Annotated in this window: 61 protein-coding genes and 3 pseudogenes (2 of these 64 running past the window's edge); 20 read left to right on the top strand and 44 right to left on the bottom strand. The window is 44.6% G+C overall.

Annotated features, from left to right (window positions below):
* Nucleotides 1-1,711, bottom strand: the 5' portion of a protein-coding gene (locus JI735_RS34330) for a hypothetical protein (RefSeq protein ID WP_202677747.1). 347 nt of this gene lie to the left of the window's left edge; only the first 1,711 of its 2,058 coding nucleotides appear in the window; it begins with the start codon at nucleotides 1,709-1,711; its stop codon lies beyond the left edge, outside the window.
* A gap of 106 nt (nucleotides 1,712-1,817) precedes the next feature.
* Nucleotides 1,818-2,291, bottom strand: coding sequence for a hypothetical protein (locus tag JI735_RS34325; protein ID WP_157771239.1), 474 nt, complete (start codon nucleotides 2,289-2,291; stop codon nucleotides 1,818-1,820).
* Between the two features lie 509 nt (nucleotides 2,292-2,800).
* Between JI735_RS34325 and JI735_RS34320 the strand changes: the two genes are divergently transcribed.
* The 3 genes from JI735_RS34320 to JI735_RS34315 all read left to right on the top strand — a co-directional run bounded on the left by JI735_RS34320 (nucleotide 2,801) and on the right by JI735_RS34315 (nucleotide 5,581).
* Nucleotides 2,801-4,774: an ATP-dependent DNA helicase gene (locus JI735_RS34320; RefSeq protein WP_233476558.1), complete on the top strand. Its 1,974-nt coding sequence runs from the start codon at nucleotides 2,801-2,803 to the stop codon at nucleotides 4,772-4,774.
* The gene (locus tag JI735_RS36720) at nucleotides 4,771-4,932 is read left to right on the top strand and encodes a hypothetical protein (RefSeq protein WP_233476557.1); all 162 of its coding nucleotides are present in this window, start codon (nucleotides 4,771-4,773) and stop codon (nucleotides 4,930-4,932) included. Before JI735_RS34320 ends, JI735_RS36720 begins: the two co-directional genes overlap by 4 nt.
* Before the next feature lie 115 nt (nucleotides 4,933-5,047).
* Nucleotides 5,048-5,581 (top strand): IS630 family transposase, encoded by a 534-nt coding sequence (locus JI735_RS34315; RefSeq protein ID WP_039832805.1) that lies wholly within the window; start codon nucleotides 5,048-5,050, stop codon nucleotides 5,579-5,581.
* A 985-nt stretch (nucleotides 5,582-6,566) separates the two neighbouring features.
* Here JI735_RS34315 and JI735_RS34310 read toward each other — a convergent pair.
* On the bottom strand, nucleotides 6,567-6,800 hold the full coding sequence (locus JI735_RS34310) for a hypothetical protein (protein WP_157771238.1): 234 nt from the start codon (nucleotides 6,798-6,800) through the stop codon (nucleotides 6,567-6,569).
* Nucleotides 6,801-7,101: 301 nt separating this feature from the next.
* Nucleotides 7,102-7,869, bottom strand: a complete 768-nt coding sequence (locus JI735_RS34305) for a hypothetical protein (protein ID WP_039832803.1) — start codon at nucleotides 7,867-7,869, stop codon at nucleotides 7,102-7,104.
* A gap of 285 nt (nucleotides 7,870-8,154) precedes the next feature.
* Between JI735_RS34305 and JI735_RS34300 the strand changes: the two genes are divergently transcribed.
* Nucleotides 8,155-8,457: a hypothetical protein gene (locus tag JI735_RS34300; RefSeq protein ID WP_157771237.1), complete on the top strand. Its 303-nt coding sequence runs from the start codon at nucleotides 8,155-8,157 to the stop codon at nucleotides 8,455-8,457.
* A gap of 121 nt (nucleotides 8,458-8,578) precedes the next feature.
* Nucleotides 8,579-9,493, top strand: a complete 915-nt coding sequence (locus tag JI735_RS34295) for a copper amine oxidase N-terminal domain-containing protein (protein ID WP_202677746.1) — start codon at nucleotides 8,579-8,581, stop codon at nucleotides 9,491-9,493.
* An 86-nt stretch (nucleotides 9,494-9,579) separates the two neighbouring features.
* On the opposite strand, the gene ltrA is transcribed toward JI735_RS34295, so the two are convergent.
* The 5 genes and pseudogenes from ltrA to JI735_RS34275 all read right to left on the bottom strand — a co-directional run bounded on the left by ltrA (nucleotide 9,580) and on the right by JI735_RS34275 (nucleotide 12,662).
* Complete coding sequence (gene ltrA / locus JI735_RS34290; protein ID WP_039832799.1) at nucleotides 9,580-10,980, bottom strand: group II intron reverse transcriptase/maturase; 1,401 nt, start codon at nucleotides 10,978-10,980, stop codon at nucleotides 9,580-9,582.
* Nucleotides 10,981-11,435: 455 nt separating this feature from the next.
* Nucleotides 11,436-11,756, bottom strand: coding sequence for a hypothetical protein (locus JI735_RS34285; RefSeq protein WP_202677785.1), 321 nt, complete (start codon nucleotides 11,754-11,756; stop codon nucleotides 11,436-11,438).
* Nucleotides 11,757-11,830: 74 nt separating this feature from the next.
* Nucleotides 11,831-11,929 carry an S-layer homology domain-containing protein gene (locus tag JI735_RS38080; RefSeq protein WP_411830159.1) on the bottom strand — a complete coding sequence of 33 codons (99 nt, stop codon included), beginning with the start codon at nucleotides 11,927-11,929 and terminating at the stop codon, nucleotides 11,831-11,833.
* 173 nt (nucleotides 11,930-12,102) lie between these two features.
* Nucleotides 12,103-12,186, bottom strand: a pseudogene (locus JI735_RS38075) (S-layer homology domain-containing protein); the annotation flags it as partial.
* Between the two features lie 86 nt (nucleotides 12,187-12,272).
* Entirely contained in the window at nucleotides 12,273-12,662 is a 390-nt protein-coding gene (locus JI735_RS34275) for a hypothetical protein (RefSeq protein WP_039832796.1), read from the bottom strand.
* Between the two features lie 156 nt (nucleotides 12,663-12,818).
* On the opposite strand from JI735_RS34275, the gene JI735_RS34270 reads away from it, so the two are divergent.
* Nucleotides 12,819-13,094, top strand: coding sequence for a hypothetical protein (locus JI735_RS34270; protein WP_039832794.1), 276 nt, complete (start codon nucleotides 12,819-12,821; stop codon nucleotides 13,092-13,094).
* Nucleotides 13,095-13,478: 384 nt separating this feature from the next.
* Here the strand turns inward: JI735_RS34270 and JI735_RS34265 are convergent, their stop codons facing one another.
* The 8 genes from JI735_RS34265 to JI735_RS34230 all read right to left on the bottom strand — a co-directional run bounded on the left by JI735_RS34265 (nucleotide 13,479) and on the right by JI735_RS34230 (nucleotide 18,468).
* Entirely contained in the window at nucleotides 13,479-14,660 is a 1,182-nt protein-coding gene (locus tag JI735_RS34265; protein WP_039832793.1) for an outer membrane protein assembly factor BamB family protein, read from the bottom strand.
* 78 nt (nucleotides 14,661-14,738) lie between these two features.
* Nucleotides 14,739-14,948, bottom strand: coding sequence for a hypothetical protein (locus JI735_RS34260; protein WP_039832792.1), 210 nt, complete (start codon nucleotides 14,946-14,948; stop codon nucleotides 14,739-14,741).
* Nucleotides 14,949-15,044: 96 nt separating this feature from the next.
* Nucleotides 15,045-15,383 (bottom strand): hypothetical protein, encoded by a 339-nt coding sequence (locus JI735_RS34255; protein WP_039832791.1) that lies wholly within the window; start codon nucleotides 15,381-15,383, stop codon nucleotides 15,045-15,047.
* A 79-nt stretch (nucleotides 15,384-15,462) separates the two neighbouring features.
* A complete protein-coding gene (locus JI735_RS34250; protein ID WP_157771236.1) occupies nucleotides 15,463-15,663 on the bottom strand; it encodes a hypothetical protein in 201 nt (66 codons plus the stop codon).
* A 374-nt stretch (nucleotides 15,664-16,037) separates the two neighbouring features.
* Nucleotides 16,038-16,964: a serine hydrolase domain-containing protein gene (locus JI735_RS34245; protein WP_046503730.1), complete on the bottom strand. Its 927-nt coding sequence runs from the start codon at nucleotides 16,962-16,964 to the stop codon at nucleotides 16,038-16,040.
* A 100-nt stretch (nucleotides 16,965-17,064) separates the two neighbouring features.
* Nucleotides 17,065-17,508 (bottom strand): hypothetical protein, encoded by a 444-nt coding sequence (locus JI735_RS34240; protein ID WP_039833930.1) that lies wholly within the window; start codon nucleotides 17,506-17,508, stop codon nucleotides 17,065-17,067.
* Nucleotides 17,509-17,567: 59 nt separating this feature from the next.
* Complete coding sequence (locus tag JI735_RS34235; RefSeq protein WP_233476556.1) at nucleotides 17,568-17,900, bottom strand: tyrosine-type recombinase/integrase; 333 nt, start codon at nucleotides 17,898-17,900, stop codon at nucleotides 17,568-17,570.
* Nucleotides 17,901-18,075: 175 nt separating this feature from the next.
* Nucleotides 18,076-18,468: a site-specific integrase gene (locus JI735_RS34230; RefSeq protein WP_202677743.1), complete on the bottom strand. Its 393-nt coding sequence runs from the start codon at nucleotides 18,466-18,468 to the stop codon at nucleotides 18,076-18,078.
* 56 nt (nucleotides 18,469-18,524) lie between these two features.
* On the opposite strand from JI735_RS34230, the gene JI735_RS34225 reads away from it, so the two are divergent.
* The 3 genes from JI735_RS34225 (at nucleotide 18,525) to JI735_RS34215 (ending at nucleotide 20,109) form a co-directional block, all read left to right on the top strand.
* The gene (locus tag JI735_RS34225) at nucleotides 18,525-18,824 is read left to right on the top strand and encodes a hypothetical protein (protein ID WP_157771380.1); all 300 of its coding nucleotides are present in this window, start codon (nucleotides 18,525-18,527) and stop codon (nucleotides 18,822-18,824) included.
* A gap of 101 nt (nucleotides 18,825-18,925) precedes the next feature.
* On the top strand, nucleotides 18,926-19,105 hold the full coding sequence (locus tag JI735_RS34220; RefSeq protein WP_039835579.1) for a hypothetical protein: 180 nt from the start codon (nucleotides 18,926-18,928) through the stop codon (nucleotides 19,103-19,105).
* 284 nt (nucleotides 19,106-19,389) lie between these two features.
* On the top strand, nucleotides 19,390-20,109 hold the full coding sequence (locus JI735_RS34215) for a thermonuclease family protein (protein WP_051051794.1): 720 nt from the start codon (nucleotides 19,390-19,392) through the stop codon (nucleotides 20,107-20,109).
* 46 nt (nucleotides 20,110-20,155) lie between these two features.
* Here JI735_RS34215 and JI735_RS34210 read toward each other — a convergent pair whose 3' ends face one another.
* The 3 genes from JI735_RS34210 to JI735_RS34200 are packed head-to-tail and all read right to left on the bottom strand — an operon-like array spanning nucleotide 20,156 to nucleotide 21,128.
* Entirely contained in the window at nucleotides 20,156-20,626 is a 471-nt protein-coding gene (locus JI735_RS34210) for a YhjD family protein (protein WP_039835578.1), read from the bottom strand.
* Between the two features lie 12 nt (nucleotides 20,627-20,638).
* Nucleotides 20,639-20,938, bottom strand: coding sequence for a hypothetical protein (locus JI735_RS34205; RefSeq protein ID WP_051051792.1), 300 nt, complete (start codon nucleotides 20,936-20,938; stop codon nucleotides 20,639-20,641).
* Nucleotides 20,931-21,128: a hypothetical protein gene (locus tag JI735_RS34200; protein ID WP_233476555.1), complete on the bottom strand. Its 198-nt coding sequence runs from the start codon at nucleotides 21,126-21,128 to the stop codon at nucleotides 20,931-20,933. Before JI735_RS34200 ends, JI735_RS34205 begins: the two co-directional genes overlap by 8 nt.
* Before the next feature lie 164 nt (nucleotides 21,129-21,292).
* Between JI735_RS34200 and JI735_RS34195 the strand changes: the two genes are divergently transcribed.
* The 5 genes from JI735_RS34195 (at nucleotide 21,293) to JI735_RS34175 (ending at nucleotide 23,884) form a co-directional block, all read left to right on the top strand.
* Nucleotides 21,293-21,661, top strand: coding sequence for a hypothetical protein (locus JI735_RS34195; RefSeq protein WP_039835576.1), 369 nt, complete (start codon nucleotides 21,293-21,295; stop codon nucleotides 21,659-21,661).
* A gap of 60 nt (nucleotides 21,662-21,721) precedes the next feature.
* Nucleotides 21,722-22,213 carry a hypothetical protein gene (locus JI735_RS34190; RefSeq protein WP_039835575.1) on the top strand — a complete coding sequence of 164 codons (492 nt, stop codon included), beginning with the start codon at nucleotides 21,722-21,724 and terminating at the stop codon, nucleotides 22,211-22,213.
* A gap of 47 nt (nucleotides 22,214-22,260) precedes the next feature.
* Nucleotides 22,261-22,428 (top strand): hypothetical protein, encoded by a 168-nt coding sequence (locus tag JI735_RS34185; protein WP_157771379.1) that lies wholly within the window; start codon nucleotides 22,261-22,263, stop codon nucleotides 22,426-22,428.
* A complete protein-coding gene (locus JI735_RS34180) occupies nucleotides 22,428-22,889 on the top strand; it encodes a helix-turn-helix domain-containing protein (protein WP_039835574.1) in 462 nt (153 codons plus the stop codon). Before JI735_RS34185 ends, JI735_RS34180 begins: the two co-directional genes overlap by 1 nt.
* A gap of 68 nt (nucleotides 22,890-22,957) precedes the next feature.
* Complete coding sequence (locus JI735_RS34175) at nucleotides 22,958-23,884, top strand: tyrosine-type recombinase/integrase (protein ID WP_039835573.1); 927 nt, start codon at nucleotides 22,958-22,960, stop codon at nucleotides 23,882-23,884.
* A 301-nt stretch (nucleotides 23,885-24,185) separates the two neighbouring features.
* On the opposite strand, the gene JI735_RS34170 is transcribed toward JI735_RS34175, so the two are convergent.
* A complete protein-coding gene (locus JI735_RS34170; protein WP_051051798.1) occupies nucleotides 24,186-24,413 on the bottom strand; it encodes an aspartyl-phosphate phosphatase Spo0E family protein in 228 nt (75 codons plus the stop codon).
* A gap of 242 nt (nucleotides 24,414-24,655) precedes the next feature.
* Here JI735_RS34170 and JI735_RS34165 point away from each other — a divergent pair, with 242 nt between their 5' ends.
* On the top strand, nucleotides 24,656-24,991 hold the full coding sequence (locus JI735_RS34165) for a helix-turn-helix domain-containing protein (RefSeq protein ID WP_039835571.1): 336 nt from the start codon (nucleotides 24,656-24,658) through the stop codon (nucleotides 24,989-24,991).
* Nucleotides 24,992-25,137: 146 nt separating this feature from the next.
* Here JI735_RS34165 and JI735_RS34160 read toward each other — a convergent pair whose 3' ends face one another.
* Nucleotides 25,138-26,607 carry a helix-turn-helix domain-containing protein gene (locus JI735_RS34160; RefSeq protein ID WP_051051788.1) on the bottom strand — a complete coding sequence of 490 codons (1,470 nt, stop codon included), beginning with the start codon at nucleotides 26,605-26,607 and terminating at the stop codon, nucleotides 25,138-25,140.
* A gap of 265 nt (nucleotides 26,608-26,872) precedes the next feature.
* Here JI735_RS34160 and JI735_RS34155 point away from each other — a divergent pair, with 265 nt between their 5' ends.
* The gene (locus JI735_RS34155; RefSeq protein ID WP_039835586.1) at nucleotides 26,873-27,238 is read left to right on the top strand and encodes a helix-turn-helix domain-containing protein; all 366 of its coding nucleotides are present in this window, start codon (nucleotides 26,873-26,875) and stop codon (nucleotides 27,236-27,238) included.
* Nucleotides 27,239-27,247: 9 nt separating this feature from the next.
* On the opposite strand, the pseudogene JI735_RS36715 reads toward JI735_RS34155, so the two are convergent.
* The 6 genes and pseudogenes from JI735_RS36715 to JI735_RS34130 all read right to left on the bottom strand — a co-directional run.
* Nucleotides 27,248-27,545 (bottom strand): annotated as a pseudogene (locus tag JI735_RS36715) (transposase); the annotation flags it as partial.
* A gap of 178 nt (nucleotides 27,546-27,723) precedes the next feature.
* Entirely contained in the window at nucleotides 27,724-28,572 is an 849-nt protein-coding gene (locus JI735_RS34150) for a ubiquitin-activating E1 family protein (protein WP_051051787.1), read from the bottom strand.
* A 114-nt stretch (nucleotides 28,573-28,686) separates the two neighbouring features.
* On the bottom strand, nucleotides 28,687-30,084 hold the full coding sequence (locus JI735_RS34145) for a hypothetical protein (RefSeq protein ID WP_202677742.1): 1,398 nt from the start codon (nucleotides 30,082-30,084) through the stop codon (nucleotides 28,687-28,689).
* Between the two features lie 50 nt (nucleotides 30,085-30,134).
* Entirely contained in the window at nucleotides 30,135-30,833 is a 699-nt protein-coding gene (locus tag JI735_RS34140; RefSeq protein ID WP_039835569.1) for a hypothetical protein, read from the bottom strand.
* Nucleotide 30,834: 1 nt separating this feature from the next.
* Nucleotides 30,835-31,572 (bottom strand): hypothetical protein, encoded by a 738-nt coding sequence (locus JI735_RS34135; protein ID WP_039835568.1) that lies wholly within the window; start codon nucleotides 31,570-31,572, stop codon nucleotides 30,835-30,837.
* A 23-nt stretch (nucleotides 31,573-31,595) separates the two neighbouring features.
* Entirely contained in the window at nucleotides 31,596-31,931 is a 336-nt protein-coding gene (locus JI735_RS34130; protein ID WP_039835567.1) for a hypothetical protein, read from the bottom strand.
* Nucleotides 31,932-33,443: 1,512 nt separating this feature from the next.
* Here JI735_RS34130 and JI735_RS34125 point away from each other — a divergent pair.
* Nucleotides 33,444-34,079: a hypothetical protein gene (locus tag JI735_RS34125; protein ID WP_039835566.1), complete on the top strand. Its 636-nt coding sequence runs from the start codon at nucleotides 33,444-33,446 to the stop codon at nucleotides 34,077-34,079.
* 523 nt (nucleotides 34,080-34,602) lie between these two features.
* Entirely contained in the window at nucleotides 34,603-35,469 is an 867-nt protein-coding gene (locus JI735_RS34120; protein ID WP_039835565.1) for a hypothetical protein, read from the top strand.
* A 913-nt stretch (nucleotides 35,470-36,382) separates the two neighbouring features.
* Here JI735_RS34120 and JI735_RS34115 read toward each other — a convergent pair.
* The 7 genes from JI735_RS34115 to JI735_RS34085 all read right to left on the bottom strand — a co-directional run bounded on the left by JI735_RS34115 (nucleotide 36,383) and on the right by JI735_RS34085 (nucleotide 40,356).
* Nucleotides 36,383-36,820, bottom strand: a complete 438-nt coding sequence (locus tag JI735_RS34115; RefSeq protein ID WP_039835564.1) for a type II toxin-antitoxin system HicB family antitoxin — start codon at nucleotides 36,818-36,820, stop codon at nucleotides 36,383-36,385.
* Nucleotides 36,821-36,885: 65 nt separating this feature from the next.
* Nucleotides 36,886-37,269, bottom strand: a complete 384-nt coding sequence (locus JI735_RS34110) for a hypothetical protein (protein ID WP_039835563.1) — start codon at nucleotides 37,267-37,269, stop codon at nucleotides 36,886-36,888.
* A 248-nt stretch (nucleotides 37,270-37,517) separates the two neighbouring features.
* Nucleotides 37,518-37,958: a hypothetical protein gene (locus tag JI735_RS34105; RefSeq protein ID WP_157771378.1), complete on the bottom strand. Its 441-nt coding sequence runs from the start codon at nucleotides 37,956-37,958 to the stop codon at nucleotides 37,518-37,520.
* A gap of 4 nt (nucleotides 37,959-37,962) precedes the next feature.
* Nucleotides 37,963-39,051: a hypothetical protein gene (locus JI735_RS34100; protein WP_039835562.1), complete on the bottom strand. Its 1,089-nt coding sequence runs from the start codon at nucleotides 39,049-39,051 to the stop codon at nucleotides 37,963-37,965.
* Nucleotides 39,052-39,099: 48 nt separating this feature from the next.
* The gene (locus JI735_RS34095; protein ID WP_039835561.1) at nucleotides 39,100-39,366 is read right to left on the bottom strand and encodes an AbrB/MazE/SpoVT family DNA-binding domain-containing protein; all 267 of its coding nucleotides are present in this window, start codon (nucleotides 39,364-39,366) and stop codon (nucleotides 39,100-39,102) included.
* Nucleotides 39,344-39,610: a hypothetical protein gene (locus JI735_RS34090; protein WP_202677741.1), complete on the bottom strand. Its 267-nt coding sequence runs from the start codon at nucleotides 39,608-39,610 to the stop codon at nucleotides 39,344-39,346. Before JI735_RS34090 ends, JI735_RS34095 begins: the two co-directional genes overlap by 23 nt.
* Nucleotides 39,595-40,356 carry a helix-turn-helix domain-containing protein gene (locus JI735_RS34085; RefSeq protein WP_202677740.1) on the bottom strand — a complete coding sequence of 254 codons (762 nt, stop codon included), beginning with the start codon at nucleotides 40,354-40,356 and terminating at the stop codon, nucleotides 39,595-39,597. Before JI735_RS34085 ends, JI735_RS34090 begins: the two co-directional genes overlap by 16 nt.
* A gap of 267 nt (nucleotides 40,357-40,623) precedes the next feature.
* Here JI735_RS34085 and JI735_RS34080 point away from each other — a divergent pair, with 267 nt between their 5' ends.
* Nucleotides 40,624-41,742, top strand: a complete 1,119-nt coding sequence (locus JI735_RS34080) for a tyrosine-type recombinase/integrase (RefSeq protein WP_202677739.1) — start codon at nucleotides 40,624-40,626, stop codon at nucleotides 41,740-41,742.
* A gap of 89 nt (nucleotides 41,743-41,831) precedes the next feature.
* Here JI735_RS34080 and JI735_RS34075 read toward each other — a convergent pair whose 3' ends face one another.
* A complete protein-coding gene (locus JI735_RS34075) occupies nucleotides 41,832-42,599 on the bottom strand; it encodes a LytR/AlgR family response regulator transcription factor (RefSeq protein ID WP_039835558.1) in 768 nt (255 codons plus the stop codon).
* 181 nt (nucleotides 42,600-42,780) lie between these two features.
* Here JI735_RS34075 and JI735_RS34070 point away from each other — a divergent pair, with 181 nt between their 5' ends.
* Nucleotides 42,781-43,032, top strand: coding sequence for a hypothetical protein (locus JI735_RS34070; RefSeq protein ID WP_039835557.1), 252 nt, complete (start codon nucleotides 42,781-42,783; stop codon nucleotides 43,030-43,032).
* 110 nt (nucleotides 43,033-43,142) lie between these two features.
* On the opposite strand, the gene JI735_RS34065 is transcribed toward JI735_RS34070, so the two are convergent.
* The 8 genes and pseudogenes from JI735_RS34065 to JI735_RS34030 all read right to left on the bottom strand — a co-directional run.
* Nucleotides 43,143-44,102, bottom strand: a complete 960-nt coding sequence (locus JI735_RS34065; RefSeq protein WP_039835556.1) for an acyltransferase domain-containing protein — start codon at nucleotides 44,100-44,102, stop codon at nucleotides 43,143-43,145.
* Between the two features lie 17 nt (nucleotides 44,103-44,119).
* On the bottom strand, nucleotides 44,120-44,722 hold the full coding sequence (locus tag JI735_RS34060) for a 4'-phosphopantetheinyl transferase family protein (RefSeq protein WP_157771377.1): 603 nt from the start codon (nucleotides 44,720-44,722) through the stop codon (nucleotides 44,120-44,122).
* 188 nt (nucleotides 44,723-44,910) lie between these two features.
* The gene (locus JI735_RS34055; protein WP_039835555.1) at nucleotides 44,911-45,279 is read right to left on the bottom strand and encodes a hypothetical protein; all 369 of its coding nucleotides are present in this window, start codon (nucleotides 45,277-45,279) and stop codon (nucleotides 44,911-44,913) included.
* Nucleotides 45,280-45,307: 28 nt separating this feature from the next.
* The gene (locus JI735_RS34050; protein WP_039835554.1) at nucleotides 45,308-45,985 is read right to left on the bottom strand and encodes an MBL fold metallo-hydrolase; all 678 of its coding nucleotides are present in this window, start codon (nucleotides 45,983-45,985) and stop codon (nucleotides 45,308-45,310) included.
* Nucleotides 45,986-46,104: 119 nt separating this feature from the next.
* Nucleotides 46,105-48,965, bottom strand: a pseudogene (gene uvrA, locus JI735_RS34045) (excinuclease ABC subunit UvrA).
* 1,032 nt (nucleotides 48,966-49,997) lie between these two features.
* Nucleotides 49,998-51,377: an MATE family efflux transporter gene (locus JI735_RS34040; RefSeq protein WP_233476571.1), complete on the bottom strand. Its 1,380-nt coding sequence runs from the start codon at nucleotides 51,375-51,377 to the stop codon at nucleotides 49,998-50,000.
* Nucleotides 51,378-51,502: 125 nt separating this feature from the next.
* Complete coding sequence (gene ectB / locus JI735_RS34035) at nucleotides 51,503-52,801, bottom strand: diaminobutyrate--2-oxoglutarate transaminase (RefSeq protein ID WP_411830158.1); 1,299 nt, start codon at nucleotides 52,799-52,801, stop codon at nucleotides 51,503-51,505.
* Nucleotides 52,802-52,855: 54 nt separating this feature from the next.
* A protein-coding gene (locus tag JI735_RS34030) for a non-ribosomal peptide synthetase (protein WP_039835552.1) crosses the window boundary here: on the bottom strand, nucleotides 52,856-57,671 show its 3' end. 6,134 nt of this gene lie beyond the right edge of the window; 4,816 of the gene's 10,950 nt are visible here — the last part of the coding sequence; its start codon lies beyond the right edge, outside the window — the gene reads right to left on this strand; it ends in the stop codon at nucleotides 52,856-52,858.

Below are 57,671 nucleotides of genomic sequence, written 5' to 3'. Positions count from 1 at the left end.
CCTGCAGCCGCAGAGGGTTTTCCGTGCCAGCATCATCACCATGATCGTTATAGCCTTTAATCTGTAGCGCAGGCCAGCCGGAAACCAGCGCGGATCTTAACAGCATACCAAAAAGATGTTCTGTTCCAGGCGTCGCTACATTTCGAATCCTCTGATTCATGAATACATCAAACTTGGTTTGCACGCCGATACTTGTCGCTCCCTCGATAAAAAAACGGATCCATGATGGATCGATCCGGAACACTCTCATATGTTCGGTGGGTAGCATCTGATCCATAGGTACCATGTGTGAGAGCGGGATATCCACATGTTCGGCCGCTTCGCTGATCCAATCAGTAACCTTCTGTTGTTCCTCACTTGAACGTAAGGTGTTAAAGTATGAAAGATCCCTGCGGTCCATTATCCGTTCGATGACTTTAATTGGGTTCGGTCTGTGCCTGCGGCTTTCCCTTCTCCAAGCCACTCGCTTTTGAGTCAAGACAGTTTGTTCGGTATTATATTTGAGCGCTTTCTGCACATTATTAGCCCAATCTGAATTTGAAAATATGTCTTCAAACCGATCGTTGATTTGGGTATCATCATCGTCCGTTAAGTAATGTTTGGTAAATAAAGAGGTCAGATTTTTCCTCCATTTCATGAGGTTGACTGTAAACTGGGTATCGGCCAAAGCCATTAATCTCCCCAATTCGAAAGCTACGGCATAGGAAAGATCAAACGTCCCATACTCACCGTCATAAACCATCGCTTCTTGGGAAGTATTGCTGGATTTAATAACTGGCTCGGGCGGATTGCTTACGGGTACGAACGGTCCTCGGTACCAAGCAAGCGTCTCCTCTCCCGATCTCGTATGATAGACATGCGGCACATAACCATCGTTTCGTCTGTTCTCGATGTGCTCAATTCCGCTTGTCTGCATGAGCTGCGGATATCTCAGCCAGGTATCGCTTCCAGAGGTATGTTGAAGTAACTGTTCCATCAATTCATGAAAACTCTCACCATTGCTAGGAATTGAAGTGAACGACCAGTGATACAAACACAGCATTCGAACCTTTACTATCCCTGAAGGCCATTTGTCTTGGAGACAACACTCTAAGCCTTCGAGGGAGACCAGGTACACTCTGAACTGGTTACCGTCCTTCTTGTCCTGATCGACTTGCGGGAAGCGGTGCGCCGTGATCACAGACATTCCCTGAGATTCATCTGTTTGATTAGTACGTGCGCCGACAAAATAACGGAGGCCTCGAGAATGGATGTCCGTGTCCGGCATGAGTTCCTGGAACTGCTGGACCGTAATTTCGATATATTGACAGAGTGTATCCGCTTCTTCCGAAAGCACATCCTCTAGTTGAGGGATGTAGAGAGTTGTATCCGAACTATGCTGAAACTGATTGACTGTTCCCTTCATCGGCTTACCGTCTCCAGGCCATTCGCTTTCCCTGAGCATAAGCAGCGCAAGCCAAGGCAGGTTCTCCCCGGCGTTGTCAGGAAGATTAAGCTTCTTCTCCCACAGCATACCCGTTCTGGTGACGGTCAAATGCGGCAGAATATTTCCAAAATTCCCTTTGCTGTTGTTAGGCGGGTGGACTCGGATTTCATTTTGATCCAGGGAAAACGGAGAACCTTTGACATGAAAAACTTGAATGGCGCTAGCTGAGATATTCCCAGTTGAGTCATACCCGACATCCTGTTCAGCGGTTAACAAGGCATCCATAAAATAAGGTAAGGAGACTGAGCGTGGACGGTAATAGCCCTGCAGTTGATGGTACCAGGCCTACGGATCACTTACCAATCCGCATCCGGAAAGGCATTCTACAACTTTAATTTTCTTTGGCTGATACTTCTGATATATCAATCATCTTATACTCGGATATTTGTTTCTGAAGGTTAATCTTAATGTTTTTAACTTTATTTCTTCGGTGTAGGACTCCTTCAATAAAAATATGTTCCTTTACTCCACAGACTTTCACAGGATTGAAAATCCAATCTGTACCATATTTTTCGTATATAGCATTGTTGATCTCTTTATGCAAAAATCTCGTTGGAAATTCCTGTAATTCAGCAATAGCATCTTTATTTTCTGCTTTTGGATGACTAAAACCTGGGGTAAAGATCATAGTAAAGCAAAGCATGATTAAAACCAAAAAGCCCTTTCTCATTGGTATTACCTCTTCATTTAATAATATATATGATCCGCAATATTCTTTAAAAAATACCGCAACGATATTGAGACCTCGATTGACATCGCAACCAGCATAACTTGGTGCTGCCTGGCCATTTGGCTCAGGCAGCACGCAGATCCTTTGTCGACGCTCTCTTGGATGCCAACCACTTCCAGGAACAGGTTTACTCCGAGTGCACGGTTCCGAGGTTCACCTGTCCACCAAACAACCAGCAGGGTGTGTACGCTTCCTGTTCCCTGACAAAACGATACAGCGCCGCACAAAGATCCGCCTTTAGCTGAAAAGTTAATCGACTTTTTCCAGCGTGTGGTGAACTGCAAGCGCGATGATTTCTGCTTCCCAGTTCACCGCTGATCCTTGGCGGATTTGGGGTCGCCAGTCTTTTTTTCGTTCGATAACAACCTGTAATCTTGGTGTGTATGTAAATAGATCACTTCGCCTCCATGATCAATATATAGATACATTATCATATTTTTATTTCTATATATGGTGTTATTTTTATTGTTCATGAGAACATACGTACTTTTATATGCTATAATAGATTTATAGAAAACATTGGTAAAGGGGCGATCAATATTAGCTGGCTTGAGGACATTTATCAAATGCGGAAGCGGGAAAAAATGAAAGGGATGGAAAAGCCTCTTATTGATGCAATATTTAGAATTTTTAATAATTACAAAAGTTATGGACTCAAAGATCGTATAGGCCAGCAAGATATGTCCTTGGACATTGCTTACGCATACTTGAATGGTGAAAACGCCATGATCGAGGCTGGTGTCGGCATTGGCAAGTCCTATGGTTATCTCATTCCCAGCCTTTACATTAACTTCATGGTGAATCAACCTATCATTATCGCGACATCTTCTATACAACTTTCTGAACAAATACACAAAGATTTGAGGAGAATTGCTAACCGTTTGGGCTTCGTAAAGATCCGCTCCGTTGTAGGTAAAGGCATGGGACAATATGCATGCCGTCACAGAGCTACCGAGCTTTTTGATCCCAAAGATAAAACGGAGTCCACTCTCTCTACGATTATACAAGGAATCATGGACATGGAATTTCATGAAAGATCGGATATTCAGGGCGGAGTAAATGATTCTGAATGGTCAAAGGTTTGTGTAAATAACTGCACTTTTGAAAGGTGTTTTTATAAAAACATCTGCTCCTTCTATGATATGAGAACCAAAATAAATGCTAGGGTTGGAGATATCGATTTTATCATCGTGAACCAGGATCTTTTAATCCGAGACCTTATTAAGAAAAAAGAAAGTTCAAAAGGATTGATTACAGAACGCACTGCTCTAATTGTTATCGATGAAGCCCATAACCTAGAATCGAAGGTTAGAGATGCGAGAACGGTCGAATTCACTCTGCGCAGCGCTTGTCGCATCCTAGATAACACATTGCAGATTCTAATTAAGCATACAGGAGACCGTAGCCTTTTCTCTCGTTTTAAATTCCTGAAAGAGTGCTGTGATTATGTTTTTAAGCAGGTAGAAAAGGACCTTCGTTGCATGGCCAAGCAGGATAATGATCGAATCAAAGTTTCAGAGATGAAAAAAATTTCATATGACCGGATCTCCCAGTATCTAAGGGATACTAACATAGGCCTGTCCATTATTACTACCCGGGAAGATCGGGAAGTGGACAATGCAATTGAGGAAATAAATGAATTGATCGACCTATTCGATATACTGGCCGGAGTGGAGGAAAACTACATCATCTGGGCGAGTAATTCCAAACGTGTGGCTACTATAAGTATCTGTCCCAAAGAGATTAGTCAACTTCTTCGGTACTCCCTCTTTAATGGCACTACTCCTGTCGTCTTAACATCCGCGACGTTGTGCCAAGGCGGAGACAAGTTGGATGAACAGTACGCCTATATGACCGAAACTCTCGGTTATATAGGGGAATACATGGACCGCCAGGTCTCACCTTTTGATTATGACAATCACGCAATGCTATACATCGCTGACTGTATTCCTTACTACAATCATGAGAATAAGGAGGCATATCTCGAAGCTGCTTATAAAGAACTGATCAAGCTTTGCGATCTTACCCAGGGTCGAACGCTCGTCCTCTTCTCTGCGAAGGAAGATATGAAATGCATCTTTGAAAAACTAAGCAATGAACAACTCTCCTGGTCACTGCATGTTCAAAAAGAAGGGTCATCCCAGGATGAAGTGATTGAGGAATTTCGAGCAAACAAAGGGGTACTGCTCGGGACTGGCGTCTTTTGGGAAGGTGTTAATATAGAAGGGCCTGACTTATCTCAGGTTATCATTTTTCGGTTACCCTTCCCTGTCCCAGCTGATCCTGTGTACGAGTATAAAGCGTCAACATCCAAGGATCCACAAAAGGAAATTTTTCTGCCAGACATGCTCATTCGATTAAGGCAGGGTACAGGGCGTCTGATTCGGAGTGAAAGTGACTTAGGTGTACTAAGCATTCTCGACTCGCGTCTTTGCACTGCAGCTAACAGGGATTATCGTGACACAGTGTTAGATGCCTTGCCGTTTAAAAATGTAACCGAGGATTTTTCAGCCCTGCAGAGGTTCGTTGAAGAAAATGGGATACAGATGACTGCTTGAATGCAGCAATACCATCTGGTTCTTTAACTTCCTACGCCTGCGACGGAACAATTGCCAATCAGCTGAGCTTTCTGGTGCTCATGGAACGTCAAGCGACATCCGACAATCAGGACGTGCACAACTTACAAGCAGCGGTGACGGCCAATTTCCTCTCCTAAATGAGCAATTCAGTAGTGTCAATGTCACAATTTTCGTTCTGCGCTTCCTCGACCCGAGAGTCCCGCAGGCTTTGTAACGTGCTGGCGGCCTGCATGATCAACTGGTGATCAGCCTGTGCAACTGCTTGATCATGCCCGCCCGCCGGAGAAGATGAAACCGGGGAAGGTACGCCGGGAAGACTATGAATACGAGCGTAAAGGTAGTTGCACCCTGTTTTTATTCACAGAACCTTTGGCCGGTTGGCGCCAAGTTTGTGCGAGCCAAAGACGGACCAAATCGGATTGGGCAGAACAGATCCGCGAATTGCTCGACGTCCACTATCCAAAGGCGAAGCGTATTCGACTTGTCATGGATAACTTGAACACGCACACCCTCTCATCGCTGTATGAAACGTTTTCTGCTGACGTAGCGCTCTCGTTAGCAAAGCGTTTGGAGATTCACTACACACCGAAGCATGGAAGCTGGCTAAACATTGCTGAAATTGAATTGAGCGCAATGACGATACAATGTCTGCACCGTCGAATTAGCTCGATTGAACAATTACAGCAAGAAGTAACGGCTTGGAAAGTCAAGCGCAACCTGGATCAAAAATCGGTCCAGTGGCATTTCACATCCGAGGAAGCCAGGGGCAAATTAAAACATTTGTAACCCTGAAATCTAAAGCGGTCAAGGTACTAGGTTATTTCGCCTTGTCTACTTTTAAGGTTTAAGATCAATAGGTGGTGACTCTTTCATCGATCTCTGCCTTAACGTGGGTGATACTTAAGAGGCAGTTCAGTACGCGTTTGATCGCCACTGGTATGTTTGCGGAGCTCAAGCAGTTACGCACTCTACTAATTCTCGAATGTGAGATGAATTGTGTGGCCAATTAATATGCATCACTCTGCAATAGTACAATTCTCTTGTCCATTTTCGGCAAGGCAATGACTATTGCTTCAAAGTACAATCGACTTCCGTCCGCGCTACCCGACGTAATCCGCCACGACGGACATAACAAGAGAATGTTGCCCCCTTGGCACATCTAGCACTGCGGCGTTCCGGCCACCACCCGATCCTACGGCTCTTCCTGGTTGCTCCAGCGGCGCGCCGTTACATTGACTTCATCCTGCCCAGTACTGCAGATTGTCGAGCACAGGCATACCTTTCAGCATTTGGTGATTAGCAAACGGAAGGTGCGATTCACCACTACCCTGCGGGCCTGCCGTATCGACCAAACAGAAACTCTTTAATCGCTTCGTTATATGCCGCGGCTACAACCGTACTATCAAGGAGATTGATACCTTTTAAAAATTTTGATATGTTCATTTACTTTCGCTCCTTCTTTGTAAAGCATCTTTTGTGAGCTATTGGACAGTTTGCATTATGTGGCCAATAAGCTATTGTGAATAAAGACGATAATGCGAATCTGGCACTGTTCTGCATGCCATTAGTCCGGAGATAAATCAATGTTTCTAGCTGCTCAGGGCCGGACTGGTTCCGGAGCTTCTCAAATAGAGCCGCTGACTTGCGGAACCCCATGTCATCTTCGATCTTAAGCCAGTTGTAGCGATTCCAGGCTTATCCAGACGAAAGAACGGGGCTATCTGCCACTTTGGAACTTTGTGATATTACAAGCTAATTACGATCCGATTAGCTAACGGCTGCGCAGCGAACCTGCAACTAGTGCTCCTGGTTCTTTCCGCGTGATCGGCTGGCTGTGCGGCGGCAAACCTGCAGCTCGCGTACCTGGTTGTTCTTCTGGATGCACCGGGCTGTCCGGGATCGGCATGCTGACGGCAATAATGTGTTCGCCGATGGCCAACTGCAGGGACATTACTCGGTCTACTACTTTATTTTCTATGATAAGTATCTGTTTGTAGTAGGACACCTTCTCCTGTTTGTTCAGTCTAAAGCTTGTTTCTCAATACCTCACGATTTTGTAACCAAAAAACTGCGTCAGATCAGCAACTTCAGTCTTTTACTTTATTTTCTTCAAACAGCGGCTTCCGGCGCAGCCCGAAGGCTCCCTTTTCCGCTGCATTCGATCTTCTGTGCCGCGGGGTACCACCGGTTGCACAGCATAAGCGCATCAGAAAAGCCCAATATAACGACATGGCTGGTCGCTTGGGCTTTTAGGGGGTGACGGGGTTTCACGGCCATATTTTTAGAAACCGATATACCGACAAAAATTATGGAGTAGGAGGTAACGGATCGGTCTGATTATCGGCAGCTGCTAAGGCATCAATCCTGGTAATAATATCAGCGAGCAGCATATAGTCAAATGTCTTTTTTAAGAATGCCCGTTCCAGGTTGTGTTTGTACACACTCACGAAAACAGTTAAAACCATAGAGATAATCAAAAAAATGAATAATAATGCTATCATTCCGTTAAATGACTCCTCATGTTCAATGACGGCACCGATAAAGCCTGTCCAAACGGCAAACAGCATAACACCCAAAAGCGTGATGATATACCAGTTACTATTTTTAATCTTCTCTCCTTTTTTTAGATACACATTGATTAATGTTTTTCTCTGTGAAGCAGGCAGACTCAAGATGGTAGGCAGTAATTCTTTTGACAAATATGCTTCTCGCATAGGGGCGAGATTCGTTGAAAAGATTACCCGTGAAAAGATACTTTCTGTATCCAATAAGCATACGAAGTGAGAGTACTTTTTACGGGCAAAATAAACTTGAGCGAAATAAGCTATCCGCAAAAAAAGAAAGGTTAAAACAAATTGACCTATGACCAAATACTTAACCCATTTATTTTCCGGATTAGAAATGAAAACTACAGGAAGAATAGATATCACAGAAAGGAAAGCCATGATTATAAAAGAGATGTAAGAAGTATTGCGGATGGAGTCAGAAAACGTTTTGGACTTGGTTTGCAACTCTTTAAAAATATCATTCTCCTGTTTAAGCAAATTAAAAATATCCTGATTTGTCACCGTCATTAAAATCATCCTTTCAATTGAATCAGATATATTGGTGATACGATGGGAAAAAGAAGATGTTGCAGAGAAAAGCTATTTGTAGTTACCTCGTGCTCCAGATTCACCAGTAATGATTGCTCCAAAGATCCGCCTGCCGGTGAGGATTCTCCTGATCTCCGGGTTATAGGATCTGCGTTGCCGGCACGGCTTGGCTATCTCCTGCAGATATTTCGGATCTCCCAGCACCCGCTAGATCCGTGGGACCAGCCGCCGGCGCAGCGCATCCAGCCTCTGCAGATCAGTTGCATGCGGGATCTCACTACCCAAAAACTGCTGGGCACCTATAACAAAGTCAAAATGATTAATGGCGTGCAGGATCAGGGCGGCAGCTCGTACAGCCAGGCTAGCTTCTCGCAAACCCAACTGCGCATGGGCACCGCGGGAGCGGTTTACAATACGTGGACGGACAATCTGTCTTCCACCAGTCGCGTAGTAATCAGCACTAAGAAGGCTCCTGCTGATCCCACCAGCGCCGACAAATTCACCATTATAACTTCGCCCCACTCATTACCAAACTTGACCCAGCCTAACCGAAGCAGGCATATCTAAAACAAAGAAGAAACTTCCTTTATAAAAGTTTCTTCTTTGTTTTTAGTAACATTTTGGATTTCCGTGCGTCTAAATCGCAGGGAGTGAATGACCAAAAATGGAACAAGGAGGATATAATAAGATGGAAAAGCTTTTGAAAACGAGCGTCATTGGATGTTTCATCGCATCCCTGCTGATCGCAGGAAGCGCCTTGACTACGGGAACGGCTTCCGCAGCTTCCTCAGCCATCGAAATTAGGATAAATAATCGTTTCGCGGATACGGATGCAGCCCCGTATATTACCAATGGAACTACCATGGTGCCTTTACAGGTGGCTCAAAAAATACCCGGCAGCTCGATACAATGGAATAACGCATCCAAGACCGTCACCCTTACCCGGGACGGGGAAACCATCACCTTAGTGGCGGGTCAGAAAACAGCAAAGATCGGGAATAAAGAAGTGAAATTAGAAGCGGCCTCTACCCTAAAACAAGGCCGTGTTATGGTTCCCTTGCGTTTTATCGCAGAATCGACGGGGGCGTATGTCCTGTGGAATCCTAAACAGCGGGTCGTGTTCGTCGCCAAGACTAGTGAAGAGCTAACGAAACAACTGGCTTCTTCCAGTCTGGCTGAAGCCCGAAGCGCAGCTCTGAAATTCCCCCAAGTTAGCTCTTTGGAAGCCTTCAAAGTCACTAGCGAAGGCGGTGGTGTCCAATATTATTACTTCCCAGAAGGAAAAGCGGACCAGTTCTTCTTAGGTGGCGGCAACAGCATTTCATATTACGAAGTTGTGGGAAACCACAGCGAGGAAAAATGGACAGCTACCTTTGATTCGGTTAAAGCCTCCAGCGGCCTGTTCTTTTTGCCTCTAAAAATCACTAACCAGGACGGCGAACTTCCAAAAATCACGAGTCGTGTAGTTTATTTTGAATTTATGGGACATGTCGGAGAAGCAAACTACGGGTTCGTTGAGCCTAACGGAGAAGTCAAGACCCTGGGGACAAAGGGGATGAATTTAAATCAGTTTTTTGACATTCCGGAAGAGAACAAATCTTAAAACATTTCCAATCGGATAGGAGGCTACCCATTAGTTGAGTAGCCGACCTTCCACACCACCGTGCATACCGTTCGGTACACGGCGGTTCAATCGCTTGAGTGCACTTGACGCAAGCGCTCGTACTGAGCAGGGAAGTCATAATACCCTGCCTGTGCGAGCCTTTCGTTTGTTACAGAGCGATTCAATAATGCGCTTCCGGCTATTCGCCAGTAGCCCAGCCTTGTGTTCCCCCATTGGTAAGCCTGCCACTCCGGTATCCCCAGTTTTCGCAGGTTTTGCACCTTTGTTCGAGGCTTCTTCCACTGTTTCCAGATGTACATCCGCATTCGTCTTCTCAGCCATTCATTCCAGCTTTGCAGAATTCGTTTCATGTCCGCTATGTAGAAATAGCCGATCCATCCGAGAATATAGACCTTTGCGTTCTCCATGACCTCTCGGGCGTTTCTGCCTTGTTTTCGACTCGTGAGTTCTTTCAGCTTCTTCTTTGCCTTGGCTAGAGATTGACGGTGCGCGCGTATATAGACGCCGTTTCCGTTCTTTCCTAACGCAAATCCAAGGAATTTGAAATGTTTCTGTGCCACGACGCTGACCACCTTGCTCTTCTGCGTGTTCATGTGGAGCTTGAGCTTCTTCTCCAAATACGTCCGGCTGGATTCCAGCAGTCGCAGCGCTGCTCGTCTGCTTTTCGCGAGTACGACAATGTCATCCGCATAGCGGATGATCGTCACATCCCGGCTTTCCATCTCCTGATCAAATTCGTTCAGATAGATGTTCGCTAGAAGCGGTGACAGCGGTCCACCCTGAGGCGATCCTTCCTCCGTTGCCCGGCGTACGCCATTCTCCATGACTCCGCTTTTCAGGTACTTCTTGATCAGGTCGATGACGCGGTTGTCCTGGATTCGCTTGCGCAGCAAGTTTAAAAGAAGCTCGTGATTCAACGTGTCAAAGTATTTTGATAGGTCGATCTCGACCGCATGTCCATAGCCCTGTTCCGCATAGGCCTTTACTTTTCGTATGGCTTGCTGGGCGCTTCGTCCTGGGCGGTAGCCGTAGCTTCCTTCCGAGAAGGTCGGCTCGAACAACGGTTGCAGTTCTTGCGCGATCGCTTGCTGAATCACCCGATCTACTACGGTCGGGATGCCCAACTTTCTCACGCCGCTTCCATCCGGTTTGGGGATTTCCTTGCGCCGCACCGGGCTTGGCTTGTACTTTCCTTCCCGGATACTTTGCAGGAGTTCGTCTCTGTTCTCCCGCAGCCACGGAAGTGCCGCTTCGACGGTCATTCCGTCGATTCCGGGCGCTCCATGATTACGTTTGACCTGCTTATACGCCCTGTTCAGATTTTCTCTGCTCAGGATGCGTTCCATCTGGCCCTTTGCACCGTCCCTTTCTTTCCCTTCCCGAGCTTCGATGCTCCGCGCTCCTGCATACCCTTCGCGTTCCACGCTATCTCTTTGCCGGCAGCCCTTTCGGTATTCTGCTTTCATCGCACCGATCTCCTTTCAGTCTGTACTCAAGACTTACGATTGTTCAGCCCTTCCCCCAAAAAAAACCGGTACTATGGCATCTGCTGACTTCTCACAGCAAGCTTTACTCCGTGTTTCGGATTTTTTTTCCCTATTGCACGTCTGTGAGACCTCCCCGGGTAAGAGCGATAACTTTCCCCTCATCTATCTGCCACATCTACATCATGAGATTCGGGCAGTATTGGACTTTACTTTGCATGGCAAGCTCGTCCGTCTCATCATGCCTTATATGTGATTTCTGTTCGTCAGACCGAGGGTTTGCCTCCGGCTTCCTTCAGATTCGGCCTCGCGACCGACACCCTTGCCTTCGGCTAACAGTTCCTACTGCCAAGCCTGTAGCGGACTTTCACCGCCTAGTTATCGCCCATGCCGGGGCACCACACAAAGCGGGCAGCGTCAAGACGTTGCCCGCTTTTTCATGATGTGTCTTCTACATAAATGTAGGCAAAAAGCTCCGTCACAATATGGGAAACCGCATCCTCCCGCGGGATGCGTATACGTTGACTGATGGTTTCAATATCCCCCTGAAACCGCTCGATGATTCGTAGCATAACCTCGGGTTGTTTAGCTTGGCCGCAAGCAGCAGTCTCTACAAATTCGTGGTCTGTGATAACTGCTGTATCATTTTTCGTTTCCACTTGCAGCTCTGTGCCCTCTGGTTGAATCAGTCCGCTATTCCCCTGCAGCCAGCCGATCTGGAGCATGCGGTTCACTGCTTCAGCCGCATAATCCGCCACAGCGGTAAGGCCCCGGATTCCAGCCGCTGCTGCCGCGTCTCCAGTGCCGCTGCCATCGGTAGCCGCAGTTGAACTCAGGCAGCAGTCAATGCCCGGTCAGTCGTTACGATCATTTCCTGTCTGGTGATAATTCCAGCAGGGTTGAATCTTCCATCGGTATTACCGCTGGCAATGCCTTGGCAGTATTTACAGTTTCGTAGTAGTAGCTTCCGGGCAGCACATCCGTAAATCTGGTTGCTGCCGCTTCCGGGCTGCCGTTCAGGCCAAAGGCACGGACCAGCATCACCGCATAATCGGCACGGGTGATTTGCGCTGCCGGGGCGAAGGAACCGGCGGAAACGCCGTTCACTATCCCTTTGGCCGCCAGCACTTCCACCGGCTTCTTCGCCCAATGCGAAGCGTCCAGATCGTTGAACGATATACGGTTCATCACCACTGCATAAGTGCTGAAATGCCGGGCTATAAACGTAACCGCTGCGGATACGGGATCGTATTTGCCGCTGGCAACCGGATGGCTTACTCCGGCCTGATCTTATATTGGACTGTCAAATTGTCAGAATTCAACAGCTCAGCGACGGTGAGCTGGTAAGGAATATTGACCTGAACTTGTGCCGGGGATTTCTGCCAGCTTATTTCCTTACCGCCGATGCTGAGGCTGAGCTTAACCACCGGTCTTCCTCCGCTCGCTGCAGTCATTTCTGCGGGCAGAGACCCGGCGTCTGCTGCGGAAATCCGTAGTACTACCGCTGCATTCTGCGCTGCCCGCTCCGCAGTCACCATGCCTCCGGGAAGCACAACGGTTCCAACCGCGGTTTGGATCTCCAGGCTCTGCCCATTCGCAGCTGCGCTCAAGGCTGCTGAGAGAAGCGACACCTCATAGGCTGCGGCACCTGCGGCCTGATTCACTGCAATGACTACCCGCTTACTGTCCCACCTTCAGCGGCCGCCAGCGCAAGCGCCTCATTAAGCGCTTCCTGCGTAACGACAACCTGCGCGGCAATTCCTACTCCGGAGTCCCGTCATTCGGCGGTAGCGGGTCTTGGTTTGGCGGAGGAAACGTTCATGGTCATTATTCATTCTGTGCAAGTAGGACGTACCATAACACGCAAACAATCCTGCCCCAAATCTATTGCTGTAGAGCTCAAAGTTCTCGACCATTTTACGGTCTTCTTTGCGGGTATAGGTGCGTTTCAATTCGGCACAAAGCCATTTGTATTCGAAAACATTCTGAAGTCTGCGGTTTCGGCGTACTCAAAATATGTGCGGGATCTTGAAGAGCCTCAGCCAATGCTTCACTTACGGGGAGCGGAAGCTATCCAACCTTTCAAACAACTTTGATAGAATCGTTACCTCCCAGATATTTGTGATTCTCGTCCGCATTTGGCTCTGAATTCATCAGCGTGGCCACGGGGATTACCGCCGCCGAAAGACAATTATCGCTCCTGGTGTTTCTCTGGATAATGCCGGTACGTAAGCTTTTGCTTTGTATTCCCAGGGGCGGCTATGGCGATCGGAGAAGTCAGTGGCCCTCGATCTGCAGCTACGGCAGCCGGGAGACAGCTTTTTCCGATTTTGGATCCTTCATAATATCAGCAAAGGCTTTGAGCTTCAGATTGGATTTCTGTGAAGTTATAATTATGTAACCAAAGTACATATTAAAAAGCCGCTTACAGAATGATTCTCTGCAAGCGGCCTGAAATTTAATATCTTTCTATTATCACTTCAATTTAATAAATGCATAGAGATCTTATTTTCTTGCCAAGAAAAAACAATTACACTGTTCTGTCGGTAATCCAATATAGTCCCTTTTATTTGATTAAATTCGTGTATTGTGGACAGCGTTTTAGCATCAAAAATATATTGTTTGCTAAGCAAATTCACAAGTAACTTCCCATCCGCTGTTTTGTTCGCTGTAGGTAGACCGTCTCCCTCTGGCAAGGTTAAATTTGCTAATATTCTTTCCTTTACTAAACCCTCCTGATTAAATAAACTTATTTTTTTGGTATGAGTATTAAATACCAAATATTCAGACCCCGCTTTAAAAGCAAACCCAAATTGATCGATAATTCTTCCCCATATGGTTTTTCCTTGTGGTGATACAGCTATCAGTTTTTGTGTTTTAGGTTTAGGAATTACGGAAAAAATAAAGGTACCATCATCGAGTGCAAAGGCTGTGTAAAAGTTCACATATGTTCCTTTGGGGAAGTTGTATTGAAATGAGCGCTGTAAGGACGAATTATACACATCGACTTTTTGAGTATCGCCTTCCTTTGTTACTACTTCTATGGCGATCTGATTCTTCGTCACTGTATTTAACTTTCCGGATACCACCTTACTCACTTTCTGTTTACCATTTTTATCGAAAGATAGGAATTGAACCGTTTCTGCACCAATTTTCATTGATTTCTGAGCTGCTATGATTAAGGTCCCATCCCCCATACGATATAACTTGCCATCAGAGAGCGCTAGCTCTCGTCCTATGCGTTTGCTCCAGTTTTCCTTACCGTCAGGACTCACAGAATAAAGGAGTCCCTCAGACGAGAAATAGGCGTATACCGTGCCATCGGGTGCATAAGCAAAAGGGCCTTCTGTACTTGGCCATCCATATCCCGCCTTAGCAAAGGAGAATACCCATTTAACCTTGCCCGTTTTGGGATCTACGGCTCGAAGTGTATCGGGTGACCAAACCTTAGTCTCTGAAGCTCTTTCTTCTCCCACATGTAGATACAATGTTTCTTTACCAGGGACAAAGAAGCTCTCTTCCTGGATAGGTATGTAATCTGCATTTGTCGTCTGGGACCAAACTGCTTGTGGTAGCGAATCATAGTTCTTTGCAGCAACCACCCCGGTCACATTAGCAAAAGCGAAGGTTGCTACAATGAAACTAACTAACTTCTTTTTCACATGAATAACCTCAACCTTCATTTATTATTGATAATACGTTATTTCTAAGTCTAGCTGATGATTCCAATGCAGCAGCTGTTACTTACCCAATTCTTTGATGATCTGGTTGGCCACCTGGAGTAGCAGCTGCTCCCTCTCGGTCATTGGCTTACCAGCAATTTGATCCTTTAGAAATCTGTTCTCGTTTTTAAGATCTGAAATCTCTTGCATTTGATGTAAATACATTGTTTTCAGCCGTTCAATTTCTTTTAAAGCTTTTTCAGATTGCTCTCTATAGAATTCTTCCAACCTTCGCCCTCCCTATAAAAACATTGTATTTTCATTACTTCCAGCTGATCGACTCCACCGCAGCCTTTTGGGCCTCAACACTAGGTGTCATATAAATCATTTATTTTCCAGCGTTCCAATCTCAGTTCTGACAACAATTCCTTTGTTCAATAGTTCTTGAGCAAAGAAATAGTCAGCTTCGCTATCTGATGAAGCAATAATGCTGAAGACCTCTCCTTCAAAGGTATATCTATATTCAACCAGGAATGTATCATCTATAGGCGCTGAGGATAGCTTCCCTTCTATGATACTTACAACAACAGTCCCTTTGGGCGTTTGAATGTAATCACCTGGCTTAAGTACACTTTTCCGAGGATCAAAATTCGTTCGATCAATCCAGCGACACTTCCAGGTGGCACCTTTGTCAGAACTTACTTGATACCTTGCCTTTGCCATGCTTGCCCTCCTTCATTTTAAGTCCAGCTGATCGACTCCACGGCAATTACTAAACCTTCCACTTCAAGAGTCATATAAATCAATGTCTATTGAAATCGTTAATTTCACTGATACCTAGTGGGCTAACTTCAAATACTTTATAATCTGGATTGTTTGCGTATAGCTTCAAAAATTCAATCATTTGTGGCATTCCAAAAAAGGACTTTGATCCAACTTGCGGCGGAACAACGGCATGGCCTTCTTTCACTAAATGATCCAAACCGATATTCGTCCGTTTCACCCATCCCGTTAACCTGAACCAAATCACCAGCAATACAGTTATAACAGGCCATACGCATTCTCCTTTCTGCGCTATATGCGCCTATCATTCCGACTCTAACATGCTCAAATCGGCCACAACATCACGCCCAAACGTTAAACGCAGCATATGTACGATCTCTTATTCACGACATGATAGTTTAAGTTCTAATCTATCATCGCTTTCCAATTCAAATTCATACGTATACGGCAAACTCCTAACCAAACCCATTTCATAACTCCGCCCCCTTCCTGAACAATATGAGACTACGTTTCAGTATCTTCGAACTATTCAATAGAGCCAATGAGCCGTTTTGCTTGAATCTGTATCATGGCTAAACCTAGTTCTCAATAATATTATAGTTTCTCTATTAAAGTATCCCATGTAAGTTCAAGAACCCCTGTCATATTTTGTGGTTCATCTGAAATATATGTTATAACTGCATTCTTCTCTGGTAGCATTACAACATATTGACCATATAAACCATCCATACGATATGAATTAGAATATGAGTTCATCCATATTTGATAACCGTAACCTTGATGATGGTCTGCCGTAGCAAAATACGGAGTAAAATCATTGGTTTTTATTTGGACAGATGTTGCTTGTTCAATATAACTTGAAGGAATAAGTTGCTTACCCTTCCAAATTCCTTTATCAAGAATCAATTGTCCAAATCTTGATAATTGCTCCGCTGTTAAATATAGCCCTGAAAATCCTTGAGAAATTCCTTTTGGACATGTATCCCATTTAGGTTTCGGTATATCTAAATGTCTGAATATTTTTTCATCCAAATATTCATTTAGGTTACTCCCCGTAGTACTGCTTATGATTTTTGAAAGCATATATGTTGAAGCATTGTTATATGTAAAGTGAGTACCTGGTTTGAATATAATCGGTTCATAAAAGAACAATTGAGAAATATCCCATTCTTTACCATTACTCCAATCTGCCTTCATAACTGGGCATTCTGCATGTCCAGTTCCCATACAGAGCAAATCATGAATAGTCATCTCTTTTAGATATTCATTTATTGGTACATGTTGAATATCTGGGAAAAAATCTATAACGAGGTCACTAATTTTAAAGTAACCTTCACTAATAGCAATACCGACTGCCATTGATGTAAACGTCTTACTTACTGAATACAAGAGAGTAGGCTTTTCTTCTTTAAAATCATGTTTAGCAATTATATTACCATCTTGTCTAACAATTACATTCAGCACATGAAGATTCTGACTTTTTACGGACAACACTAAATCATTCAATAATTCATTATTCATATTGTAACCTCTCCATCATTTATATCTTTTTTGACAAACCTTAATTCATATAATCTTCGCGCTGTGCAATAAATCCAAAGATTTTCTCCTGGAGTTCGATCTAGTCGTTACTTCTCACAAAGTAGTGTCCGCTGATGGAGAGAGTGACCATCTTCTTTAGATATGAACTTATTCTTTCATTTAAACTCTCAGCTGTATGGTACTCATCGATATCATTAGGGGAAAACAAGTGCTCCAGATCATTTGACGAGCCCAAGCTTTTAACAAATGGATTGATTTCGGATTCAAGCAATTCAATTCCTTTACTGGCTGCCCGCGCTACCATAAGCGGATCAACTAAATTTAATATTTTTGATTTAGGCGGTTCATAAACATCATATACCGGTAGTTGGATTCCAAAATGTTCGATTATTGAAGCAAGTTGACTGGACGTCGAATAGGTAATATTAAGTGAGTCATTATCAATGTAGTGAATAATGTCGTCACCATAATCCTCATCGGGTTTAATTTCATAACGCTTAAAATATTCCCATGAAGTGCCCATAACTCTCCCCCTTAACTCTAAATGCTGTAATTTAATGATCAATATGCGTCTACAATTCATTAGGTCCAGCTGATCGACTCGACAGCTGCTTCCAAATCCTCAACACCAGGAGTCGTATAAATCATAGTCATTTCGATATTCGGTTTGCCATCTTCCTTGTAATGGCCCATGAGCATGGCCACTCGATCCAGGGGAACCGGCGGTTTCGCAGTTGCCAGGTCATGCCCAAAGGTGTGCCTTAAGGCATGACAGGTAAGGTGAGGGATTTGAGTCCGCTGCCGATATTTTTTGATCATATGCTGTATTCCGCGTTCCGAACATTTATCGGATCTCCTTGACACGAAAAGGTACGGGCTGGAGGAATCCCTCTCTTTTAGGTAGTTCTGCAGCACAGCTCGCAGTTCAGAGTTTATGGGCAGCTCCCGATCCTTATCCCCCTTCCCCGGATGTAGGCTGTTTTCTTCCTGTCGCTTAACGTGAGATCAGTAATCTGCAGATCACAAAGCTCATGCACGCGGAGCCCTAAGCGAAGAAAGGTTAGCACAATCGCATTCTCCCGTTTCCCCGCTAGGTTCCGAACTTCCCACAGCAGCGCATTCTGCTCATTGCGGGTAAGCCACTTTGGAGCACGGCGAGCTCTTGCTGGCTTTTTGATCGATCCGACCGGATTGTCAGGATGTACCCTTGTTCGGCAAAAAAACGAAAGATGGCGTTGAGGTGCACGAAGGTGAGCTGATTGGTTGCCGGCCAAGCCGGCTTGCCTCCTCTTCCCCCTGCAACCAACAGATGCCGTTTGAAATCAGCGATGTCCCTTTGGGTCGCATAGGCAACCTCGATCGGATGATCCGGTGAAGTAGACTGCATCCAGGTTTCAAATCGTTTCCAGCTCACACTATAGCTTTTTACCGTTTTATGGGAAAGCCCTTTTTTCTCTAGATGATGTAGAAATTCTTCAAGCATATGTATCTCCTTCTCCAATTATATAACACGTCGAAAAAATCCGCTCTTATCAAACGGTGGAATACGGCTTTCACTCTTCCATTGCAACAACGCATATTCGAATCGAAAAAATAATGAAGGATTTAACGGAACTTTTTAAGAAGCGCCAGGACAATTTCGAGGATCTTAAATTTTTTGCTATTGAAGGCAAAAAAGAAGATGTGAAATTTTGTTCCGGCAAAGGCGAAGGCTATCGCAGATGCATCTATGATTTGCTCATCTCTTTTGGGCTCACCGACACGGAGCTCTATAAGGAAAATGATGAACGCTTTGAGTTGTTGTATCTCAAGGAACGGGAAAGAGACTTGCAGAGTTAAATTTGGATAGCCGGTTCCCTTCCCTGTTCTTCAGGTATGCGTTGATCATTTTTCTCCAAAAGCAAAAAATTTAAAAATAAAAACAAGGGATGGGTCACAGAATGCTGAAGAAATTACCTGTAATTAAAGAACTCATTAAAAAAAGAGAAGAACGTAAGGATTCTCGGTCCCGTCAATTACATGATCTAATCATTGGAAGTACCGGGACAGGACGAAAGATTACTACATCTAATCCTGTGGAAAGGAACGTAAAAATGAATGAAGAAAATGACAGAGGATGATAGAGCAGAAGAAGTGGATCCGGGGACGATCATCAAATTGCTTCAAAATGGTTGTCTATCTAATGACAGGTGAAGAATTGATTTCACTGCTGGCCACCGGTGAGCTGGTGGGATTTGATGGGGAGTTAGCCCCGTTTTATATCTGAAATGCAGTATTTCTGACCTTGCAAGAAACCCCGCCAGTATAATCACTCAGAGTTACTCTGTCGGTTCAAAAACGTATAGTATCATTTTCTTAATGCTGCTAAAATGTTCTCATATTCTAGCAGAGGAGCAAACTAGAAATGTTTAAAACTAAGAGATTACTTTCATGGCTGGTAGTTGTTCTGTTCTTATCTTCAATACCATTCAGACACGTAACAGCCGAGGGAATGAAGATTGAAGCGGAGGTCACGGCGGTGACTGATGGCGATACCTTTACCGTTAAAATGCCCGATGGCAAAAAGGAAAAAATTCGACTTCTGCTCGTTGATACTCCCGAGACAAAACACCCTGACAAACCAGTGCAGCCGTTTGGTCCGGAAGCCAGCGCCTATACAACCAAGATTCTAAAAGGACAAACCGTCGAGCTTGAGTTTGATGTGGCTCAAAGGGATAAGTATGGACGTCTGTTGGCTTATGTATACATAGGCGACAAAATGCTAAATGAACTTTTGCTGGAAAAGGGTTATGCCCGCGTGGTGGTCTTCCAGCCAAATGTAAAGTATGTGGAACAATTTAGGAAAATCCAGAAAAAAGCACAAGCTGCGAAATTAGGGATTTGGAGCCTCGAAAATTACGCTACTGATAAACCAACAGCTACACCAAAACCTACAACTAAACCAAAAGCAACTACAAAGCCATCGGCCACTAATAAGCCCGCTGCAACAAAGAATCCGACTGAAAATGTGTATTATAAGAATTGTTCAGCAGTAAGAGCAGCCGGCGCAGCACCGCTCCATAAGGGTGAACCGGGCTACTCTAAAAAGTTGGACCGGGATGGTGATGGAATCGCGTGTGAATAAGACGAACCCCAGGGTAATCTCCTGGGGTTTTGTTATGCTGGATCATTTATTTAAAATAATCTTTCAATGAGTTTCCAAGTTCCGAGGTATACTTAGTCAACCGCAGGCTGATCTCGGTACGCATTACATCGCGCGTCATGCCAAATGGCCCCTCGTAGCCCCGGCAAAAGATTATGTAATTAGATATAAAATCGTCTTGCTCATCCTCCAGCACCTTGATATTGCGCTTCTTCAGCTCCTTTCGCAACTGATAGATGTCCTGCATTATCCGTCGCTGGATGGCTTGCCCGGCCAGCGAATAGGCCCGTTGCAGAATGTTGCCGGAGTGCTCGATCTCCTTGAGGCTCTTGCCAACCATGGTGTCTATGTAAGGGAGCAAGATGAGGTCGCGGACCATCGTCATTTCATCAATCGTTATCATATTATTCCTGGCATGCTGCTGCGCCTCAAATTGATCAGTATGCTCGGTCATGATCATTTTTGTTTTCCATCGCTCGTTCCCCTCCAATTTGGACACGGTGACCCCTCCTTAATGATAAAGCCAGTAATCTATGTTGGTGCCGCCCCTACCACTCTGCACGCCTCTCTGCGGATAACTGTCATAAGGTACACCCCTTTCCCATCCCTCAAGAATGACGGCTGTCTCGATAGGCTGAGACGCTTCCCATGATATGTAATTTTCAGCAGCCAGTATTTTAAACCCCTTTATAATATCCGCTGGCCGCCGCCCGCTTAACCGCCTTAACTCCGGGAGCGTCGGCATCCGCCTGAAGTGATAACGAAACTGTGCGATGATCCGCAGCAGCTTGCGTGGAGTATCATCAAGCATATCTCCGCTCCTGCACCGGTTGCCAGGCGAGGATGTTTACGGCCAGAAAAACCCGGGGCGCGCCGGTGGTCAGGCAGGTTGCCCGAATGCGGCCGTCACGGACTCCCTTAACCTCTATCTTCCTCTGTGTGATTTTCCCTGCTTTATCAACATATACGATTTCGATGGTTTGCCCTATTGCCATTTTCATCTTCATCGCCTCCAAAAAATAAGAACGTTTGTTTGTATTATAACCACGATAGGAATTTTTAAGCAATGGAAAAATAATCTATCTGTTTCTGTTGACATGCGTTATCGCACGTGATATATTATATTCAAGAAGTGCGATAACGCACTATTAAGGAGGAAACGAAAATGAAAGAGGTCATGGTAAGAGCTTGGGAAATTGCAAGAGGTGCTGTCGTACGATTTGGTGGCAAAGTAAAGGAATACTTCGCCCAAGCTCTTGCTATGGCTTGGAAGGAAGTTAAGGAAGGAGTGGCTGTATTGAAACCAAGTAAGTTTGTAGTATTCGATTTCGTAAAAAGAACGAAAGAAGCCGCGACTGCTTACCATGAGTTAAACAACGCTAGAAAAACAACGCAGTTCGGTCCTGCTATGCAAATCAAACTTGAAAAAGCAGCCGTCTTGGCATCGGATCTAAACAAAGAATTGAAAACGATGTTAGCTCTCTTCACTGAAGAAGAACGCAATGCGATGCGAGCAGAATTTAACTCTAAATAAACTAGCTGACAAAGATAAACGCTGCAGGCTCAACAAGGAGCCGGGCATGAGGAGCAGGAAATGAACAGAGAACAATTTGTAAAAACAATCAAAGAGACCGGATTCGAGTGGTGTGGTAAATACTATAGTTTATTGGAGGTTGACGGAGTATACTACAGTGCTGTAGTACTTCCTAATGGAAAATTGGTTTTGTCTCAATGTGATCGACCAGGGGTTTTGGCAGATTACGACACCATTAAAAATAATAAGATTAATTTTATCAAACGTTTTGTAATATCACCGGGGGATGGATGTTTTCCAAGGGACATTGAGGCCCAATGGACCTTGTCCATTGACCACGAGATAGACTGGTTGAGGGATTTCACCATCCTGATGGTCTCAGAAGAAGAGAGAATCGGGCGGGTCGTTGGTCGTGATTCTTATGGTGAATTTATTCATCTTCCGGGTAAAAGCTATAGCGGTATTTATACCGGAGTACCGCCACAAACTAGCGAAGATCAATTATATACATCTGTTAAGGTCCGCAAATGGTCCCCGCTAACAAATCAATAAATAATAGACGCAGACACGCAAAGGTGTCGGGCAAAAGGAGAATAGACATGGATATTCAAAATTTTAAAGTAGCAATATCCTCTTGGCCGAATGAGTTCGGGAAAGAATACTGGACAATTAGTGATGGAGTTAACGAAAAAGGAGAGTTTGAAAGTGAAGAAGAGGCAGAAAATAACATGTTACAGATCATCCAGAACTGGCGGTGCGACTCCTAATGAGTGATAATCGCAGCATAGCATTTGGCCGCCTGATAGCTATAGCAAATGTGTTGGGGGATCGGGTGCTTGATAAAGGCGTCCCCTCTATCTCTTCACAATACCTGGACAAAATTGCCCGTCAGCCAGAAAAAACAATTGAGGCAATCCATCGCAAATTATTGGATTACACCCACAAGTTCGGGCCGGAAGAAATGGTTTTGTTGGACATGTTCGGAGAGATTATGTCCAGTTTAAACCTTGAAGAGTTCACAAATGACCCATTGGGTAGTGGATACTTGCATTCGTTTTACACCCAACAAAACGCTCTAAATGATGTAATGGGTGTTGAAGAGGCGGCGGAACTATGGGGGTTATCTCCGGGAAGAATAAAAAACATTTGTGCCGAAGGTAAACTCCAAGCTCGCAAGATTGGTAAAACATGGGTCATTGCCAAGAATCAGCCTAATCCAAAGGTATAAGATTAATTAGAAAAAACACTGCTCGGTACATGCCTAGCAGTGTTTCCATTTGAGGGAGTGTAATTGTTTTGGAAGTAGAGTTCATAAACTGGGTACGTTCAGAAAGCGCGGCACCAAGTACAATACCATATTGGACTTCTCGATATAGGGAGTTCATGAAATTTTGTAATACAGAAGGAATAGATGTTAAAGATCTGAATGTTGAGTTGTCACGGAAGTACATGGTTTTCTTGCTTGAAAGGCCCAATTATCAAACAGGTGGAGAGCTTTCGAGCTCAACCAGAGCTAAGCACTATGATTTCCTAACCGTCTTCTCACGCTTCCTTAATGAGATAGGCGTTATTGAATGCCATTTAACATTAGGGATAAAACGTCCAAGACCACGATATAAGGTCATCAATAGTCTTAGCCAAGAACAACTCCATGCAGTGCTTCAAACCGTTAAGAAAATTCGAATAAGCAAAGCATCGCGGGAAAGAATTGCACTGTTAATATTTTTGATTTCAAGTACTGGATTACGTGTAGGTGAGGCACTTCCTGTAAAACCAATAGATTTTGACTTCAATCGTCGTATTGTTACTGTTAATGGCAAAGGGGACCGTGAAAGAGAAGTTCCATTTGGCTTTGAACTTTCTTACCTCATGCAAAAATACATAGAAGAAAATCAAGTAGAACAAAATTCATATTTGTGGGCAACGCATACTGGTAATCCAATGGCCCAATCGACTTTTAGAGATGCTTTAAGGGACATTAAGAAGTGCCTTGGAAATTCATTCGGGATCAATCTCATTAGGTTAAGCCCCCACACCCTACGCCACACATTTGCAAAGAGGTGGGTTGTTAAGGGAGGGAACTCGATAGCATTAGCCCGAATCCTTGGGCATTCGACTGTTGAAATGACGGACAGGTATGTGAGGCTATGGGGAATAGATATAAATTCAGCATATGACAACTGTAATCCGTGTGAAGGTTTGAACATGCCGAATTATGATTAATCCGTAAAAAAGCAATAAAAAAAGCCCGCCGACCAGTGAAGGTTGACGGGCTTTTTGATGCTTCATAGGCTCCAGGTTGTCCTCTCCTAGTGCTCATCAGTTGATTCCTCTAGACGGGAAACGCTGGCCAGTTCGTCTTTAGGTGGGTTCGAGGTTGATTTAGAGTTCCCCTGAGCATCGGTCCTACACAAGACCAGAAAAATGAATCCCAGATTTATTCCAAGAAAAATCATGAGCCATAGTGTTTCCGAAGTGGATAATTGTTGCAGTACCGGAATAAACATAGCCGCTCCTTCCATATTTATTGTTTGTTGCATACCCGAAGACGCCACGAAAACCCGACTTCACATCTATTGGATCCAACTTCTTTTTTTCTTTTATAATAGTCTTTCTTCACCTCATACTCATTTAACAATCGGTCCAATTCCTGGGACTTGATCAATACCTGTCGATCCGACACTCCATATTTTTCAGCTAAGCGGTTCAGCTCCGCCCGTTTCCGCTCTATGTTCTGATGGATTAATCCCATTCTAAACTTCTCCCACATTTTATATTTTTCTCCATTTTACTTGGGGTTAGCGAACTCCAAGAAAAAATTCATTTTCAAGTTGTGCCAAATATGTGAACAAAAGGGGCAAGAAATATAAATAATGAATCTCATGGAGACAATATTATCATAATATGAATTATATAGTATACTCCCTTCTCTGTCCTTCCTTCTTTACACTTTTTTAGTGAGGAACAATGTCGAATGGCAGGAGACAGAAACTGATGGTGCAACAACAAGCGAAAAAGCGGGTAGGCGAACTCATTCGCCTGCACCGCAAGATGGCGGGATGGACACAGGAGCAATTGGCCGAACGCGTGGGGACTTCCTTCTCTTATATTGGAGCATTGGAGCGGGGAGAACGAAATATGACAGTGGATACGCTTGAAAGTATTGCATCCGCCTTGCAGATCGATTTTTTTGATTTGCTGCAGCCGGCCAGCATGGGGAGCGAAACTACAGAATACTTACTAGCCATCCACCTTCTGTTGCAAGCTCATGAGGTGAACGATCAGCGCCGAGCGTTATTCGTCTTAAGAGAAATGTTTCGAAAGGATTAAACTGAAAAAGCCCTCGGCAACTGAATGCAGAGGGCTTATTACTTGCTATCCAATTTTAGGATCCGTCCCCATGCGTTAGCGGTGTTACCAGCGCCGTCAGGCTAGCTTCCGGAGGGACGGGCTGCAGATATCCGATAATAAGCACACTACCAAGAATTGTAGCCAGCAAGAGAGACATGAGACGTTTTCGCATCTTCGATCACCTCCTTCATCAGAGATTCATAGGCATACAAATGTTCAGGACCAGCCTTGTGCCGGTATGTATCCATGTAGGCCGTACAGGTTAACATCACATCGCGGTTATTTGTGGAGATGGAGTAAGTCATCCCTTGTAGCAACCAGTCCATCCCAAGGTGGTACCTGCCACGCTCGAGTTCATATGTGGCCAGTTGACAGCAGAGAAGAGTATATCGGCGCAATGAGCTGGAGGAATGGTAGTAGGAATGATTCTCCAATACTTGTGGCTGTCGAAGCGCCTCCAGCGGTTTAGTGTAATGCAAAATTACTTCGTCTACATCAAAACGAAACCGATTAGCTGCAGTGATTATACTCAAAAATCCCGGTAGCCACTCTTCCATATTCTTGTCCAAAAAATCAACGTAATCTGGCACCTTCTCGGCATGTCCCAGAAGCATGAGCAAATCGAATCGATTTCCCTCGGCAAACAGAGTAAAACGTTTGACTTCTTGCCAACCGGTTTCGTCTAACTCATCGAACCAGCTCAGGTCCTGGTACTGGGCAATAAAGGGAAAAGCTTCCTCATAGCGTTCCAACCATACCAAAGCATTGCCTTTAAGCATGTAACTTTGTCCGTAGTATACGACCAAATGACGCTCTGTGGGTAGTCGTGTTCTTTTGACCAGCCCCCGGCGTACGCGCTCTCTTTGCTGTTGGAGCAGAACAATAACCAATGCTCGCATTTCATCTGCGACTTGCAGTACTTCATCCCATTGTTGAAGGGTGAAATACACATTAGCCATCTGCAGAAGTGCATCGAGCTGGTGATGTTCGTCCAGTCGATTTCGGAAAGGTGCAAACTGTACAGTCGCTTCAAAGTTGGCCTTCAGATCCATCCCCAACCGCGCCCGAAACCATTTATACTGACTGATGGCCAAACGTTCTGTATGCTGCTTAATTTCAGTATCGCAGACAAACCGATAAAAAGGGATCGAAGCTTCCCACTTCCCCTCAGCAAACAGCGTCTCTGCCAAAAGAAATACATCCTGAGTGTGGACCGGCTTCTCCATCAGCAACGACAATATGGTTGCAATCAAATCCTCCCGTTTCAGATCCACGCAGCGAATCAGGAAGGTTTTCAATTGCTTCCAGTGAATCTTGCCGTCTGTAAAGCATTCCATAACATAAGCATCATATAACCAACCTTCAGCTTGTCCCAAGGCTTTGGCGATCTGATCCAGTTGACGAATGGACATGGACTTTGGCCGGTGACGTGAAAAAAACGCGCTTAATACCCCGCGGTTAATCCCGGACTGCTTTGCCAGCTCCTGTAAAGTGATCTCTTGTCGAAGAAGTTGATGTTCAATGAGTGTATGTAAGGAGTAGCCTCTATTCTCCATATGATCAAGATTGGAATTGAGGTTAATGCATTCGATCATGATACCCCTCCCTCTTCGCTTCAACGATCTCCCTTCTCTTTCTTCCAGTTATATTCAGAGTTAAACGATGAATAAAAATATTTAAATTAAAGTGACAAAATTATCACTGGAAGATTGAGAGGTTATTTGTAGATCAATGCGTTATGGGAAATTATAACATGCAAATTTTATTGCGACAACTCTACTTATAAATAGTCGCAATAGAGTCCTCCACTGACTCCTGTCATTCCTCTACACTTTATAAGAAGGAGAGGTTGTGGTAGCCTTGACAACATTTGCAGAACAGATAGGGGCAAAAATCCGGCTGCATCGAAGCCGTCAAAAATGGACACAGGAGCAACTTGCGGAAAAAAGCGGTACGACTGCCTCCTACATTGGGCAACTCGAACGCGGAGAAAAGGACGTCCGGATACAAACCTTGGAGAAAGTCGCGACTGCCCTTGGCATGAGCGTCTATGAAGTGTTCGACAATGAACAACAAGAGGGAGTGTTAATCAACAAGAAATGGGTGTGGGAAAGCGTGTTGCTCTTGCTGCGTCACAGTCATGAAAAACAGCATCACGCTTACCGGATACTCAAAGAGCTGCTGGAGCCGGAGCATCTGGAAAAAGCCCCTGAACCTAAGCAGTAAAGGCCCCATTTAGTCGATCAGCATCAAATCAAACCCGCCCGTCCAACGGGTGGGTTGCTCTTGGGGTAAAACCCCCTGTTGCAAACCGAATGGGTTATCGTACACTTTTACACTCTGTTTATCTATGTCAGGTGCTTCTTGTTCACGAATGTATTTTGCATGGTGGCTTAATTTAAACCCACGGTTCTCACATAGTATCCTTCCGCCTAATGTTTTCGATTCCCATATTTATACTTTAGTTGGGCATGCTTCTCAAAGATCATTAGAGCACTTTTTCCTTCAGATATCCCATAAATACGAAACAACTTATCTTACTATCATTAGTAATTAGGTTATTTCAGCATATGACACTCAAACCGATATTAAGAAAAAAACAAGACTGTAACTCAATATAGAGTACAGTCTCGTTTTTGCAGCAGCTTTTATACCAGGATGGCCTTATATTTCAGTATATTCATAGTTAATTGAAAATATTCAAATGCTGCTTAATTAATTGGGAGAGGGACATCCGGTGCTGCTTCCGCACGTGAATTTCCCAATTGAGCATTGAAATTAATAACGTGTGTGCGAATAGAATTGGAGGCAAACAACTCATTCATTAATATGCTGATCTGTAGAGCTGCCATTTCATTCGCAATCATTCGTTGAGGTTGAGAAGGTTCCAAACCACAGTTATGGGATGGAGGTATTAGATCATTCGAATCAATGGGGTAGATTCCGTGAATCGGCTGAAGAATAACCTCCCCCTTCTTTTTTAGGCCAACCACCACTTGACCTGAATAACCACTTTCTAAGTGATCTTCAAGTTCTGTATCCGTCCATTCATCTTCCTGCTTATCTCCATTCTCAGGCAAGTAAATACCTTCAATCCCTGCATCAATATAGACAAGATCATCACTATGATTAAAGTAATCATTCATGATCTTCCGGGAAAAGTCATTATCTACTGCCCCTATCAATACTTTCTGAATATACTGCCTCTGTGAGTGTAAATAACTCGTATGGGAGAATAAGCTCTCCAGCTCCTCTACTGACTCAATATACTTCTCTGCAGAGGAACCAATTTTCAATCCGTAAGTAGAGCCATACCTAGAGGATAACACCTCCGATTTTTTGAGCCCCAAATCACGAGTGATAAAGGGTTGTCGTAAAAGGTTACGCTCTTCAATAACATCCGGATCTGCAAGCATCAGGTATGAGCGAACATCACTGAATGCACTCATCTGTTTCGTTATGCGTTGTACAGCGTATCCGCCTGTTCCACCGCTTCCGATCAAAACTATGTAGTACATAATTTTAGTGTATTCTGGATGAAAATTGGATAATTGAATCATCATTCTCCTCCTAAACGATCCTTTGTGTTTTCACCTGAACCTGTTCATGCCAATCTGACGGGTAATCTTCCACCAAAATGGAATACGCAGATTGAGTTGGCTGAAATCCTTCAATCAACATATCGGGTATGAGGGGATAAAATGTCGAGCCGCTCCTGCACGAACAACCATCTCAAAGGTAACCTCCTTGGCCTTTTGTATCTTCCCGATGACACCATATAACATCGTTCCCGCCTCATCCTCATTATCGATGTCGCTAAAATAAGCTCTCATCGTGTTATGAGAGTGCACCTCGGCGACCTTAAAGATATGTGCCGGAAATTGTTTATATTGAGGAAACACTCTGGACTTCGAAACCCGTTGAGTAGGAATATCAAGAACATACTCAAGCTTTAAACTGTCCCAGTAAAAAACCCCCAAGACCTCAACCTCGAATTCAGTGGAGTAATCCGCAAAAAAGGTTATTAATTGAGAAAATAACTGATTCGGAATCTTTGGTAATGCCAATTTAAAGCCCTGGCAGCAGTTTTCCAGCTCCTCTACTTCTTCGACTTTAGTGACAAAAACACCAATTGGATTCTCGCGAACTTCATAATAGCCATCCTTTGCCGCTAGGACATTTATAGATTCCATATTTTCAAAAAGATCTTTCGATTTAAAGAAGAATCCTTTTATTCCCTCAGAAAAAAAAGAACCTTTTTTACCTTTGGTTACGATCGGGCATATTAAATTCTTCTTATCGTCCCAATCCATAGTTGTCCGCTGTTTGGAAAGTTCCGGATAGTATTTTTCTAACCGTTTCCGTATGGTATCCATCTCTAAGGTTGGCAACGCTTCATCACTAAATAATTTTGTAATTGATATCGTTTTTCCAGCGTAGGCTATAAATGTCCCCCGGTTAATCTCAGGTTTCTTCTCACCTTTGCTATTTGACGTGGTACTTTTTGGCGCCGTAACATTACTCTTGCCGGCAAGCTCTAACTTATTAAGATCTTCTTCACTTACCTCATCCTCTTCAGCGAAAACGTCAAGCTCTTCATCTGCTAGCTCCTCAGGATCAGAACTTTCCTTGCACTCACATTCCGGATCATCCCCGCTCCCTATCAAGCTGAAACCATTTCGCTCATTCTGTGAAGTAGAAGACTTTGCAGCATTTCTACCTCTAAAAAGTGAGAATAATTGAGGCTCATTTTCATTTCTGGTTGTCACTACATTTCCAGCACCTGGTTCCTCTCCATCTGTATGGTCAAATCGTGTAGAATCGGATCCTTGCTCCAGTTCAGAAGCTTCAATACTAATATCTGACTTCCCCTCTCCAACCGATGAAGTTGTTGCAGAAAGACCGTCAAGACTCTTAGAATCCTCTCCCTTGTTACCAATACATTTTTCCGTTCCTTGTTGGGTCTGATCTCCCAAGTTTTTCAGGTCCGTCGAATGATCATCTGATTCAGAACCCTTTGTAGATTTCGGCATAAAGAGCGAGAATAAGTCACCAGGATTTTGATTTGTCATGAACAATTCCTCCAATAGTTATATTTAATGCCCTACATACTGGTCATCATTTAATAGATCGAATGAGTAACTTCGTGTATCCATTCTTTTAAGTTTTGACCTATTGGCTTCAGATATTTCTCCGGAAACGATTTCCCTTTTATCTCTTCCATCAGTTCACGAAAAGTCAATCTTGTATTAATTGACTCGGAATAATAGCTGTCCGAGTTTGGAGTATTAAAAAAGAGATCCGGAATAGAAGATAATTGGGACATTTTTTCGATAGTAGGGAGCTTTTGTGTACCCCAGCACACCTTGTGCGAAGATGCTGAGACATTGGTAAATGGATAACAAAACATCTCTGTCTCTTCGCTGATGCTAAATTGCTCTTCAATTGCAGCAATAAACACTCCCTGAACAACCTTCTTTTCATCTCGTGTAATCAGAGACACTCCAAATATCAAGGACGGGTAAGAAACATCCTCAATGACTGCCTCATGGTAATATACTCTGCGCGAATGTGCTGGAATCTCAAAAAATAGATTTATTTTCGCTGGCCCCTCTGAATAATAAATCGTATTTCTCGGTAATACCGGGGTTCGAATAGCATCATAGTCTAACGATTGAAGCACTGCGTTAGCATAAGCTTCATGCGTATATGTACCTTTACCAATGATGACTCCATCGTGATACTCTTCGATTACAGGAAGCGCATTGTCGCGGAGAGTGACTACCATTTTCATCCCTTTATCTTCGCAGTTTATATTCATCCTAAGCTGCCTCCTCTGAGTTCGTTGAGCCTTGTAGCTTCTTTCTCCGCTCTTGCTGTAATAGCATAATCAATTCCTCATACACTAAACTGTCCGTTCCAACCGATCGTTGGAGCTGAACGCGTACTCCGGAATAAATGGCCTCCCAAGGTTGATCCGATTTAAAATCGACTTCAATATCTGATTCAATTGCCAATTTAGCAATGAATATTCGCTTTAGATTATTTATGAGTTGCATTTTTTGGAGACGAATGGTTTTGATTACTTCGTTTCGCATGAATAAGATCTTTTCCAACAACGGGGAAAAGACCCCTGCTCCGTTCATAATCCTAATGAAAAAACAGTCTTTCGAAAGTTCCCCTTCCATTGCTACATCACTGTAAAAGTAATAGTCATCAACTTTGACATCGAGCAACAGCGTTAGGTTCCGGATATACTCAATCCGTTTTTCACCCGTAAAGAGTGGATATAGGCTTTTGAGTTCAATAAAAGGAACGCGATACTTACTGATCTCATATCCCCCATCAATAATGCTCCACTCGTTTTCTACAGTTCCAAATACTCTCTCAAGACACATCAAAAAGATGCCATCCTGGTCACCAATATAATTAGAGCTGAATTCAATCGGAGCGGTTATAACATCAATTCCCGCCTCTGCAATCATCTTAATCATGGCCATGTTGTCAAGGGTTGCCCTCATTTGGTTTACCTGATCAAAACAGTAATAGGATGTTTCCATCGTTTCCTCCCCTTCGAGCTCTACTAAAAGAACGTTAAGTCTTGATACATTTTCTCCGGTTTAGCATTCCGGATCTGATAGATAATTTCTACATTAAGAAGATATTCGTGAATCGCGTTTCCTTCATTCGGAGGAATATCATAATCCTCAGGATAAATAGAATCATAATCCAAGTAATCCATCGCCATTTCCAGAGCAACCTTTACGTCATTTGAAGTGAAACTCGACCAGTCCACGTCTGCACTGTTGTAGCAGTTATGGGCACAGTCAATAACCTGAAACAATCCGGTTGTGTAAGTCAGAAGATATTCCTTCTGTTCAGGTAAACCTTCTTTTAATCGAGCTAAATTGATATTCAACTCTGCATCTCCTCCCTAATATTGACGAAAAAAAGACCAGAAAACGCGAAAAAAGCGCACCTAAATAGGTACACTTCCGTCTCCTGGTCATTTCATCTTTTTTCTTCGGTGAATCACCGAACACCCACTCTTCAGCTGAAAAATATCAACGAAGAAAAAAATAGATTAATTAATGTCATTAGTATATCACAATTAAAATAACAATACGATAGATCCCAGTAAATTAAGTTGGATGCTATCTGGTAACGAAAAATAGCTCACTTACTATACAAAAAAGTAACCTCTCTGTACATCTAGGCTGTTAAGCATCACATTGCTGATGAATGTTCTTCTTGCAACAGACCGACACGTGGAAATCCGAATGTCTGCCATCCCGTCAACTGCAGGACGATCTTTTGTTGTACTCTTAGATGTTTTTCAGAGACCAGTTCAGCTTACGGAAAATCTGATAGACAGCAGCTACCAGTTATAGACTGCTCATCAGCCCATGCTCTTGATTATAAAAAGTCTGACGACTCTTATATTTCCAATGAGTTAACTGAGCCAGATAGCTTGATCTTCTTTCATTCCATTTATCCCGAAATACAAAGCCGCAATCTTCGATTCGTGTAAATCCAGATAAAGGCCAGTTTTGCTTAGTTGCGTCTGTAACTAGCCGGACCAGCTGCAGTTCTCAGCTCTGTGCACTTGGAAGAGCCAAGCGGAACTACCTGCGGCAGACAGTAGTCCGCCGCTTGCCTACGGCGTGAACAGGTGGGAAGTTTGGGATGAACAGCCCGCAGCTTCGTGCACCATTAACATTTGGACGCAGACGAACGGGGTGTCAGGAAAAAAATTGTATTCTGGTACGCCGGATCGAGCGATAGCAGCTCACACTCCTGATACTTTCAGATCTTTCCCTGCTACGGCATCAATGAAGCGTGGACTACAGTCAGATCGGGCAGCGACAGCTCCAGTCTACTACTTTATTGTCTCTGAAACGTTGCGGATCCAACCAAGACTTTATGCAGCGTTTTCCGTCGCAGCCAGCACAATCGGAAGCTCCAGGAGAGGAGCCGCTGTTTGATCTGGTAGTCTTCCTCGCCACGCTTCAGCCGGAGCATGTAACGTCCAGAAGTCCCGAGAGTACGGGAGCTGCAGTCTGCTCCCCCGTCGTGTGCAGGAACTGTCGGCAACGCCTGAAAATCCCAGGAGAATTCGACCAGCCGTCCCCATCTAACTTCTACGGGAATCTGCCGACAATCCACGCTGTGCCCCACTTGAACTGCCTCTCTTGATGTTGTCGATAGGGAAGTTCTGAAAACCGATTGCATTAGAGAACAGCGCATCCGGCTGACTGTCGCTGAACTGATCTACTGTCCAGTTGCCAGGATGATTGCTTGCGAGGCTGGAGAGTGACAAATGGCGCGGGCCATTGGGAAGTCCTTTGAGCAGTCCGGTAAAAGTGGCAAAGGAGTATAATCACTGTTTGCCGAATTACTTCTTAGACTAAATATCTGAGGGGTAATGAATATGAAAAAGCGATTTAATTCAGTAAATATTGCAACATATTTCTTGCTAGCTGTTGTAGTTATTTATATCCTCTTTACTTTGTTCTTATATTTATTTGTCAAGGATTGGGGTGAAAGTGGAACATTTGGAGATTCTTTCGGCGTACTAAACGCTTTGTTCTCTGGACTCGCGCTTGCCGGTGTCATTTATACATTGAATCTTCAAGTGAGAACATTTGAACTTCAGCGTAAAGATTCGGCATTCAATATAATGCCTCTACTCGTTGTAGAACCTAAAAGTGGTGTGAGAAATGGATATCAACTACTTGTAACTAATATTGGTAACGGAACGGCTATGAATATTGATTTAGAACCGTTTCCATTAACGAGTGATTTTTCCGTAGTGTTTAAAGCAGATCGTCGCATGATGAGTTTAAAGGCAGGGGAGACGAAGGAATTTGAAATAATGCCTTATGTCGGAGACGAATTAGCGGATGCATCGTGGACTGCACATTTAAAACACGATTATGCAAACAGGGAACTGAGAGTATCTATCATCTATGAAAATATTGAATTCAGTAAGATGCAACAGGATTTCTCACTTGGACTTGGAGAATTAAAGGTGACAATGGTAAAAACATTATCACAATCTCGCTAATATTTTGAAGAGAGATGTTTGAATGTCCGAAGACTACCTAAAGTGAGGATTGCAGAAGTTCTCTTTGTTGAAAGAAAATAAAGTAGTAGACTGAAAAATAAAGTATTAGACTCGGAAAATGAAGTATGCAGACTGAGAAATTAAACTTGTAGACTGGCAGAGCGTTTTGGAGTTGAATGATCGGTAGCATGGCCAACCGCTGCAAAACAGCACACCTGGTGTATCGAACAAAGTCGGGCGGAACGAACCGTGCGGCCCCGGCGTGGTCAGTCTACTACTTATTTCTACCATGCTGACGATTTTCAAACTCTATTAAATCCAGTTTATGACTTTATCTTCTTTCGAGATCCGGAACACAGAGCGATAGCACCGCCGATCGGCCCATATTTTTCATTTTCTTATAGAATACAGATCGGTTGACACCGTTGAAGGTAGAATAATAACGGTGCAAAAAAGTGAATAAAAAACTTCACTGAGGATATTTTAATTATAAAAATACACAACAATAAAAGGAGTAAACATTGTGCCAATACTGATATTTGTATTAGAGAAGGCAGCTGAAGCATTTGGTGCCAAAGCAGCTGAAATTATTATTAGTGAGGTCGTTGAAGGTCTTGCTGCACGAATATCTGGAGATTTATTTCGAAAATCAGTTGAGGAAATATGCGCAAGAGTACAAAAGATAATCGATGATGCATTTTTTGAGCGTGATTTGGCTTCTTCCAGGAGTATCACAAGACGATTTTTTGAATTTGAGAACACAAGAGATTTTGAAATCCTTGACGAATTGTATGGAGAATCAACTACCATTATTGAAAACCTCATGCCAAAAGTTAATTCATGGGAAGGATACTTAGCCACAGTTCAACTAATGGCAGTAGCATTGCTAGTTATTGCTGGTTTGTCTGAAAAAAATGCTGACTACAAAAAGGTTCTGATTACACGTGGTAAGTATTACTCCGAGTGGGTGATACCGAAAGCAGATTTAATCGTACAGCTTGCCGAGCAAAGTGTAACTCCTATTCGCGCTGTATTACCAGAATCTTTGGGAAAAGATTATCGAATTTATGACAAGGAGTGCCCAATTGATAAAACAAAGGCTTGCTACGCATATCAATATGCATTTTTTGATTTGTGGAGGAATTATGATTCAGCTATTCCACTGCATGAGCATACGGGAACTTCACACTATTACATTTCTAAGTATTGGGATGGAAAAATTGTTACACCTGAATTTGACGAAAAGGATCCTGACTTTCGCTTGGCGCGAAAATTAGCTATTCAAAGTACAAGTGAAAAAAGAGAAGCTTTCTTAAATAAGCGGTTAAATGAAGCGAATAAAACACGCTCTGAAATTATTCGGGTATGTCAAGTTTGGAATCGGGTGTAGTAATTTAAAACATAAAGCCAAGATTACTTAACATAAATAGCTTTCGGTCAGTGCGTTCGGCTGCGCAGCTAACCTACAACTCGTTCTCTTAGTAATGCATCGGAGAGGGCTGTACGACCGACAGTGCGGAAAACCACATCTCGTGCTCCAGGTTCTTCTGGACGCACCGTGTGAACTGCGAGGGGTATGCCGGCGATAGCGACCAGTTGTGCGCCGAGCGGACCGCGGTACGTGCGACGAAAAAAAATGTGTTGTGATTGGCCAACTGCAGGGACAGTATTGAAAAAGTCTTTGACCAGGTAAAAAAACTCCTGCGGCGATTGGTTGCTGGTTACGGCGACCAGCCGCTTCGCAAGCTTCAGCTCGTGCTCTTGGTTCTCCAGAAGCGCCGGACTGCAATTGGCAGCTGGTTACGGTGGCCAGCTGCTTTGCAAGCTGCAGTCTGATACTTTATTTTCTGGTTTGATTCTTTTTTGGGCTCTCTCTTGATACCTCAGTCTAATACTTATTTTTTATTACCTGACGATTTTCATTACCGAAAACCGCGTAAAATCAACAACTCCGGTCTAATACTTTATTTTCTTCATACACTCTTAATAAATGCTCACTAAAGGGGTGCAAAGCCGGCACTAATGACTTCCAGGAGGGGGGAACGCTTCAGGAGACAAATTATTAGAGAGGCTGGGCCTTTCCACGTACAGCCAAACACCACGCTGGAGACAGAAACATTCAGAAGTGTGGGGGATTTATTTCAGTAGAGTAACTAGCAGTTGAAGCACAGCAAAACTTGAACCTCGCCAGCCTTGGTCAGCAAGCTTTAGTTTCATGCATGACAGTCAATCCTTGATAAAAAGAAGTAAAAAGCCTCAAAAGCACTTGTGAGGCTCCTTTACTTCATCCTATGCAATATCAACTATGATATAACGGGCACTTGAACTGTTAGGAACTCATACACCGCGGTGTCTTTCGGGACACTTCTCTTACACAATCTCAATTTCTCAATCTCGACACCAATCAATTCTTTCACATTCTCTTCAGCTTCCGTTAAATCTTTCCCGCAAACTCCGAGTCTAAGCGCTGGAACATAAGCCGAAACTTTGTCGGATGTAACGTCCTCATATAGTACGCTAAATGAATCAATGTATTGAACAATGGAATGAGCTAGTCTAACAGCCTTTCCAATAGACATTTCTTTTTCCAATTCCGCGTGAACGGAATCCTTGGCATTCTCTCGTGCTTCTTCTATGGTATCACCGATTATTTGAAGTCCCAGCCCCGGAATGTATGCAGAGACGTTCATATCAGCTTTATCTTCTTCGAATAAAATTTGTAAAGATAACGTGTTTTCCATTTGGTGAATCCTCCTTGTTTTCATGAGTCTACTTTTTGTAAATCACTATTAAATATGGAGCATTACTAAATTAATGCCTTGAGTTTTAAATATAAATTACCAGTTTTATATCCATTTATGCGCGTAATTGATCCTTCCTGAACGTTACATAAATATAGCCTGCCGGAATCATTGCTCTTTTGAATCTTGAAATCATCAATTGTACTCAACCATTCATTCTGAAAACTACCGATATCTACTTCAGTAAAGGGAATTAAGTTTGTACCACAATCGTATACAAACCACACGAATAAATTGAGATTGTAATTTCGCATGAAGTTCAGATCAAGATAAAAGTCAGAATAAAATTTGGTATGCCGAATACCTGTACGAACGATTTTCTCCATTCGTTGAAGCATATCTGGTTGAATTTTTTGAATTTGATTTTCTTTAAACTGTAACTGGTGCACGTCATTTCCTCCGATCTTTCAGAATTTGAGCATAAAAAAAGGAAAGCACAAAAAGACACCTAAAATAAGTGTCTATGCCCTCCAAGGTATAAAAACCCCTAATTTTATTGCTGTAAAAACAGCTCCCCAACTCTGTCGGAATTATAACGGCAGAGAAAAAATTACCATCGTTAATATAATATTTTTACCACATCCCCGAATTCTCGTCAATATATTACAATCTCTATTCAAAAATTGCTTTTATCAGTTCATTTTGTAACTTGAGGATTAAACATTTTCCACTCCGGCGGAAATTCATACAAACCCGTTTTAACCTGGATACATATTTCATCGCTTGTTGTAACAACATTTATCCTAGAATGAGAGAATTTATTTAGTTCACAAAATTCGAAGATGTCGTTGAATTCATCACATCTTACAGGCTTTCCGTAGTTCCCAAGATGATCATAACAATAAATTCTATATTTCCCCTTTCTCTCTCTTAAGGATTCAACAGGAGGATCATTATAATTATATACCGGTCTCGGTGTATCTTTTGTTGGGAGTACACTTAGGTTAGTTTTTGTATGATCAGGGCCTTCCCAATAATAACTACAAGTATCGCATGTCCGAATGACATACCAACACCCAAGTTCTCGATCATAAGTCCAGTCTTCTTCTTTGGTTTTACAAAAACAATTTGTTTTCATCCCATTACTCCTTTTCAGTTCCTCTCCATTGTGAATACCAGGTACTATAATATTTGCTTGCCCCAATGAAGTGATGCAGTTCTATCGGGAAATTTGTCAGCGTTACACTTTGTTGTATTTTAAAATGATTAAAAATATCATGCGTAATTACGCGTGCCTGGGATTCATGGATTTTTTTCATTTCTAAACTCGTTATTACAGATAAACTCGGCGTTCCTGCTATACTGCGAGTGAATAACTGCTGGGTTGAAAACAATTGACCCAGAGGATTTCCAAAGTTGAAATCCAACTCTAGCACATGGTCAATCCTAATTTCATTATCTATCTTCCAGTGGAGAACAATATCCTTATGTAATGGGAAGGTCTCCTTCTTAGCAATGATCGGGTAAAAACCATGGGCAGTGTTTCTTCTACCATTTCGAAGACCAGATACATAATATCGTTTATTGGTATATGGAGAAGTCACTAACAGTTCAGGAACTGCATTAAAACCATCAATCTCCAGGGTTACCTTACAACCTCGCAAGTCCACCGGTGCAAAGAGTATAGGTGCAAAATGAAAGACATAATCATCACAAGCTAAGGCAGGTAATCCTGCCACTTCACGGATGACATGCTGATGAAAGTCAGAATTCAAATTTTGGGCGGTACTCCGTGTTGTATAAAAATCTTTTAACGCAGTGATTTCTACTTTAGTATGATAATGCTTCATGACCTGCAGTTTTGGGGGAAGTAATTGATTATTTTCAATCATCATTGATTCAAACTCCGCGGCAAAGACCTTATAAGAATCAGAAAAGTTCTCAGTCCAGTAAATGGCCAGAGTAAGTTGACCCTCCGGAGTAAGCTGCAGCACTCGACCATCATCTGTGATTTCAACTACCGCAATCATATTCTCTAGCAAAGCATGATCTATCAATTCCTCTGCCTCTTCTATATTGCGAATCGTATCGTTCGATCCATTTTTGGAGCTGGATTTAGTATTATTCCTTTGGCCTTTAGCCCGATTCACCAGATTCTCACTTAATTTGTGATCAGTCAGATTCTTAAACATCTCAAGGGTTGAAAGCATCGGTATGAGTGATTGCTTCATAATGACCTCCTTGTATTTTGTTAGGAGCGGGATTCACGCTATCTTCTATCAGCTTTTAATGTCGTAAAGCTCTCCAATGCAGTGTTCACAGATATCTTTTTCCATAAATGTCGTAATTCGCTGATCAGATCCACAAAAGCAGCATTGAGGCTTGTATTTTTCCAAGATAATTTTATCTCCAACAACATACATTTCTATTTCACTTCCCGGCTGAATGTTGTAGTTTTGTCGGACAGCCTTAGGAAATCCAACTCTTCCCATAAAATCAACCGAGCGAAGCGATCCAATTGCTTTATAACTCGTTTGCTCCCCCATTATTTTCAACCTCCTCCTCATTTAGCAATTGGCTGAAGTGATCCTCAAGCCAGACCTGTAACGTTAACCCTTGTTGCTTAGCCAACTCTTGAAGCATCGTTTTTTTGTTCTCATTCAAATAAAAAGTAATTGGAGAAAGTCCTGTACTAATGAAAATGCCATTGGCTCGTTTCGAAATCTCTCCTTCCTCCAAGCAACGCAACAAGGTTGTTATCATTTCAGGGTGCGTTACTGGTAAATACATTTTTTGACATCTACATAAATACTGCTTCCCCTAACGCTCACTCGAAGATTAAGAGGTCCAGCCAATTCAAATAATATATTTATTGTTTCGTATATCATCGAACTCATATCCATAGGTATAGGAAACACAAATGAGGCATATCCGTAACTGGTGACTATTTTGCGCTCCCCTATTGTTGTTACCGGAACCCACCCCTTTGAAAGTGCCTCTTCAAGAGGTATCTGTTTACCTTCTACCTGGAGAACTGATTCGATTCGCTTGTGGTTTACCCTTTTTATGCTAATAATGCGACCGATTTGATTGTTTAAAGTATACAGCTGGAATAAATACACTCCGGTTTTTTTGTCAAAGATCGTATCGTACTTGCCAAAATTGGTTTTCTCGTTTACATATGGTTCAAGATCCCCCGGAGAAATTAAATAGGTTTCCTTCCCGCGATATACAGCTCGTTCATAGGGCAATCCCTTCTTAAGCAACTTATAAATGTAAGTAGTCGAACGACCAATTTTTTTTGATGCTTCTGCAGGAGTAAGTTTCTCTTTAACATAATAGGGTTTGATTCTTTCGATTTCCTCCGGTGAAAAGCGATATCCCCCTTCACCTCGGTACGTGGTTGGATTTATTGGTTTTAATTTTTTTGCTGAATTAGTCTGATCTAAATTATCATGATCAATTAGTTTATATACAGTAGACACGGTTAATTTCAGTATCTCCGCTACTTCCACTACAGTTAGATATTTATCCATATAATCCCTCTTTCTGTACTGGGTAAAATTTACGGTAACTTCATATCTAATTATTATATTAATATATTAATTAGATACAATCAACAAATAACAGCTGATCATTTTTCCGATTCTACCATTTACTTTTATTCACACTCAAAATTATATTAAGGTGTTTTGAATTGTATAATCAATCAAAACTAATTAACTATTATTTTTGATTAATACTCATTTTGTATTTTATAATATAGAATGTGCATTAAATTTATTACAGGTTGAATATTTTAAATGACAGGCGTGAGAAATTTGGTAAATTTATCTGAAATAGGATTATATGCATTAAATGAAAATACTTATGCTTTTAATCTAAATCGCACTGAAATGATACAAATTTTACTTGATCAAAGTTACTACTCCAAAATCTCCTCAGAGGTGAAAAGGTATGAAAATAATTTTGGAGAATACGATTACTCTTCGGTTTCCAATATTGGGATGATTTACTTATACATACATCGGAAGCAGGGCAAGAGAAAAGATAAAACAAAAAAGGAATATGGTAGAGAATTATTACAGTTTATTGAGTATTTTACGCTTCACAACATTTTTGACATAAGATCTTTGAAACGTTCACAGATGGAAGATTATCAAATATGGCTTGAGGAAAAATATGAGAAAAGGAAAACTCAGGCTAAAAAAATCACAATACTTTCCTCATTTCTGAAGTGGTGTTTTGAAGAGAACTATTTGGAGAGAGATTTAACTCGTGGGCTTGCAGGTGTTTCATTAGATAAAGCACAAATCCCTGATCGAGAAATATCACCAGAGGCCTTGAGCTCTTCCCTTCATTTTTTTGACAATGATCCGAAATTTCAAGGCCTGCTTCTTTTGCTAGCTACATCCGGGCTGCGCTTAAATGAAGTGGTCACACCTGACTGGAAGGATCTTTATTGGGACCAAGAAAGAAGAAAGTATTATGTACGAACTAAAACGAAGCGAGACGGAGAGCGGCATGCTCATATAAGAAACGAAGTTTTTCAGTTATTAACTGAATATCGTAGACGGCTAGGATTAGCGACCGAAATCGATCCTACGGATCAAACTCCTTTTTACCCCAATAGGTATGGAAAGCGATATACCCTCACCAGCCTATCTGCCTTAGTTTCAAAAAAATTAGCTGCAGCCAATTTACGTACTGAATCACATCATAAAGCAACCGCTCACTTTTTGAGACATTATTTTGCCAGAGCAGCTTTTAATAATGGTGCTTCAATTGGCATGATCGCCAAAACTCTTGATCATAAGAGTACTCAAACCACTGAAAATTATTTATCTCGAGAATTAAAGAAAGAAAATGATGTTTCTGATTTCGTTTCAATCCCTGGATTTAATGGTTGGAATCGATTATAGATTTTTATCATTTTCAGAATTACAAAACACTTAGGGGGAGTTCTCCGGATGGTGGGCCCCCCCTCTGAAAGATTTATAAACTAGCTCATCTATACTCCAAGATTTAGCTTTGAATACAGATAGTCAAATTTTTTTCTATTTCGCCGGGTAAGGTCTATCTCCGTATCGTTAAAAAGTAATCGAATAACGTAACTTCCCATAAAATTTTCGCTCGCATAAACCTTGTGAATAAAATTCATGTTCACCAAATTAGACTGATTAGGTGAAAATATCCATTCAGAACATTGATTTTGGATATCTGAGAGAGACATTTTAGTCTCTACTCCTTCTTGCTTATCCCCTTCAATATAAAGAATGGTTTTATGTTCTCCCTTAACTTTAGTAGCATAAATTAGGTTTCGCTCATTAATATACAAGGTTCTATAATGTGACATTATCTTGAGAATGCGGCCAGGTATTGATTTAGATATGAGCAATTCTTTATCTATAATATCTTTGACTTTTTTGATAGCTTCAGCAAGACGATCAAGTTCCACCGGTTTATGAATAAAATCCACGCAGTTTAATTTTATTGCTTCAAGAAATAAATTTAAATCATGAGTTCCGGTGACCAAAATCAAATGAGATTTGATGCCCTTTTCTTGAATTTTCCGAAAAGCAGATATGCCATCAGTCCCGTGTAGACCTACATTTACCAGCACAATATCTGGTTCATATTTAACACATTCATCGATAAACCATTCCCCTGAGGCTACAGAACTGACTATTTTTAAATTTAGTTCATGAGCATATTGTTCTATTTTCATTCTATCCAATGGCTTATCTTCAGCAATAATCACCGATAATTGTCTTCTCACTACTATTCACTCCTTTTTATCAAATATCGGGACTTTTCGACATATTCTTTACCATCTAGGTATAAATACCAACCAAATAGGCTAATTCGCACACAAAAAGGAAAATTACTTATATAATTGTACTATAATTAGTACATAAATTCGCAGATTTTGCATCTGGTTAGAGAGGAAGAAATTATTTATGGAATTTCATTTTTTGTATGAAGAAGATTATGCATCAAATAACGTTGTTACGGTTTATGTTCCCGAGTTACGCATAAGTGCGGTAGGGGACACTTATGAAGAAGCCAGAGATAATACGATAGATTCCATTAAGGCTTTCTACGAAGCTACATCCCAACCAAAAAACTTTAGCTCTAAAGTTGAAATGATAAATTTAGATATCTCTCAGCTAATCACTTCAAATCCAGCTGCAATGTATAAAGCAATCTAATCCTATTATAAAACCGTTCCCCATCAGGAACGGTTTATTTGTTTGTATAAGACCCCCCCAGTTCGACTGGGGGGGTCTTATACAAACAAAGCTGACGCCTAAAAACAGCGTCAACCTGAATTCCAGCGGTTAAATACTTCCTCAAGATGATTCAAATCCTGGTGAAACGGTGTCAGCACAGCGGCATGTTCCGATGGCGAACCAGCGGACAAATTACTTTTTACAAAATGATTCAAGGTACCAGACGGCCCCAAATCCAGATACAAGCAGGGGCCTGCTGATTCAAGCGAATGCAGGGCGGCAGGAAACTGGATCGGCTGCCGGGCAGCATCCCAAAAATAACTGGGAGATAGCTGATTTATTACCTCCCCATGGACACACGAAGCCAAAGGAATCTGTAGTTGCTGGCAGACTACATGTTGCAGTATCTCCGCATGTTGTTCTCTCGCAGGTTCAAGACAGGAACAATGGAACGCGCGCGTAACCGGAAGTGCTTGGAACAGGATGCCTTCCGCCTTCAAATACTTCATGATGCACTCCAGATTCCGGTGGGAGCCTGCAACAACAAAGTGCGAATGGTAGTGCACCGATGCCAGCTCACTGAAGCAGTAGAGCAGTGGTTCCTCTTCATAGAGCCGAGGATCATGCAAAATGGCGATCATCCCTCCTGGCTCGCAAAGGGATTCTACCAACCGTGCCTGCCCGTTGACAAGCCGAAGCATTTCCTCAGGGGCCGTTGCCCCGGCCACAGCGGCAGCGACCGTTTCTCCCAGGCTGGTTCCCAGAACGAAGTCGGGCCGGAGTCCTTGTTCAATCAGAACCTGCGCCAAGGAAAATTGCACCATATAAAGCGCAGGATGGGTATACTGCAGACGCTCAAACGCGTTCCTCTTTGGTTTGGCGTCATCGTAAATAATCTGTATCAAGGATACCCCGAGCATATCACAGGCGACCCGGTCCAGTGTCTGCATCCACTCGCGGAAAACAGGCTGCTGATTGTACAGGCATCTTCCCATATGATAATACTGAGAGCCTTGGCCGGAGAACATAAATACAACGGATTTGTTCATATGTTAAGGGTATCCTTTCATATCTTTGCAAGAAATGATTGGCACTCATGCCCGAATGCTTCCGGCATCCTGGCAAGCTTGGGCACAGTCAGGGATACCGCATAGCGGCTCCCCAGAACAGAGATGGTTATATATTGGGTGAAATAAGTATGAGTGCTTACCGTATATGCCGACCTCATCTCAATTTGATTGATTTCATAGATGGAGAAGGGCGTGGTCATTCCGGTCTTTACAGCTTTTGATAAGGATTCTTTGGCAGTCCATAACAGCATCAATCCTTTTTCATAAGAGACAGGGAGCTTAGATAGGGTTGCTTTTTCGCGTTCGGTCATCTGGGTCTCAACAGCTGTATAGTTGGCTTCATCCAGTGCTTCCACATCAATTCCCATCTGAAGTTCCACCGGAAAAGCAACCGCCGCCGACACATCCCCGCAATGGCTGATGCTGACCGGATGACTGCGGCCATCACCGGAGATCAGCAGAGGCTGCTGAAAGATTCCGTTCTTCACCCGCAGTTGCTTTAAATCCAGTTCTCCGATCAGTTGGGACGCCGCCGACTTCGCAGCATATCGCCCCAGCAGATAGCTTCGGATTCTCGCCTCGTATTGTAGGCTGTTCAAATAGTCAAGCTCCTTCGGATGCAGGTGTTGAATGATCGGCCGATAATATTCCGGACTGGGCATGTAACACATGCTCCAGCCACATTTATAGCGCCCACGCTCAGCGGTCAGTTCATATAACATTTTAGCCGTAAGCGGCATCCGATTCGTCAAGTGCTCAGTTATACTCATCCTGCACCTCTCATACATTACGTAAAATATTTATTGTAGAATGCGTAAAGAATTTTATCGGAAAAGCTTGATCCCGCAACGCGCAGCTCCTGGCTGAAGGAGAACAATTGCCCGGTAACCCGTTGGACAAAGGCCTCGTCATATAAATCATCTATGGAAGCAGATCTGAACAGCGGTTCAAGCAATCGGCACATCTGTGCCGACTGGCTGCAGGTGCAGGAATGGAAATGAACCTGCTGAAATATATTATGCGCACATTGCACATAACCGCGTATGTCTTTGCCGCACAGCGGACAGGTTATCCTGATTGCCAAATCACAATGAATGGACTGCCCGCCGTTTGCAAGATGCTCTGATATAAGATGGATAGGATTGTGTTCTGTCACTCTCTCATCTCCCTTAATGTTGTGTGGTCTATTTGAAATGAAGCAACGAACTCTGATTGTCCCTCATCCGAAATCGCACAAAATCCTCTCTTCTTGTTAAATGAAAATAAATATTCTGATTCAGCAGTGTCCTCATCGTCTGTCCGGGAGCAATACCGTAAGAGTGGCCAGGAAAAACGCGTGTATCAGACGGTACTACCATTCTGATCTTTTGAATGCTCTCGAACATCTGGTCAGCGGAGCCTCCGCTGCAAAAGCACGAGCCGCAGCCTTCACTGAAGAGCGTGTCACCGCTAAACAGATAGTCCGCCACTTGATAACACATGCCTCCAGATGTATGACCAGGCGTAAGCAGGCATTTGATCCTGACATTACCAAAGTGAATTTCGTCCAGATCATGCAGTCCGCGAACATTTCTGCACCGGTACTGATAGTCATCGATTTCTCTCTGTGATATATAGACTTTCGGATTATACAAATCGGTTAACGGCTCAACCAGATTAATGTGGTCAAAATGAGAATGCGTCAACAGAATAGCCCGCAGCTGTACTTGCAATTCCTCCAGCTTGCGGACAATCTTCTCTATTTCCCAGGACGGGTCTACTATAAACGCCATTTTTGACTGCAAATCCTCGACAAGATAGCAATAATTGATAAAATCCGCATAGCTGGTTCTGATTGAATAAACGATGCAGCTCCGGTCCACGGAACCCCTCCCACTGAACGGTAGAATTAAGCTGAAAGCTGATCTTATGCAAACAAAGATGCCGTCACACAACGAATACATGTTGTTGACGGCATCTTCTTCTTCCAGTTGCAGTTCTTCTACTTCTTCAGCTTGGCTCGCAAAGCCTGGCCTGTATAGCTTTGCTGCTCCAGCATCAACTCAGTCGGCGGGCATTGTGCAACGATCTGGCCGCCGCCCTTTCCGCCTTCCGGTCCTAGGTCCACGATCCAATCCGCTGTCTTAATCACATCCAGATCATGTTCGATGACAATGACCGTGTGTCCTTCATCTGCAAGCTTGTGCAGTATATTCAGCAGATGCTGGATGTCATTGAAGTGAAGCCCCGTCGTTGGCTCATCCAGAATATAGATCATTTTTCCCTTCTTGACTTGACTAAGCTCCTTGGCCAGCTTGACTCTTTGCGCTTCACCTCCACTAAGCGTGGTTGCGCTTTGCCCCAGCTTAATATAGTCCAGTCCAACGTCCTGGAACGTTCCAAGAATCCGCTTGATGTCTTTATGCTTGCCGAAAAACTGGGCGGCTTCCTTGACATCCATCTCCAGTACATCTGCTATGCTCTTACCGTCATAGGTCACTTTCAGAATATCCGACTTAAAGCGTTTGCCCTTGCACTCGCTGCACGTAATCCACACATCGGCCAGAAAGTGCATTTCAATTTTGACCTGTCCCTGGCCGTGGCAGACCTCGCACTGCCCTGCCGACGAGTTGAAGCTGAAGCTGTCGTAGGACAGCCCCATCTCACTCGCCTGCTCAGTCTGGGCAAACAGCTTCCTGATCTTGTTGAACAGATCGGTGTAGGTCGCTGGATTAGAGCGTGGCGTGCGGCCAATGGGATCTTGGGAGACATTGATAACCTTGTCTACCTTATCCAAGCCCGAAATTTTCAGGTATGGTCCCGGATCGGTATCGCTCCCGTTCAGTTTTTGTTCCAGCAGCGGTTCCAGGGTCTCGCCAATCAGACTGCTTTTGCCGCTGCCGCTGACTCCAGTCACGCAAGTGAAGGAGCCCAGTGGGATTCTTACGGTTACATCCTTCAGATTGTTATGGGATGCTCCTTCAAGCACAAGCCAATCTTGAACTGGCCTGTTCATTCTAGACGTTGCCGGGGCCTGAACTGACTTGGTTCCATTCAAGTATTGCCCGGTAATGGACCCTGGATTGGCCATCACCTCATCTGGTGAACCGACTGCCATCACTTGTCCGCCCAGCACCCCCGCCTTCGGCCCGATGTCCACCAGATAATCAGCCTCACGCATAATTTCTTCCTCATGCTCAACGACAAGCACGGTATTGCCTTGATCCCGCAGCTTAAGCAGCGTATGCAGAAGCTTCCGGATGTCGCGTGGATGAAGCCCGATAGAAGGCTCATCCAGTACGTAAAGCACGCCTACCATGCCGCTGCTCAGATGGCTGGCCAAACGCACGCGCTGCCCTTCTCCCCGGATAAGGTCGGAGCGGTCCGGTTCAGAGTAAGATAGTGCAAGCCGACGTTCATCATGAAGGAGAGACGGTTGTATATTTCGACAATCAGCTCTTCCCCTATGTCCAGCATGTTTGCTTCAAGAGATTCATATACACCCTTGATCCATTCCAGCGTTTCAGCAATGGAGGATGAGCTTACCTCCGATATGGTCTTCCCTCTGAGCCGGACCGACCTTGCTTCCTTGCACAGCCGGGTTCCGCCACAGCAGGGACATTCCGTAGACTCCATATATGTGCCGTATTTCTTCTTAGAGAATTCCGATTCCGTTTCATAATAGAGACGGGACAACTCCGGCACAAGCCCTTTGATCGACTTCGCTGTTTCCTTGTTTCCCAGCGTAGACTGGAACTTGACTTTCTCCTGGCCTGACCCGTAGAAAATTATCCGATGAAACCATTCCGGGAGATCCTTCCAAGCGGCCTCAATATCCAATCCATAGTGGGCATAGATGACATCCAGCGGACCTGTCGGCCAGGTCGTCTTCTTGCCTTCCCTCAGATTTCCGAACCATTTCAGGGCACCGTCAAGTATGGACAAATTTGGATCATCCACCAGAAGCTCCGGAGAGATGTCCTGCTTCGTTCCGAGACCGTTGCATTCCGGGCACATGCCGATTGGCGTATTGAAGCTGAAATGCTGGGAACTGAGCTCCGGGAAACTTGTTTGACAGCAGGGACAGATTGTCTTCGTTGTGAACAGGTAGGCGGCTCCCTGCGCTTCAGCGGAGATCGTATACTTCCCCGCTTTCAGAAGCTCCTGGATGGAACCGGTCAGCCGCTGGATGAACGCCTCCCGTTCCACAGCAGAAGCAGGCGACTTTTCGGGAACAGTGAATCGTTCGCCGATTAGCTCAATATTCCAATCCTTGACGGTTTGAGACGAATCCAGATCACCGACGGGCAGCCGTTCTCCGTTCACCCGAAGTTCAGTTACGCCTCTCTTCTGCAAATCCTGAACGATATAGCTTATATCTCCGGTAAACTGAACCAGCACAGGCGCAAACAACTGGAACGTATCACGTGAGGACAGGCAGCCGTACAAGGCTGCTGCAATATCCGCAGGTCCTTGCGGGTATATTGCAGTGCCGCACTTCAGACATTCACGGAGCCCAATCCGCGAGTACAGCAGCCGGAGATAACTGGAAACTTCCGTAACGGTCCCTACGGTTGAGCGGGGATTATTGCTTAATGTTTTTTGTTCAATGGCTATAGCAGGACTGAGTCCATGTATGGAATCTACCTTGGGCCGTTCCACTTTATCCATGTATTTGCGCACATAGGGCGACATGCCGACCATAAACCTCCGCTGCGCCTCTGCATAAATCGTATCAAACACCAAGGACGATTTGCCGCTACCACTTAGCCCGGTGAAGACAACCATCCGGTTTTTAGGTATTTTCAGATGAACATCCTTCAAATTATGATGTTTGGCTCCCTCGATCACCAGCTGATCCATGATGACTTCTTCCGTCTCCCATTTGGACGAGTCGAAGCTGCGGATGCGGTCTGGATGGCTGCCGACTACAATCCGGGAAGTATCCTGAGCCTGCCCGCGCCAACCTTCTGCGTTATCCTGTTGATCCAGCTTGGTCCGGACAGGGGAAGAGATGAAGACATCCGTTTCAAAGAGCGATCTCATGGCCTCGAAGCCGTCATTTCCGGCTGATAAAATATCCGCTATCTTCTGCAGATGCTCCAAATCATCTTTTTTCATATCTTTTCTGGCGCGGAACCCCCACCAGTTATCCCAAGGCGATACTTCATATTTATTAAGGGAGACAAAGTTACGAATCAGGTTGCCCCGGATAAAGCCCAGGCCTGTAACCTGCTGATAACCGAAAAGACGGTCGTCCAGCAGGTTTTTACGGCACTTCGTCCAGACATCCTCGGAACGGTAAAACTTCTCCTTGGGAATGTCATCGGGTCCGAAGGAAAGCCCCATGGAGCTGCGAAGCGTATCGTCTAGCGAAGCATCCGCCAATACCCAACGCTCCTCTTCTTCCTTCCAATACTCACATATCCAATGGGCAGGATAAAAGTCGGCGCGGTAGGCGGAGAAGCCGCACAGCACACGCGCTGGTATCCCTTTGTGGCGCAGCATGGAGCAAAGCACAACGTTGATATCCCGTGAAGTCAGCAGTAGCCGGTCTTTCGGTTCCCTGCGAGCAGTCAGCGGTTCGGGCTGGAGCTCATAAAGCTTTCCCAGCAGCCTGGCGACATAACGCAGCTCCAATTCTTCCTTCCGGTTATTCGTCAGCTTCACTCCATAGAGATCTGCATGCTGAAAATCAATGGCCAGGCCTTGAATTAGCCTGCACAGATCATCCGGCTGATCGGGCAGGTCTTTGTAAAGAGCAGACCATTCGCCCGGTTCGGTTATCCCTCCATGCTGTCGATAATACTCTTTCAGCTTCGTATCTGTATGCACGTATCCCATAGTTTCCTCCCGTGGACGTTTTCCCCAAGCCAATTGTTGTGTGCTGGGTTATTATTTGAATGCCAATGCTTCCGTCAAACCGCTGGACTGCTTGAGTTTCTTAAGATACAGATAGCACCATCCAAAGGCGAACACCATCATAACCAGGTTGATAACCGCCATGGCATAGAAAATACCGGTGGCACCTGCATCATACCAATAGAAGAGCATATATGACACAGGGATGGTTAGCAGCCCCATTCGCAGAATATCGAGAATGAGCCCCGGCATTGCTCTTCCAGTTCCTTGGAAGGAGCTGGTTACTACTATAGCTGTCACTACGCCTAGATAGGAAAGCGAAACGATCCGCACCTGTCTTACGGCACCATCCACCACATCGGATACTCCGGTGAACATGGAGAAGATGTGGGTCGCCAGGCCGTTGTAGACCAGAACAAGCAAGCTGCACAGCGCTAGCGACAGCAGCACATTGGTCTTGAAAATGCTGAGTACTCGGGACATATTTCCGCTACCGTAGTTTTGGCCGATCTGGGTCAATGAGGCGCTGCCAAAGCCATAACCTGCCAGCAGGAGAAGCTCATCGATTCTTCCGACAATAGTCCAGGAGTTCATTGCATTTTCGCTGATGGAGCCCATCAAATTATTGATAGATGCGCTTGCAACAGACAGAGAGATCATGCTGAGTGTCTGTGGCAGGCCGATATAGACAATTTTGGTAATTACAGTCCGATCCACATTTCTGGCTCTCCAGGTGACGGGAAGACTCGATTTTTTCCTGTGGAACAGGCTGATAACAAACAAAAGAGCGATGGACATGGCGATTGTAGTGGCCAATGCGGCACCGGCAACGCCCATATCCAGCCCGAATATGAAGATCGGGTCCAGGATAATATTGATTACAGTGGAAAGAAGCATGGCCATTCCGTAATATTTTGACAAGCCTTCTCCTTGCAGCACGCCCAGAAGCGTCTGAAACACCAGCATCAAGCCAAGGCCAGGGAGAATCCAATGCAAGTAGGCCAGCGCATTGTCCAGCGCTTCCTGGCTCATCTCGGAACCGGACAGAAACGGGACGATAGAGCTGGAAAACAGATAGATTGCGGTAACGGAAATCAGCCCCAGTCCAATTGCCAACCATAGGCCTGAACCCGCCGCCCTGTCAGTTATATGTTTGTTCTTCTCACCGATACCTCTCGCTACAATCGAGCTCATACCGGTGAACAGTCCAAGGCTCATGGCAAGGAAGCACATATGTATCGGAAAGATCAGACCTATCCCGGTTATCAGCGCTGTCGATGACTTGTCGATCATCGAAATAAATACGGTATTTGTTATGCCGTGGCAAAGCAGCATTAATTGCCCGATGATAACCGGCACAGCAAGCTTGATAGATGTTGGAACAATCGGGCCTTTTAGTATTTCATCAGACATTCCACCCCCCGCTTTCTCTATGGAAATGTTTGCATCGCTCATAGATTTTCAGCCCCATTCTCCTATTTTTTTGAATTATAAACATATTTTACACCACTAGTATTAAAACAATCAACTTGCATTTCTCAAAAAATAGAAGGGGTCAAGTGTCCATCGGAAGCTACGGATATCAAGACCTGCTTAATAATCTCGCAGCCTTGCAGCAGCAGATCCTGCTCAATCGTTAACGGTGGCATGATCTTTAAAACCGTATCATTACGTCCGACTCGCTCAATAATCAATCCGGCCTGGAAACAGGCGCTGGCTATCCGCTCTGCGATCATCGGATCTGCGCAGCCTCCGAAATCAACTCCCCATATCAGTCCTATTCCGCGTATTTCTACCCCCGGGATCAAATGTTTGATCTCATTCAGCAGGAATTCTTCTATGATGGCCTCCTTTTGCCAGACAGATTGCTCCAGGTTGTCGCTGCTTCTCAGTTCCAATGCAGCCGAGGCCGCAACAAAGGCCATTTGATTCCCACGGAAGGTTCCATTGTGCTCACCCGGATTCCAGATATCCAGCTCCGGCTTCATTAACAGTAAAGACATAGGCAACCCATAACCGCTGATTGATTTGGACAGTACGATCAGATCGGGTTGTACATTGGCGCGTTCAAAGGAAAAAAATGACCCTGCCCTGCCGCAGCCCACCTGAATGTCATCAACGATCAGCAGGACATCGTGCCGCTTGCACAACGTCGCCAGTTGTTCCAGCCACTGCGCAGGAGCAACATAAACCCCCCCTTCCGCCTGCACCGTCTCAACGATAACTGCAGCTGGTTTCTCCACGCCAGAATGGGTATCTGAGAGCAGTGCATTCAGAAAGCCCAGAGAGTCAAAATTTTTCAGATATCCGTCGTAATAAGGAATGAATGTCACATTGTGCAGCGGCATTCCTGCACCTGCGCGGGAAGATCGATTACTCGTCGCCGCCAGGCTTCCAAGGGACATTCCGTGAAAACCTCCCATGAACGATATGATACCTGCGCGCTTTTTGACCTTACGGGCTATTTTCATGGCTGCTTCCACTGCGTTGGTGCCTGTCGGCCCGCAGAACTGCAGCTTGTATTCCATCCCTCTCGGCCTTAATATGTATTCCTGGAAATCCGCCATAAACTGCTGCTTGGCCTCTGTATACATATCCAGACCGTGAATAATGCTGTCCTCCTGCAGATAAGCAATCAGACGCTCCTTGATATAAGGGTGATTGTGCCCGTAATTGAGGGCACCAGCTCCGGCAAAAAAATCAATATACGGCCTGCCGTCGGTAGAGTAGAGAATAGAGCCTTTGGCTTTGCCAAATGTAATCGGGAATGACCGGCAATACGATTTCACATTGGATTCGAGCTCTTCATGAATCACTATAAACGCTCCCTTTGCCATAATTAAAAAAGTAATAATCACCATTTATTGGTGATTATTACTTTTTTATTTCTTCTATTTTTTCTTCAAATAGCCAGATTGTATGAAATACTCTACATATTTACTGATATGATTCTTGTTGATCGGTTCAAATTTGATGTCCGTATCTCTAAGAGCAACCGTAAGATTTTTCAGATCATAGACTTGCATTGCCCGCGGGTCCTGATTTTCAGCGGCCTTCCATACTTCTTCCGGGATATCTTCGGAGACGCTTGCCTTAGCTTGGAGTTCTTCCATCTGTCTCCTCCATGCGTGAAAAGGCAACTCTTTAACCGGGAACCCGGCCTCGGTCAACCATTCCGCCAAGTCCCGCAGCTCGAAGGAATACGGAGAAGCGAGATTAAAATTGCGGTTCAGACATTTTGGGAGGCTGGATAACCGAACGATCGCTTGACTCGCCGTTTCCACTGGCAGCCAATTGAATTTGAACCGACCTTTCGGGATTAATCCCGTGTCCGCAATGCTCTGCAAAGTTTTAGCTGCAAAATCATTGTTGTTCCAGATACCTGTTTCGCTATGTCCCGATATGACATCAGGTCTGTATATTGTAATAAGCATCCCCTGCTCCCTGGCCCGCTGCACCAGTTTTTCCGCCACCCACTTGCTCTGAGTGTACCCTAGCGCCCGGTCTAGCTTCTTGTTGTAAACCAGCTCCGTATTGTCGCCAATCACGATTTCACGTTGAAAAATTCCGGATCTTACTTCGGTATTCTCAAAGACGGATGTGGTGGAAATATAATGCATTGGCTTGATTCTGGTTCGGGAGGCCAGCTTCAGCACCTCAGCTGTACCGTTCACGTTGGCCTTCTTCAGAACCTCGTAGGGATACGCAAAATTAACATACGCTCCATTATGGAAGATAATATCCATATTGCGCGCCAGTTCGTCATATTGAGCACAGTCAAGCCCCAGCAGCGGCTTCTCCAAATCTCCCACTACCGGAATTACTCTGTCCAGCAGCTTCTCCCGCCAGAGCAGATACTTGCGGAGCGTATGCTCCAGCTTGTCGCGGGCTTCATCCTCGTTTCTCGCACGGATCAGGCAATGGACTACCGCCGTCTCATACAGATCAAGAAGGTTTACCAGCAGGTATATCCCCAGATGTCCCGTCGCACCGGTCAGGAAAATGTTCCGCGGTCTGTACCACTCCGGATAAGCTGCTTCTGTGTGCTTGGCGTCCTCCTCCAGGCTCCCGGTCCACGACTCTTCCTCTTTCCATACGTCTTTCTCCACCCTGTCAAACCTCCGGGCCATATACCGGATGGTCGGATTCTCTAAAAATTCCATCAGAGAAATATCCGACTGCAACTCACGCTTCAGCTCGTCAAGCAGCTTGATGGCTAGGAACGAATGGCCACCCACCTGAAAAAAGTCGTTCGTGACGCCGAGGTTCTCTAGTTGGAGGACTCGCTTCCAGATTGCGGTCATCCGCCGCTCCATTTCGGTTGCTGGCTGTACGATATCGCGCATGGATACTTTCGACGCCGAGTCCGGCGCAGGCAGAGCCTTGCGGTCGATCTTGCGGTTGCTTGTCAAAGGGAAGGCGTCAAGCCGGATAAATATAGTCGGTACCATGTATTCCGGAAGCTTGCTCCGGACATAATTCTGCAATTCGTCGAGTGACAGGTTGCCTGGCACAGCCTCCGTATAATAGCCGATCAGTATACTCTCGCCTGTTTGATCCTGCTTGGCAAGCACTACCGCTTCCCCTACGGAAGGATGGCGCACAAGCACCTCCTCAATTTCGCCTACTTCGATCCGCAGCCCGCGAACCTTCACCTGGTAGTCCGCTCTCCCCAAAAACTCAATGCTGCCATCCGGCAAGTATCGCGCCATATCGCCTGAACGGTACATCCGCTCATTTCCGCCCTGTCTGAACGGGTTCACGACGAACTTCTCGGCGGTCAGAGCGGGCCGGTTCATGTAACCTGTCGCAACTCCTTTGCCTCCTATACAGAGTTCACCCACTACGCCGATAGGAACCAGCTTCAACTCCGGGTCTACAATATAGATGTCGGTATTCGGAAAGGGCCTGCCGATGGGGACAAAGCCCTGAATGTCAGGGTCCAGGTCAGCACAGTCTATATACGTGCTGTCGATGGTAACTTCTGTCACACCATATGCATTGATAAACCTTGTTTCCTTACCGAAATAACGGCGGAACTCGTTTAAATCCTTCATATTCCAGCTGTCTGAGCTTATGATGACAGTGTTCATGGTATTCATCATTATGTCTTTTTCCTTCATATATTGAACCAGATGCCGCATAACCGCCGGTACAAATTCTGCAATATGAATGTTCTCTTCAACGATCAGACGGTGCAGCCGCTCAGGATCAATGACGTATTCCCGAGGAGAGAGCACCAGTCGCCCGCCAGAACAAAGAGCCCGCATCAGATCACCAATAAAGACGTCAAACGTAAAGGCCGCCATCTGCAAGTGGGTCCTGTTGTTCCGTTCGAGCAAATAAACATCCCGGTACCCACAGAAAATGTTTACAGCACTGCCATGAGTAATCCCGACGCCCTTGGGCGTTCCCGTTGAACCAGACGTATAGATTACATAGGCCAGACTTTCGGGCTGAGGCGGATCATCCGGATTGGCATCGTCGAAGCGATACAACCGGTCCTGAATTTTATCCAGACAGATGACCGTGGTCTGCTTTGGATCGAAGTTCGGCTCCATGTCCGAGGTGGTTATAATAATCACGGCATTGGAGTCACCAGCGATAAATTCGATCCGATCTCTCGGATAGGCAGGGTCAATCGGCACATATGCGCAACCTGCTTTGAATACAGCAAGCACGGACACGACCGTCTCAATGGATTTCTCCAAACAGATTCCCACTACACCCCCCGCCTGCGGGTAGATGGAGCGCAGGAAGTACGCCAACCGGTTAGCCCGTGCATTCAGCTCCCCGTATCGGATTGAAAGAGACTGGTCTCCGGTTCCTCCGGCCGTAACGGCAATCTCGTTTTTATGTTGCTCCGCTTGCTGCTCAAACAGTTGGTTTATAGACTGTTTCGAGAGATAGGTTCTGCCCTCGTTATTCCATGTCTCAAGAAGAAGTCTCTTCTCCTCCTGTCCGAGGAAATCGTAAGACAGCAGCTTTCTCTCCGGATCGGCAATAATTTCTCGAAGCAGATTAACCAGATGCGCCTGAAACCGTTCCATCGTGCTCTCATACCACAAATCCTTGTTATAGGCCAATCTGCCCTTCATTCCGTCCGTTCCCTCCATCAATTCCAGCTCCAGATCAAACTGCCCTTCTTGCTGGGGGATTTCATAGAGTTCGACGGCCCCGTCACCGCCGTTCATCTTCGCGGACATATTTTGGCTCAGGAGCTGGAAGGTAACCTGGAATACGGGAGACCGGCTGAAATCCCGGACCGGCTTAAGCTGCTTGACCATCAGCGAGAACGGATAATTCTGATTGTCCAGAGCCGAATACATCGTCTGGCTTATCCGCTCAAGTGCTTCCCTGAAGGTCGGTTTGCCTGACAAGTCAGCCCGAATAACAAGCGGATTAATGAAATAACCCGAGGCATCCTGAAAACGAAGCGGCCCCCTGGCTGAAGCGGTCGTACCGACAATCACATCCTCTTGCCCCGAATAACGGTGGAGCAGTACCTGGAAGGCGGCAAGCACCACCGTATATAACGTTTTCTTTTCTTTTCGCGAAAATTTCACAAGCTCATCCGTCAACGTTTTGTCGATGCTAAAGTTCAGGGTTGCCCCACTGGAGGTTTGGATGGGCGGGCGCGGCTTATCTGTCGGTAGATCAAGCACAGGAAGCTCGCCGCCTAACTGCGATTCCCAGTACTTCCACATCCTCGTCCCCTCTTCGCCGTCCAATTGCATTCTCTGCCAGGCAATATAATCAAAATAACGCATATCCGGCGCTGTGACAGGTATAGTACTCGGATCATTCATCAGCTTTCCGTAGAACGTCCATAAATCCTGAACCATCAAGCCTGTGGAAGTGAAATCCGTGATGATATGATGAATGTTAAACAGTAGCACATGATCGTTATCCGATATACGGAACAGAACCACCCGGAAGCCCGGCTGCTCAGTCAAACGGAACGGGACACGGTATTCCTTGATATTTTCCGCAGTTAGCCGCGCTTCATCCCATCCAGATGCATCGATCAGCTCGATGGGAGGATCGTAATGGTCGTGTACGATCTGCGTCTCTTCCCCTTCGATGATAGCGAAGGTAGTCCGGAGCAGCGGATGCTTGAAGACAAGGAACTCCAGCGCACGCTTGAACAATTCAAGGCGCAGCGGAATCCGGATTCTCACATGGTAAGCCGTATTGTACGCAGCACTCTCCGGATATGAGCAATGAACAAAGAACAATGATTGCTGCCCCAGAGACAAAGGAAAATGTAGATTCCCCTGCTGGACAGGCAATCCCGGACGTTCTTCCGCCTGGACAGCCGTCTCCGCTTCTATCTCCCACACCGCCCCCTCTTTCAGCAGATTCGGCGCTGCCCCGTTCTCTTCAAGGACATATCCTGGGTCCCTCTCCTCTTCGAAATCCACAGAACCACACATGAAACTGTGAATATAAATGTCCCCATCACCGATTGCAAAGTCGCGGGCAATCTTATCGAAGTCCATTCCGCCGATTGGCACCGTTCCGATTCCGCATTCCGCCTGCCTATCCATCAATACTTGTCCGATCATCCCGGATTCCAATTGTGCATAAACCGTGCATCCCCCTCCAAGGAGAATGCGGCTCTCTGATAAATCGCTGACCAGGAAGATGAAGAATTTGGCTTCGACACTGATTTTGATATTGAAGGGGGTGTGACAGGCTCGAATC

It is taken from the genome of Paenibacillus sonchi, assembly GCF_016772475.1.
GTDB lineage: Bacteria > Bacillota > Bacilli > Paenibacillales > Paenibacillaceae > Paenibacillus_AQ > Paenibacillus_AQ sonchi.
Note: the sequence above shows the minus strand (reverse complement) of the source record. Positions and strands in the feature narration are given on the sequence as shown.

Bases quoted from the DNA above. Each gene is read 5' to 3' on its own strand.
- JI735_RS34320 (WP_233476558.1), top strand. From the start codon at position 2,801: ATGAAAGGGATGGAAAAGCCTCTTATTGATGCAATATTTAGAATTTTT.
- JI735_RS34305 (WP_039832803.1), bottom strand. From the start codon at position 7,869: ATGACGGTGACAAATCAGGATATTTTTAATTTGCTTAAACAGGAGAAT.
- JI735_RS34300 (WP_157771237.1), top strand. From the start codon at position 8,155: ATGCGGGATCTCACTACCCAAAAACTGCTGGGCACCTATAACAAAGTC.
- JI735_RS34295 (WP_202677746.1), top strand. From the start codon at position 8,579: ATGGAAAAGCTTTTGAAAACGAGCGTCATTGGATGTTTCATCGCATCC.
- ltrA (WP_039832799.1), bottom strand. From the start codon at position 10,980: ATGAAAGCAGAATACCGAAAGGGCTGCCGGCAAAGAGATAGCGTGGAA.
- JI735_RS34270 (WP_039832794.1), top strand. From the start codon at position 12,819: ATGGTCATTATTCATTCTGTGCAAGTAGGACGTACCATAACACGCAAA.
- JI735_RS34255 (WP_039832791.1), bottom strand. From the start codon at position 15,383: ATGGCAAAGGCAAGGTATCAAGTAAGTTCTGACAAAGGTGCCACCTGG.
- JI735_RS34245 (WP_046503730.1), bottom strand. From the start codon at position 16,964: ATGAATAATGAATTATTGAATGATTTAGTGTTGTCCGTAAAAAGTCAG.
- JI735_RS34240 (WP_039833930.1), bottom strand. From the start codon at position 17,508: ATGGGCACTTCATGGGAATATTTTAAGCGTTATGAAATTAAACCCGAT.
- JI735_RS34230 (WP_202677743.1), bottom strand. From the start codon at position 18,468: ATGCTTGAAGAATTTCTACATCATCTAGAGAAAAAAGGGCTTTCCCAT.
- JI735_RS34220 (WP_039835579.1), top strand. From the start codon at position 18,926: ATGCTGAAGAAATTACCTGTAATTAAAGAACTCATTAAAAAAAGAGAA.
- JI735_RS34215 (WP_051051794.1), top strand. From the start codon at position 19,390: ATGTTTAAAACTAAGAGATTACTTTCATGGCTGGTAGTTGTTCTGTTC.
- JI735_RS34205 (WP_051051792.1), bottom strand. From the start codon at position 20,938: ATGCTTGATGATACTCCACGCAAGCTGCTGCGGATCATCGCACAGTTT.
- JI735_RS34200 (WP_233476555.1), bottom strand. From the start codon at position 21,128: ATGAAAATGGCAATAGGGCAAACCATCGAAATCGTATATGTTGATAAA.
- JI735_RS34195 (WP_039835576.1), top strand. From the start codon at position 21,293: ATGAAAGAGGTCATGGTAAGAGCTTGGGAAATTGCAAGAGGTGCTGTC.
- JI735_RS34190 (WP_039835575.1), top strand. From the start codon at position 21,722: ATGAACAGAGAACAATTTGTAAAAACAATCAAAGAGACCGGATTCGAG.
- JI735_RS34185 (WP_157771379.1), top strand. From the start codon at position 22,261: ATGGATATTCAAAATTTTAAAGTAGCAATATCCTCTTGGCCGAATGAG.
- JI735_RS34180 (WP_039835574.1), top strand. From the start codon at position 22,428: ATGAGTGATAATCGCAGCATAGCATTTGGCCGCCTGATAGCTATAGCA.
- JI735_RS34170 (WP_051051798.1), bottom strand. From the start codon at position 24,413: ATGGGATTAATCCATCAGAACATAGAGCGGAAACGGGCGGAGCTGAAC.
- JI735_RS34165 (WP_039835571.1), top strand. From the start codon at position 24,656: ATGGTGCAACAACAAGCGAAAAAGCGGGTAGGCGAACTCATTCGCCTG.
- JI735_RS34160 (WP_051051788.1), bottom strand. From the start codon at position 26,607: ATGATCGAATGCATTAACCTCAATTCCAATCTTGATCATATGGAGAAT.
- JI735_RS34150 (WP_051051787.1), bottom strand. From the start codon at position 28,572: ATGATTCAATTATCCAATTTTCATCCAGAATACACTAAAATTATGTAC.
- JI735_RS34145 (WP_202677742.1), bottom strand. From the start codon at position 30,084: ATGACAAATCAAAATCCTGGTGACTTATTCTCGCTCTTTATGCCGAAA.
- JI735_RS34140 (WP_039835569.1), bottom strand. From the start codon at position 30,833: ATGAATATAAACTGCGAAGATAAAGGGATGAAAATGGTAGTCACTCTC.
- JI735_RS34135 (WP_039835568.1), bottom strand. From the start codon at position 31,572: ATGGAAACATCCTATTACTGTTTTGATCAGGTAAACCAAATGAGGGCA.
- JI735_RS34125 (WP_039835566.1), top strand. From the start codon at position 33,444: ATGAAAAAGCGATTTAATTCAGTAAATATTGCAACATATTTCTTGCTA.
- JI735_RS34115 (WP_039835564.1), bottom strand. From the start codon at position 36,820: ATGGAAAACACGTTATCTTTACAAATTTTATTCGAAGAAGATAAAGCT.
- JI735_RS34105 (WP_157771378.1), bottom strand. From the start codon at position 37,958: ATGAAAACAAATTGTTTTTGTAAAACCAAAGAAGAAGACTGGACTTAT.
- JI735_RS34100 (WP_039835562.1), bottom strand. From the start codon at position 39,051: ATGAAGCAATCACTCATACCGATGCTTTCAACCCTTGAGATGTTTAAG.
- JI735_RS34095 (WP_039835561.1), bottom strand. From the start codon at position 39,366: ATGGGGGAGCAAACGAGTTATAAAGCAATTGGATCGCTTCGCTCGGTT.
- JI735_RS34090 (WP_202677741.1), bottom strand. From the start codon at position 39,610: ATGTATTTACCAGTAACGCACCCTGAAATGATAACAACCTTGTTGCGT.
- JI735_RS34085 (WP_202677740.1), bottom strand. From the start codon at position 40,356: ATGGATAAATATCTAACTGTAGTGGAAGTAGCGGAGATACTGAAATTA.
- JI735_RS34080 (WP_202677739.1), top strand. From the start codon at position 40,624: ATGACAGGCGTGAGAAATTTGGTAAATTTATCTGAAATAGGATTATAT.
- JI735_RS34070 (WP_039835557.1), top strand. From the start codon at position 42,781: ATGGAATTTCATTTTTTGTATGAAGAAGATTATGCATCAAATAACGTT.
- JI735_RS34065 (WP_039835556.1), bottom strand. From the start codon at position 44,102: ATGAACAAATCCGTTGTATTTATGTTCTCCGGCCAAGGCTCTCAGTAT.
- JI735_RS34040 (WP_233476571.1), bottom strand. From the start codon at position 51,377: ATGTCTGATGAAATACTAAAAGGCCCGATTGTTCCAACATCTATCAAG.
- ectB (WP_411830158.1), bottom strand. From the start codon at position 52,801: ATGGCAAAGGGAGCGTTTATAGTGATTCATGAAGAGCTCGAATCCAAT.